Source organism: Neorhizobium huautlense (assembly GCF_002968575.1).
Lineage (GTDB): Bacteria > Pseudomonadota > Alphaproteobacteria > Rhizobiales > Rhizobiaceae > Neorhizobium > Neorhizobium huautlense.
In genome coordinates this window covers 55,959-113,629 of the sequence record NZ_PVBM01000007.1, presented here as the reverse complement: position 1 = coordinate 113,629, position 57,671 = coordinate 55,959, and the positions used below count along the sequence as shown (strand labels likewise).

Genomic DNA, 57,671 nt, shown 5'->3' with positions numbered 1-57,671 from the left:
AGATGCAAGCGCCGACCAATTCTTCCACCTTGCCCCAGCGGCCGGCTGGCGTGCGCTTTTCGAGCCATGTGGAAAAGGCCGGATCAGCCACGAGCGCGGCGTTCAATGGCGTATCGAAATAGCCAGGCGCGATCGCATTGCATTGCAGGCCGTATTTCGCCCAATCCGTCGCCATACCCTTGGTAAGGTTGCCGACGGCGCCTTTGGTCGCGGCATAGGGGGCAATGCCGGGACGGGCAAGTGCGGTCTGCACGCTCGCAATGTTGATGATCTTGCCCGCCCCGCGCTTGATCATGTGGCGTGCAACGGCTTGGCCGACATGAAAGACGGTCGAGATATTCGTTTTTAAGAGGCGCTCGAAGGCATCTGCGGGAAAATCCTCCAGCGGTGTCCGGTGCTGCATCCCGGCATTGTTGACGAGGATGTCGATCGCCCCGACTTGCGCCTCGAAAGTGTCGATAGCTGCGCGCACGGCCTGGTGATCGGTGGCGTCAAAAGCGAGTATATGCTTTGCTCCCAGCTTTTCGGCGGCCGCCTCTAACTTAGCCTGGTCTCGACCATTCAAAACGATCTCCGCACCGGCCCCCGCCAGACCGCGCGCCAAGGCAAAGCCGATGCCCTGTGAGGAGCCAGTGACAAGCGCGCGTTTGCCCTTTAGATCAAAAAGTTCAGTGCTCATCTTTTCCTCCCGAAGCGGTTCGTTGCTTCGTATATCAACTGAAGTCGATCTGGGTTTTGATCGATTGTCCCTTGTGAGGCCATCTCGAAGGCTTTGCGCGTATCCGGTAGTGGCAAGGTATGGGTCATCAACGGATTGACATCGATCAGGCTGCCCTGCATCAAACGGATCGTGGTTGCAAATTCTTCGTGGAAATGCGCAGATCCGGTTCCTTGGCAGTAATGGCTATCATTGCAAGCTCATGTCACCGCCGAGACACGCGCGGGCCGTTTAGTCTTCATCGGCGCGCTGATTGCCCACGAAATCGGCGAACGCGCGGGTAAACTGATCCTCGATCTGCTCGACGGAAAGCGAGGCGTTCCGCACATTACGATTAAACCAGAGCTTATAGGCCGCAAGACGAGCCGGTAACGCGTCTCTGGCTTGGTCGGGATTGCGGCCACAAAACGCCTCCAAGGCTAATTTCTATAGCAGCGATCCACTCAATGTGGGGAAGGCAGAGAGGTGTCGGAGCGCTTCATCTCGTAAAATCGGAAAGTTACGCCCCGATGTTCGGTCATGCCGCGATAGGAAAAGCCAAGTGCCGTTGTCATCTTCTGGGAGCGGATGTTTTCCGGTCGAATAACGGAGACGAGCCTATCGATCGGAAGACGTTCGAACGCATAGGCGACGATTGGTCTTAGAGCCTCTAGCGCAATCTTCTTGCCGGAACTGAACCCAAAGAGGCAGCAGCCGATCTCGATATCGTGTTCATCATAGTGTCTGAGACCTGCCCGCCCGACAAAGGTGAGGTCGCCATTGGCTTGGCGCTGGTAAAGCATCCAAAAGCCGTAGCCGTACCGCCGCCATTCATCGAGATAAAGCGCAAGCCTTGCGTCGGATTGTTCGCGGCTCAGCGGCTTGCCCTGCATGATCAACTCCACCACCAGCGGATCGCAATGCAGTCTATAAAGCGCATCGCCGTCGCGCGCGCTAACTGGCCGCATGAACAGCCTTTCTGTTTCCAGATTCATCACGCTCTCTCCATCGCTATCCAGCGTTACCTTAGCGTTTCAGTGATCGCAGCACCGTTTCGAAAATTTCGCCAAGATGTGAAATGTCGGTCTCCGTCATCGCAGTGGAGAGTGCTCCAAGACCGATCGGCGACAACAACACTCCGTTTTGGCGCATTCGGATGACAACTGATTTCAGTCGGGGATCGCGCGCTGACCCAAAAGTGTCGGCGTAACTCGAAATCTGTTCAGAGCCGATAAAGAGGCGGAAAAGCGATCCTTGGCCGGTGATCGCGCCTTGGGTGCGGGCATTCGAAGTTTGATGCGCGGGTATTGCCGCCCGGCATGACATCCAGCGCTTGCAAATATGCGGCTCGTGAACGTTCAACCGACATCGTTAGGGCTCCTTACCTTGCGGCAGGACCTCAATGAGCGCACGGCAGAGACTTGCGATCTCTTCCTGGGTATGGCTTGCCGTTACGCAAACCCGCAGACCCGCCTCACCTTGCGGTACCGTCGGAAAGAAGATTGCGGAGGTGTAAAAGCCTCGATCGATCAGCTTTCGAGCCGTGCTGATCGCGCTTGCCTCATCGCCGATCCTGATGGTGCGGATGGGAAGCGGCAGGCCCCGCTGAGGTGTCTCAAATAGCCGGTCGAACTGCTCAATTCGTTCGCCAAGGGCAATCTGGCGGTGCAAGAGGTCAACCCTGCGATGCAGTCTTGCTGAGGCAAGTGCAGCGCCGAGACCGGCCACGTTGAGGGAGGCGGAAAACGCATGTGCTATCGCAAATTGGCGGAAGAGTTTTTCATGGTTCTCGCTACCAAACATCAAAAGACCGCCTGACGCGCCAAAACCCTTACCGAGAGAGGCGGCGATGATCGTCCGATCGCCTAGAGCACCTCGAATTTGCGAACGTGCAAAACCCTCTCCCTGGCGGCCAAAGAGCGAGATGCCATGCGCATCGTCGATGTAAAGGAAAAGCCCATATTTCTGTTGAAGGGATAGAAGCTGATCAAGAGGTGCTGCGCCACCCATGGAATAGACACCATCACAAATATATGCAGCGAGGGGATTTTGTCTGCAGATCTCTTCGAGTGTGGAAACGTCATTGTGGTCGATCGTGACAACGGCGGTTTCTGCGCCAAGCGTTGCCTTATGAAACGCGAGCGTTGCATGCGCGAAGCGGTCAAAGACGATGACCGGTTTCTGTTCTTTTGTGAGATGGCCCGATGCAAGAAGCGGAAGTGCGCTCATATTGGCCGCAAGAACGCTCGAATAGACAATCACGGAAGCCCCAAACAGATCGGCGAGATCCTCCTCAAGCGTCGTCGATAATGCGAAATTGAGACGCGTACGGGCGCAAGACCAATGCAGGCAGCGATAGTCTTTTACGGCGTCGATTGCGCCAGCGGCGATTTCTGGATGGTTGTCTAGACCGAGATAGGAGCAACGAACGAAATCCAGGAGACTGCGAGCACCAGAGTTAAGATCAACAGAAACGTGCCTTTTCTCCAAAGGTCTGGCAGACAATCCCATCACTTCTGTTTGGTAGGCGAGATCAAAATGCGGGCGGGCCTTGTCGATCATTGCACGGGTGTTGCGTGTGGCTGTGATGGAGACAGCAGCGGCTCCCTCATGAATTGAATTTATGGCCATTTTACCCTCCAGATCAACTATAACGAGCATAGGGGGCGAAGCTAGACGGAGAAAGTGATATCTTTTATATCATCTTGATATATCTATCGAATATCCTCTGTTTAGTTCGGCATGTTTTGGGACGAAGAGCTTCCTTGTTCTTTCGACAGTCAAAAAATCGAGAATTTTATGCTCGTAATGCTTGCATTGGAAATCTGATAGTGTATAAGAATATTGAGCAGCCATGCTGCTTGGGGCTTCGAATCCCCATAGGTCGGTCCGTGCCACCGGAAGGCAACACTCCTCTATGGTCGGGGAGCCTGCGGCGTATAAAACAGGCTTAGCCGAAGGCCGCAGGGGCTGAATCTATCGGCATTCGAACTCCCCGATCACCAGGTTTTCTAACCAGCGGGCGAAACGTCCGCCCTGGAGGAGTTCATGACGCATGCAGTCGTTCGCCGAGCCCTATCATTGCAAGCAGGGGAAAAAACCGTCGATCAGTTGGTTGGCCAGCAAATCCGACTCCGCCGCACCCATTGCGGTTTGACGCAGACAGGGCTCGGAAAGCGGCTGGGGGTTTCATTTCAACAGGTGCAGAAATATGAGACCGGCGCCAATCGGGTCAATTCCTCGACCCTTTATGAAATGAGCCTCATTTTGAAAGTTCCCGTCGAATTCTTCTTCAGTGCGCTGCCAAATCCAATGCGCGAGGGAGCCGAAATGGGGCCTGAATGGGCAGGAAGGCTTGCCTATATCTCGACGCCCGAGGGGCAGCACCTTGTGGATGCCTTCCAGGATCTGCCGATACCGGTTCGCGCCAGTATTTTGGGGATGGTGCGAACCCTGGCAAGAGTGGGAGGCCTGGCGGCGGATGAACTGACGCGTCCAGCCGCCGAATCTGTTGCCTGACAGAAGTTTTTATTAGCTGTTCTTAAGACTTGTCGCGATTGCTGGCTGATGCCTATCGCGGCGCGATCGAACCTGGGAAAGGCCATTCCTCGTCAGCAACGAACTTGCCTAAAACCCACTTCAATGTCCTGGAATAGTCCAGCAGATTGTACAGGAAAAAGTCAGGACCAAGCGGCCAACTCGGTCTTCGTGGCGAAACATCGGTTGAGCCCAATGGGGCTCGCTGACGGTACATATAAATAGGTCCGGAACACTGACAGTGGCGGTCGCTGGGCCTCCGCATCGTTGGCGAATCCGCACTACCGCCACATAGGCACTGTGTGGGCGCAGTCATCATTGCCTGATACTGTTGAAATCAAACCGATATGATAATGTGGCGACGGCTCTTTCTGCTCAGCGATAGTTGGAAATAAAGGTTTGATGGAGAAAATTTTGCGCGACCAAGACGAATTTCAAGCTCAAGCGAGCGCAATTCGCATCCGCATCCTTGATGTCCTGGCGCAATTGCCGTGGGATGGCCTCAGGTTCAAGCATGAAATTCCAGGGCTTTCGCTCTATAGCGTCGTTGAGCCCGTCGGGCCTTTTTTCACTTTGTATGAGCCCAGTCTCTCGATCATCATCAAAGGAAGCAAGCGCGTCAGCGTCGGGGATAAAACGCTTGTCTACGACGAGTCCTGTTTCTTCCTAACCCCCATCGGTCTGCCGATGACAGGTCAGATCTGCGAAGCGAGCAAGTCGGAGCCGTATGTGGCCGCCATGCTGCGCCTGGATCTTGAGGCACTTCGGCGCCTGATCGTAAACTACGAATTGCATCCGCCAGTTTCATCTGACCGTGACCAAGACCGCGGCGTCGTGGTGGGTCGGGCCACGCCGGAACTGTTCGACGCCTTCTTGCGCTTGATTTCGCTTGCGAATTCGCCTGACGACATGCCCTTCATGGCAGCACACATCCAAGATGAGATCTTCTACCGACTGCTGACCAGCGAACAGGGGGCCAGGCTGCGCCGTTATGCACTTGCCGGAACGAATAGCAATCGGGTGGCGAAGGCGGTCGCCTGGCTAAAGGAGAATTACGTTCTGCCGCTTCGCCTCGACGAACTGGCGGAGATTGCAAATATGGGTGTGTCCACGCTGCATCATCATTTCCGGGCGATGACGGCCATGAGCCCGCTGCAATTCCAGAAGCATCTGCGGCTGCATCATGCGCGGGAACTGATGCTGTCAGGATCCCTCGATGCGGCGACGGCCGCGCTCAGGGTCGGCTACGAGAGCCCGACTCAATTCAACCGGGAATACCGGCGAATGTTCGGTCACCCGCCGCTACGTGACGTCAAGGCAATCCTCAATTCGGATCAGCCGAACAGGCGCAACTCCGTCGGTTAGAGCGATCGGCGATCGGATGAAGCGATCCGGGCTGCCTGTAGTGTAACGGGTAAAATAAACAGAACGTGACTGATCACGACAGGATTGAGCAATAATCAGGCAGGATCGAACCTATCGGCAGTGAGCGTCGTCTTTTAAGTTTGCGGCGCAAATGACGAAATCGGAAGGTCGAAACCGGTCGGGTTGGCGCGAAATTCCGCCCGTCGCAACGTAGGACGAACGCCATGGTGACTTTAACGATCAACGGCAAAGAACATAAAATCGAAGCCGAAGCGGATATGCCGCTGCTCTGGGCGATCCGCGATCTAGTCGGATTGACGGGAACGAAATTCGGCTGCGGGATGGCGCAATGTGGCGCCTGCACCGTTCTTCTGGACGGCGCGCCGGTGCGTTCCTGTCAGACATTCGTCAGTGATATCGACAACGCAAAGGTGACGACCATCGAGGGGCTTGCGGGCAAAGTGGCGGAAACCGTGCAGATCGTCTGGGCCGATCTCGACGTACCCCAGTGCGGTTACTGTCAGTCTGGCCAAATCATCTCGGCCACCGATTTACTTACCAACAATCCAAAGCCGACCGATGATGATATCGACGCTGCGATGGCGGGCAATCTCTGTCGTTGCGCCACCTATCACCGAATCCGTGCCGGGATTCACGAAGCTGCCAAGCGCTTGGAGGCCTGAACCATGATCCCGAAACTGATGCAATCGCTTGCCCTTCCCGTCGCAAAGACACCGGCGTCTCGCCGGCAGTTCATGCTCGGCGCGCTCGCAGCTGGTGGCGGTCTCGCCATCGGCTACCAGGTTCTGGCTTCGTCGCCTGCGGCCGCGAGCGAAACTGCCGCTGATGCTAATAAAGCAGCTGCCGCCTTTACACCCTACCTCACCATCGACGGTGACGGTAAAGTCGTGGTGCTTTCCTCCCAGTTCGAAATGGGGCAGGGCTCGTATAACGGCCTTGCAACCCTTGTTGCAGAAGAACTCGACGCAGATTGGCATTCCATCGATGTCCGCGGCGTCGCCGGCAACGTCAAGGCTTATGGCAACGTCGCCTTCGGCGGTACCATTCAAGGAACGGGCGGGTCCACCTCCATGGTCACTTCCTGGGAGCGCTATCGAAAGGCAGGCGCGGCGGCGCGCGCCATGCTGGTGGCTGCCGCCGCATCCGAATGGGGTGTCCAACCGGCAGAGATTACCGTCGAAAACGGGGTCCTGGCGCATCCATCGGGCAAGAGCGGCGGGTTCGGAGCGTTTGCCGCCAAGGCAGCGGCGATGCCTGTGCCGAGCGATGTAACACTCAAGCAGCCCGGCGATTGGAAGCTTATCGGCAACGCCAAACTGAAGCGGTTCGATAGCGCGCGCAAGACGAACGGAACCGAGCAATATACGATCGACATCAAGCTGCCGGGAATGCTGACGGCCGTGATGATCCATCCGCCCATGTTCGGCGCCAAGGTAAAATCCTTCGACGCTGCGGCCGCACGTTCCGTCAAAGGTGTTGTCGATGTCGTCGAGACGCCGCGCGGTATTGCCGTCGTCGGCGAGCATATGTGGGCCGCGATCAAGGGCCGCGAAGTGGTCACTGTCGTTTGGGACGAGACAGGCGCCGAAAAGCGCAGCACAGCTGAACTTATGACGATGTATAACGAACTCGCAGACAAGGCCCCAGTAGCCGTTGCGCGCAAGGACGGCGATACCGATGCCGGCTTTGCGGCAGCAGCCAAGGTCATCGAGGCGAGTTTCGAGTTCCCCTATCTGGCGCATTCCGCGATGGAGCCGCTCAACGCGGTGGCGCGCAAAAACGATGACGGCACGCTAGAGATCTGGGGCGGACATCAGTTCCCCGATGTTTATCAGATGCTTGCCAGCCAGATCGTCGGTATTGCGCCCGACAAGGTGCAGTTGCATGTCATGAAAACAGGCGGCAGCTTTGGTCGGCGCGCGGTGTTCGACGGCGACGTGGTCGTCGAGTCCGTCTATGTCGCCAAGGCAATCGGCTTCCGGGCGCCTGTAAAGGTGCAATGGACCCGCGAGGACGACATGCGCGCCGGTCGCTATCGGCCATCCTATGTGCATAAGCTCAAAGCCGGGATCGATGGTGACGGGAAGCTCGTGGCCTGGAGCGACCACATTGTGGGTCAGTCGATCATGGCCAAGACGGCCTTTGACGGCATGGTACAGAACGGCGTCGACCCGACGTCTGTGGAAGGGGCAAACAACCTGCCTTATGCCATTCCCAACCAGATGGTCGGCCTGACGACCACCGAGGTCGGGGTTCCGGTTCTGTGGTGGCGTTCGGTGGGTTCGACGCATACCGCTTTTGCCGCCGAAGCCTTTATTGACGAAGTAGCCGAAGCGGCAGGACGTGATCCGATCGAATACCGCCTGTCGATGCTTGAGCCGCAATCGCGTCACGCGGTGGTCCTCAAGCTCGCAGCAGAAAAGGCCGAATGGACAAAGCCTTTGCCGGAAGGCCGTTTCCGCGGAGTTGCCGTGGCGGAGAGCTTCGGGTCGGTCGTTGCACAGATTGCCGACGTTTCTCTCGATGGCAACGGGGGCATCAAGGTCGAACGTGTCGTTGCCGCCGTCGATTGCGGCCTTGCAGTCAATCCGGATCAGGTGCGTGCCCAAGTTGAGGGAGGCATAGGTTTCGGTTTGGGCGCCATTCTGGGCGAAGAGATCACTTTGACCGCAGGCAAGGTCGATCAAGGTAACTTCGACGCGTACACGCCTTTACGGATCGATGCGATGCCGGCGGTGGAGGTTCACATTCTTGCCTCCACAAATCCGCCATCAGGTATAGGCGAGCCGGGCGTTCCGCCGATCGGACCCGCAGTTGCCAATGCCATCTACAAAGCGTTGGGCAAACGGATCCGCGTCATGCCCTTCACCAAGACATTAAATGCATGATTTGATCTCCGGCCGCCTAACGCGGCCGGAGATGTTACCGCGTGATAGAGCTCGGCTTCGGCGCGCCTGAGTGCCTCGGCTGAGGCAAATCTCCGGCTTTCATCCTATGCTGGCCGAACTCTACGCCTGAGAGCCGCTTCCCCTTCGGCCAAGCTGATGAAGTTCTGTGACTTTGGCCAGATCAACCAGGCGATCCACGATCCCGAAAGCGGCAAGACCATCATACCAATCGTGCGCATGCAATTGCCGCGCGGAGATGGATTTTAAGTAGACGCCGTTAGAAAAATTACACGCCCAGCCTTCGATAGCGCGACCGCAGAACACCCGGCGGTAAGAGCTGGTCGGGCGCAGCTACGGCATCGGACCTCACCTGCCGCGCTGTAACCGGTGTCGCATCCGCACCTTGACCGCCGCGTCGTATGTTTTGTGGCTGGTTCAGACCGAGACGTAATTGCAAAACTGGACTGCGTGAGCTACTTAGCGTCATCCACAAGGACCCGGTGAAACTCCGGGTGGCTCTTCTGGCCGCCGATCCGCCAGACAACACAGCAACGCAACCTATTCCATTTTCGAGGACCGAGTTTTGCTCGGCCCGTTGCCTCAACTGTGAAAAATCATCAATGCGAACTCTTTCAAACTACCGTCAGGAGTGGTTCTCCAACATCCGTGGCGACGTGCTTTCGGGTATCGTCGTCGCTCTCGCGCTTATCCCGGAAGCGATAGGCTTTTCGGTGATTGCGGGTGTCGATCCCAAGGTTGGCCTGTACGCCTCCTTCGCAATCGCCTGCGTGGCGGCCTTTGTGGGCGGCCGGCCCGGCATGATCTCTGCTGCAACGGCCGCGACCGCTGTCGTCATGATCTCCCTGGTCAAGGAGCACGGCCTTCAGTATCTGTTCGCCGCGACCATCCTGATGGGCACCATCCAGATCGTCGCGGGATGGCTGAGGCTCGGCCGCGTGATGCGCTTCGTCTCCCGGTCGGTCATCACGGGCTTCGTTAACGCACTTGCGATCCTGATCTTCATGGCCCAGTTGCCTGAACTTATTGGGGTCCCGACGCTCACCTACGTGATGATCGCGGGCGGCCTCGCCATCATCTACCTCTTTCCATACGTGACCAAGGCAATCCCATCGCCGCTCGTGGCCATCGCGGTCCTCACGGCCATGGCATGGTGGTTTGGCATGGACCTGCGCACCGTCGGCGACCTCGGCGAACTTCCGTCTTCGATCCCATTCCTGATGCTTCCGCAGGTTCCGTTGACCTGGGAAACGCTGCAGATCATCTTCCCATACTCAGTGACGCTCGCCGCCGTAGGACTGCTGGAATCGCTGCTTACCGCGCAGATCGTCGACGACATGACGGATACGCCCAGCAACAAGAGTCAGGAATGCGTTGGACAGGGCGCGGGGAATATCGCCTCGGCACTGATCGGCGGCATGGGCGGATGCGCCATGATCGGACAGTCGGTCATCAACGTAACATCTGGCGGTCGAGGACGGCTTTCAACGTTCGTCGCGGGTGCTTTCCTGTTATTCCTGATCGTCGTCCTTAACGACCTCGTCCAGATCATCCCCATGGCCGCGCTTGTTGCGGTTATGATTATGGTTTCCATTGGCACTTTCTCCTGGCGGTCGATCCTCGACCTGAGACGCCATCCGCTTCCGTCATCCGTCGTCATGCTGGCGACGGTCATCACCGTCGTCGCAACGCATGATCTGGCAAAGGGCGTGATCGTTGGCGTCTTGCTGTCCGGCATCTTTTTTGCTGGCAAGGTAGCCCGTCTGTTCAGGGTCACGCGCCTGGAGAATCCCGAACAGAACAGTGTCACCTATGCAGTGGTGGGGCAGGTCTTCTTTGCTTCGGCAGAAGCCTTTATCCACGCGTTCGACTTCACGGATAAGGGTAAGCGGATTATCATCGATCTCACAAGGGCCCACCTCTGGGACATCACCGCAATTGGCGCGTTGGACAAGATCGTGCTGAAGTTCCGTGAGGCGGGCGACGAGGTCGAGGTTCTCGGCTTTAACGAAGCGAGTGCTGATATGATTGACCGCTTCGCGCTGCACGACAAGGATGAGCGGCTTGCGGCAAGCGCTTCACTACACTGAACAACATGGCTGCCGCCATCGAGAGATGGAGCTCGTTGCACAGGCGGAGGCAGCCTACGCGGCCATGGTCGAAGCCTGGAGAAATAGGCCACAAAACCACAAAAGGGCTGAGAAAGGGGCTGTTCACCAACATCCGTATCGATCTCGATACGCCCGTCGGTCAGAAAGAGCTTCAAACCATCTCAGTATTTGGCGATGTAGGCCAAAGCTTCGCCGAGTGGGGACTTCGTGGCGACACGGGCACGGTGATGGACAAGCCAGGTCTGCATCTCGGCGACCAGTGGCGCTGACCAGTAAGACGAGCCTGCGGATCAAGGCCGCAGTACGGCCTCGATCCGATATAGCTCGCCGATCCGTTTAACGCCGTCCTCAGCAATCGGCGCTGTTGCGTTTCGGGTGATCTCCACCAGCCTGTGACGGGCATGCGCCCAAGAATAGGCAAGCCGAATGTCCGGGCCGACGCGCTCTGGTGCGATCAGCCTGTTGTATCCGGCATAGCCATCGACCTGCAGGACGCCCGAGAAGCCCTGCAATATCCGTTCGGCATGAATGCCCCCGCGACCGGGCGCATAGGTGAACGCGACACCTGGCGGAGCATCGCCGCCCCATGAACGATCATCCCTCGCCAGCGCCCAGAAGTATCCAGTCTTGGTCTTCCGCGAGCCGGGATCGAGAACCGGAGCACGGGTCTCGTCCATGAAGAGCTTGGTCGAGAGCTTGAGGTCGGCGATCAGCGCATCGAAGACGGGGCGCAGTTCGAATGCTGCCCGGCCGACCCAGTCGGCAAGCGTGGAGCGGTCGAGATTGATGCCCTGGCGGCCCATGATCTGAGCCTGCCGATAGAGCGGAAGGTGATCGGCATACTTGGAGACCAGCACATGGGCGACGGTCGCTTCGGTCGGTAGTCCTGCCGGGATCAGCCTTGGTAGAGCCGGGGCCTGAACGATGCCGTCGGTGCAGGCGCGGCATGCATAGTTGGGACGACGCGTGACGATAACCCGGAACTGCGCCGGGACCACGTCCAAGCGCTCGGACACATCCTCGCCGATGCAATGCAGGCAACCGCCGCAGATCAGGCTTTCCGGCTCGATCACCTCTTCCATGGACAGCCGATCACAGATCAGACGGCGGAGGACAATGTGGAGGGAGAACACCGGTTAGGCCGCGCTAGGGCAGCTGACCGGATTTTCAATTGCTAGATCTACCGTGGCCCAGGCGCCTTTGCAGGGGTGACAAGTTGAAGTTTCCCACTACACTACTTCAAGGGGTGTCGGGACCGACAGGCAGACGCATGCGTTGCCTGTTGAAAATTGGCCGCCGCAGAACGGGTTAGCTGTTACTGCGCACAATCGTCGGAGAGGAGCCTCACGATGCCGAACCCAAGCCAGACCAGCGACGAATGGTGGGAAAACGATCAGACACCGGACAACCCTTATGGGAAAAGCGAGGACTATGAATCCTTTCTCGATTATCTTGGGGCATTGCCGCGCAGCCTGACGCCCGAGATCGCCGCGGGTACGCTGAGGATCAACGTTTACGAGCTCAATGACCATCCCGAGTACAAGGCCGCCGCGATCGGCGCCTTACAGATATGGGCGTCCGTCACTCCCTTGAAATTCGAGATCGTCGACGACGTGCCGTTCGACAGCACAACGGACTGGATGGAGGTTGTCAGCCCCGAACTCGGCGAGGAGGACGATGGCAGCGCTTATTCGAGCAATCGCTATGTCAGCATCGGTCAGCGTTTTCACGATACGGAGCCAAACAAGACCGATATCGGCGGATATGTCTTCGATTCCTTCATCCACGAATTCGGCCATGAATTCGGCCTGAACCATCCCGGGCTCTACAACTACAGCGGCCCCGGTGGCGTGCAGATCAACTATCTGAACAATGCGACCTGGACCTATGACCGCCAGCAATACAGCGTCATGTCCTATTTCGATGGGATCGATGTCGGCGAAACCACCCGCTGGTCTGCAGCGACGCCGCTTATGGCTGACATCGAAGCCGTCATTCGTCGCTTCTTTTCAACCGTCGACGAGAACGGCGTGCGCACCTATCAGCACATCGACCTCAACACCGGGGACAATGTTTACGGCTTCGGGAGCACGCAGTATGGCTATCAGTTGACCGCATCAGGCATGCAACATGACATCGGTTTTGCGATCCATGATACCGGCGGCACCGACACGATCGACTTCTCGGGCTCGACGGCTGGCACGATCCTTGACCTGCGCGCGGGACAGTTCTCCAGCGTCAACGGTCATAGCAACAATGTATCGATCTTTGCCGGACACAATGCGGATGGGACCGACTACTACATCGAAAACGGTATCGGCAGCGGTTACAATGACATTCTGATCGGCAATGACGGCGCCAACGTTCTCGACGGCCGATACGGCGCCGATCGCATGGCCGGCAACGGCGGCGACGATATCTATTTCGTCGACTCGTTGGATGACATCGTTCGCGAAGAGGCCAACGGCGGCAACGACACGGTCATTCTGCTGTCCCGAGATCTGAGGATTCGGAGAATCGCCAACGTCGAAAATATCATCTATGCCGACGAGTCGACGCTTCAGCCGCCCGCGGGCGACAACGCACCCGCGCCCGTTTTTGGCGACAATACACTGACGAGCATCATCTTCGGCGACAACGGAAACAACACGCTTGACGGCGGCGCCGGCGACGACACGATCTTCGGCCAGGGCGGTGACGACCTGATCATCGGCGGCCGCGACTCGCTCGCCAGCCGTGACATCAACAACACGATCGATGTCGAGGACCTTGAAGACCAGACCGAAAGCGATGACGGTAACGACACGCTCTACGGCGGCGGCGGCAATGACACCATTCTTGGCGGCCAGGGCAACGATATTCTGGATGGCGGCGCCGGCGATGATACGCTGAGCGGCCAGGACGGCGTTGACATATTCAGGGGAGGCTCTGGCGTCGACACGGTCGATTACAGCAAGGAGAGCCCTTTCCAGCTGCTCGTCAACCTTGCCACCAATGTCGCCAGCGGGGGCACCGCCTCGGGAGACACTTTCTACAGTATCGAAAACCTGATTGGTTCCGATGACCGTATTGACCGCTTCATCGGCACGGCCGACGCGAACCATTTCTGGGGCCAAGGCGGCGGGGACTATTTCAACGGCGGCGGCGGCAATGACATCCTGGATGGCGGCAATGACGGCGATATCCTCTATGGCGAGGAGGGCGACGATACGATCATCGGTGGCGCCGGCCAGGACTATCTGGATGGTGGTTCCGGTATCGATACGGTCGTCTATGCCGGCAGTTCCGACGGTGTGACGATCGATCTTATGAACGGCACGGCCAATGGTGGCGATGGTGATGGCCCGGTGCAAATCGTCGGCCGAGGTGCAGTAATCCGTCACGATATACTCGTCGGCTTCGAAAATGCCGTCGGCTCATCTTTCGACGACCACCTCATCGGCAATACGCTCGCCAACGAGCTCTCCGGCGGCACCGGCGACGACACGCTGACCGGCGGCGGCGGGGCCGATATATTGAATGGCGGCGCCGGAAGCGACACGGCAGACTATGCTGACGCGACAAGTGGACTAAGGCTTAGTCTTGCCGGGGGCAGGTCCGGCGGAGATAGATATATCTCCATCGAAAACCTTGCAGGCTCTGGATTCAATGACCGTCTGACCGGCAACGGCGCAGCCAATGTCCTGACCGGCCAGGGCGGGAACGATGTGCTCGATGGCGGCCGCGGCGACGACATCCTGCTCGGCGATTTCGCCTATCAGGGCGACGCGCCGCCACGTCCGGGCATGGGAACCGGTTATGCTACGCTGGGACCGGACGCGACCAACAACTCGGTCGCAGCCGCGTTCGACATTTCTAATAATTTTTCGCTCGCCAGCGATCCCGATATCTTCGATTCGACGACCATTCTTCATACGACCGTCAACGCCACCGGGAACGGCCAGGGCGGATACTACAAGGTCAATCTGGCAGCCGGTACAGTCATTACCATAGACATCGATGGAATTGCCGATCCTAATGTCCATGATAGCTGGGTGAGACTGCTCGACAGCTCCGGCAATATCGTAGCCCAAAACGATGACGGCGGCGGTGACCCCGGCTCTGCTACCAATCGGGACTCGAGCCTAGTGTTCGTCGTTCAGGAAACTGGAGCCTATTACATACTGGAGGGCAGTTGGTCGCCCGATGTGCCAGGTGACGGCTGGGCGGAAGCTGTACCGGAAGGCTCGGCATACGAGTTGAATGTATCGGTCGAGTTTCCCCCGGCACCGGCTCAGCCAGGAGAGGCGGGATCCGATAAGCTCACCGGCGGTGCCGGCAGCGATCTGCTGGATGGCGGTCTGGCGGCTGACACGCTCATCGGCGGCGCAGGAGAGGATACATTCCGCTTCTCGACCGAGATTGGGAACGGCAATATCGACTGGATCAGAGACTTCAACGTCATCGACGACACGATCCTCCTGGACAATCTCATCTTTGAGACTGTGGGTGTCGACGGAGCCCTAGGTCTGGGGGCGTTTTACGGGAATGCGGCAGGCGCCGCTCACGACGCCGATGATCGCATCATCTACGACACCGACAGCGGCGCCCTGTTTTATGATGTTGATGGCAGTGGAGAAGGGGAAGCCATTCAGTTTGCGCAGTTGAACTCAAATCTGAGGCTGTCGGCGTCCGACTTCATTATCATCTAGCGTAACTCCGGGAGGGCGCCGTTGAGACGCCCTCCCGCGACCATCTTTTCAGATGCACAAAAAGTGCGGCATCCTCCGGCGCCAGCGTTTCATCCTTGAAACGGCCTAGGTTTGCCGGAACATGCAACCGTACGATTTTCGAACCACAAGATGAGCGGCAGTGCGGCTAAGCGCCTTGCGGGGCGATAGTGGAGAATGTGGAATGAAGCGCCCGACCGACCGCCGGACAGTATTGATGACCGTCGGAGTTGCGGCTGTCGCCGCGGTCGCAGGCCCAGCCGCTGGGCAATCGGCGGATATTCGCGGCGCAGTCACGTTCGAGGGCAGCGCTGTTATCCCGGAAGGTCATATCGAGATATATCTGGAGGATCCCACCGTTCAGGATAGTAAGCGCCGTCGCGTCACGGAGACGCGCGTCAAAAGCGATGGCGGGTCGAAGACGATAGCCTTTTCCTTGACGCCGCCGGTCAGCTCGAGTGCGTCGCCGACGTTGCGGATCATTGCGCGCCTGGAGCGCGCGGATGGCTGGCTGCTGGCGCGCGGCAGCACACAATTCAAGGCGGGCAAACCTGTTCATGTGACGCTCAACACCGTTATGTATTAAGAGGTAGAAATCAACCTTCAACGCCATTCGAGGTTGACGATAGCATCATCGAGGGGAAGGCCTGCGCAGTCGCAATCAAGCTCGGCATGTCTGCTTTCAGGCCAATGGCAACGGTCGTCAAACATGTGAATTGCACGTTCTTAAGCTGTGGATAACATGTGGATGACCGCGTCCAGCTCAGCTTGCAAGTTCCTGTAATGTTCTGGCAGTGTGAACAATCAATATAGATTGTTTTTGAGCTGCCCGCCGTGGCTGGGTGGAAGATCATAAGAGCGGTTACCGCTCCGGCTACGACATCCTCCTTGGCTTGAACATGCATGGCGTCGGAGAAGAAAGCGATTTTGACACGACGTAACCGATCACAATGACTACACTTCGCGCACGGAGCACCGCTTCGATGGTATTGCGCAAGGTTGATGCCAACTTCCCGCGTCAAAATGATGCGAATCAAGGAAGCAGTGCTTCGATAGCGGACGCATTTGGCAGAGGGACATTATGAGCGAAATTTCGAAGGGCAACGGCAAGGTTGCATTGATCACCGGCGTCACCGGCCAGGACGGTGCCTATCTTGCCGAACTGCTTCTCCGGAAGGGCTATACCGTTCACGGCATCAAGCGGCGCTCTTCAAGTTTCAATACCAATCGCATCGAACACCTCTACGAGGATCCGCATATCGAGAATCCGCGTTTCATCCTGCATTTCGGCGATATGACGGATTCGACCAACCTCATTCGCGTCGTGCAGGAAACGCAGCCGGATGAAATCTATAACCTCGCGGCGCAGAGCCACGTCCAGGTTTCCTTCGAAACGCCTGAATATACTGCCAATGCAGACGGTACTGGAACGCTACGTCTCTTAGAGGCGATCCGCCTTTTGGGGCTGACGAAGAAGACGCGCTTCTACCAGGCCTCCACCTCCGAGCTTTACGGCAAGGTACAGGAAGTGCCTCAGAGTGAGACGACACCCTTTTATCCGCGTTCTCCTTACGCCGTAGCAAAGCTCTACGCCTACTGGATCGTCGTGAATTATCGCGAAGCCTACGGCATGCATGCATCCAATGGCATCCTGTTCAACCATGAGAGCCCGATCCGCGGCGAAACCTTCGTCACCCGCAAGATCACCCGAGCAGCGGCTGCCATTCATTTGGGCCTTCAGGAGCGGCTGTTTCTCGGCAACCTGGATGCCAAGCGCGACTGGGGCCATGCGCGCGAATATGTGCGCGGCATGTGGCTGATGCTGCAGCAAGACGAGCCCGACGATTATGTGCTCGCAACCGGCGAAACACACACCGTCCGTTCCTTCGTTGAAAAGTCCTTTGCCAAGGTCGGCATGCCGATCGAATGGCGGGGGCAGGGCGTCGACGAAAAAGGATATGACGTGACATCCGGCCAGTGTGTTGTCGAAATCGATCCCCGCTACTTCCGGCCGACGGAAGTGGACCTGCTGATAGGCAATCCCGCGAAAGCCCATCAGAAGCTTGGCTGGAGGCATGAGACCAATCTTGACCAGCTCGTTGCTGAAATGGTCCGCGAAGATTTGAAGGTCATGGCGCGCAATGTGCCGACCGCCGGCGGCAACAAGGGTCTTTCCCATGCCTGAAGTGATCTACAGCCTTGCCGGCAAAAGGGTCTATGTCGCCGGCCACCGCGGCATGGTCGGCTCGGCGCTCGTTCGTCGCTTGGTCGCTGAAGATTGCGAACTTCTAACGGCAACACGTTCCGAAGTGGACTTGACCCGCCAGAGCGAGGTCGAGGCCTGGATGGAGAAGAATCAACCGGATGCTGTCTTCCTGGCGGCTGCCAGGGTTGGCGGCATCCTCGCCAACGATACCTATCCCGCCGATTTCCTTTACGACAACCTGATCCTCGAGGCGAACATCATACACGCTGCCCACAAGGTGGGCGTAGAAAAGCTCTTGTTTCTCGGCTCATCCTGCATTTATCCGAAATTTGCTGACCAGCCGATCGTCGAAGAAGCATTGCTGACTGGGCCGCTAGAGCCGACCAACGAATGGTATGCGATTGCTAAGATCGCCGGCATCAAGTTGTGCCAGGCCTATCGTAAGCAATATGGGAGCGACTTTATCTCCGCGATGCCGACCAATCTCTTTGGTCCCGGTGATAATTTCGACCTGAATTCCAGCCACGTTATGCCGGCTCTGATCCGCAAGGCGCATGAGGCCAAGCTAAACAATCTGCCTGAAATTACCATCTGGGGCACGGGAACGCCACGGCGCGAGTTTCTACATGTGGATGACTGCGCTGACGCCTGCGTCCACCTGATGAAGGTTTACTCTGGCGACACTCATGTCAATGTGGGATCTGGTGAAGACTTGACGATCCTCGAATTGGCGCGGCTAGTCTGCAAGATCGTCGGATTTCAGGGCGACATAGTCACGGATCTTTCAAAGCCAGACGGTACGCCTCGCAAGATGATGAGCTCCGAAAAGCTTCTTAGTCTAGGGTGGTTTCCGAAGTTTGAGCTGAGACAGGCAATTGAGAGCGTCTATCGGTCGTTTCTCGAGGAGGGCCATGTCGGCGTGATTAGCACGAACACGCGAACAGGCGCGGACTGTTGATGGAATGGCCTCTGAGCAACGGTTACACGCATGTGTTGATTTGCGCCGTAGGCCACCGCCAAACACGGACCACAAGATTGAATGTACCTGTTCGCCTTGCCCTGGCCGGTACCGCGCGTGGTTAGCCGGGTGTCGTGCCAATCATAGGCACGTCAATGGGCGCCTAGACACATGATGCGGGCGGTGGGCTACTGGCAAAATTCAGGAGGCTGTTACGACGAATAACGATGGTGACCCCGCGCGTTGGTCAGCAAGTCCGGGAAGTCGACCTACGGACGTATCCGATGGCAGGTAACTTTTTTGCTGCCGATGAGATGGCTTTCGCCAAGAAAGAAGAGCCGTGTATCTGCGGCAGTCTCTCGCCAATGCAGAGCTATGCCCTTCGTTTCGTTTGGTATTCCGATAATCGCTAGTCACCACCTCACCTTGAGGGGACAAACGCAAAGGTCAGCCGAACGGCGAGAGCGTGTTTGAACCTCGACATGCTTTCTAGAATGGGACAATATCACGCTGGGAAGGCAAGAGGAGGAGCGATATGAGAGTTCAGGCGTATATTATTGCGTTGCTGATCAGTCTCCTGTTATGGTCAACGAGCTTCTTTGTACTTCGCGAGAGCTACCGATTTGCACATTCGAACGGCATCATATCGAACCTGCACATTCATAACAGGCTGAACAACTTGCTTGAGGGGTAAGCAGGGGTCAGAACTACAATGGGCTGAGCAGCATCTCACGCTGCTTTCGGTCTTGGTTGGCTTACGGGCGTGCTATCTGCCATGATGTTACTGCCCGTGGCAAAATCGGCTTTGTATATTTTTACGCAGAAGGTTCCGGCTGATGTTGCCTTTGCAGCATTGCGGCATTGAACGAGATATGTGTATTGGGATTAAGATGGTCTTTTTTGAAAGCGAAGCGCCGGTCTTACCGGAACTTCCGACTAACTGTTCAGATCGAAATCATCCCCTGGATTGCTCCGGCCCCAGTGGGCATTTCTCTTGCAACATCATGGGGCGAGAGGGGGCTCGAATAATGAATCCCCCTGACTTGCGTATTGCGCGGTCGTCGCCGGAACCGGTCTTGGCGGGAAGTATTCAACCTGCGGCACATCTGGAATGTTTGCCTGCGAATAGGCTTCTGCTGATTTGAAGGGACGCGTCTGGAAGAACCGAAGCTTTTCTCCGAAGATCGGGATCTGCCCTTCGACGAGGAGCACCATCCTATCCTCCCGCATTTGCCGGACCTCCTGCGGCATCATCAGATCCCGTTCACGGATCTGCTCCACCTTGGTCCGCCGCGACAGGCCGAGCAATTCGACCGTTCGCGATTCCGATTGATAGCGGATCGTACGCTTGCCGAGCGCCTTGGACACATAGTCCGCCGTCACCAGGTCATTGGCCCCGAGAATCAGCTGATAACCGCAATTGCCAAGCAGCGAATGGCGCGCGGTTTCGCCGTAAACTTCATCGAGGGCCTTTAGGTCCTGGATGATGAAAGCGAGCTTGATATTGTAGCCCGCGACATAGGGAAGCTTCGTCACGATCTCCTCCATCCGCTTCAACTGAACGAACTCGTCGAGGAGGAAATAGACCGGCACAGACCTTGGGTCGTGGTTTAGCGTCAGCATGGTCATCACCTGCTGCACGAACAGGGTTAGTAGGGGACGCAATAGCGTCAGATCGGCGATATTGGGCGCCAGATAGATCGAGATCGCCCGGTGCCTCAAGGCACGGATATTCATGTCGGTGACGGTGGTCGCGGCAATAACCCGTTCATTCTTGAAGGGACGCAAGGCCTTCTGGATATCGAGAAGAGCGGAAGCTGCAGCGCGATCGGAAAGCGCGATATAGGAATTGAAGCTCTCCACAGTGAACTTCGAAAGAAAAGGCTCTTTCTCCTTGATGAGCTTCATCAAGGACTGGAGATCCTGTCCCGTGTTGAAGAAGGAATTGACCTCGCCGAGATTGCGGCGATCCTTATAAAGCGGGCTTTCCAGAATGTAGCTGATGACGCCGGCCAGAACCTGTTGCGAAGTCGCCTGCCAGACTGAATTTTCAGAGTCTATGTTTTCAGGGACAAGGATGCTGACGATGTTTTGAATATCTGTGGTGCGGTCGCCGCGTTCCGTCCGCACGAAGTCAAGCGGATTATAGCGGTTTGTCCTCTCTGACGCCGGCGCAAATAAAAAGACCTGGGAGCCTTTTCGGCGGCGGTATCCGGCTGTTGCCTTAAATATCTCACCTTTGAGATCGGTGACGATCATCGATCCTTCGTGCATCAGGGCATTGGGGACGACGTAACCGGCGCCCTTGCCCGAGCGCGTCGGGCCAATAATCACATGATGGCGGTCATCCTTGACGCGCAGAAGGCGCCGTCCCACTCGGCCGAAGATGTGACCCCGCTTTTGGAACCACTTGCCGCGCCGAAGCGAAGCCATGTTCTGAAACGCCGCGTTACCCAAAGGATTGCTCGCGGACTTCAAACCAGCATAGGCGACAAGACCGGCAAGAAGCAGCGCCGGCATCACCGATCCGAGTGCTACTTTCTGCAGGGTGGGGTTCGTTTTGTAAAACCACAATTGCTCAATCGGCGCCAACGGATTGCTGCTGATCGTGGCTTCTAGTATCCGCCCGTCTTTGTAAAAAAACTGAAGCCCAAGACCATAACCGAGCATCCAGCCGACAAATGCTATCCCGGCACAGAAGATGAGATAAATGGTTCGCAGGCCTTTGGTCATGATGCATCCCGAGCAAAGAAGACTTCGCAGACGCTGCGTTTTCCCCCCTCGCGGCGAAGTTGGATGACGATCGGGATGACCATCTGGATATAGGACATAAGATCCAGCTTTGAGACGCTCGCAGACATGCCAGCCTGTTGCATCATCATGATGATCTGTTCGTAGGCGCCAATCGGCGTATCGGCGTGGATCGTCGACATGCTGCCGGGATGACCGGTATTGATGGCGCGCAGAAAGGAAAAAGCTTCTGTGCCTCGGATTTCTCCCACAAACAAACGATCTGGCCGCATGCGTAGCGAGGCTTCAAGCAGGTTCTGGATCGTCACGTCCGCCGTCCCCTGATCGCCTTTTGAGGCTATCAGGTGGACTATATTGGTTTGCGGCGGAAACAGTTCACGTGTGTCTTCGAGCGTAATGATCCGCTCAGATGCCGGCACGCATTTCAGGCAGGCATTCAGGAATGTCGTCTTGCCGGAAGACGTGCCGCCGCTGATCAGGATCGAAACCCGCCTGGTAACGGCAGTATGGATGAAGTCGTAAATCCTGTTTTTATGCAGATGCTCGATCAGTTCTCGATCGACCTCGCTGAGGCCGCCGACCGCAACCGACACCTGGTCCAGAAAGCCTCTGTCGCGATAGTCCTCGAGCGCGAAATTACTGACGACCTGTTTTCTGACCGAAATAGAGCCGCCTTGCGGCGCTGCAGGCGGCAGGACGACCTGGATGCGTTCGCCGGTCGGAAGCGAGGCGCTGAGAATCGGTTTGGCGCGGCTGATAAACTGGTTGGTGGCAGCGGCAACCCGCTCGCCGATGTTCTGGATCTCGTCGGCCGTCAGAGCAACGATCGGATGATGCTCCATATGGTCGGTTCCAAACCGTTCGACATAAACGTCGCCGGGCTTGTTTACCGCGATTTCAACCACGTTTGGATCGTCGAGAAATTGCCTGATCGGCTCAAGAGCGCGATTGAGGAAATAATGGGGATCGTGCCTGATCCTAGTTGGATTACCTGCCGCGACGTTCACGTCTGATCTCCTTCATCGCTTCGGTGACGGGATCGTCGTAAAGGCCGCTGAAATCGAGGTCCTGGCGCACATAGACAAAGATGCGCTCCCCTTGAGCAACACTGATTGTCGGTGGGATGCGTAGGTTTTCGGCAAGGACCGTATTTGCCATATCGCTGAAAGTTTCGGCGATGGTTTCGCGTGCAAGCTCTGCGCCGCGCTCGGCGTCATCGCGGTTACCGGACGATTGTCTGCTTCCGTAGCCGGTCAGATAGCTGGCACCGGCACCAACGATCGACAGCATCATTGACGCGCCGAACCGTTCACGGAACTTGTTGTCCACATGGCCGGTCAGCCCTGAACGCCCCAGGCTATCGGCGCCGATCGAATTGAGCCGGATGGACACGCCATCATCGCGAATTAGGCGGCTCCAGATGACAAAAACCCGCTTTTGGCCCCGCGTCAATTCCGACTGATATTCGCCAATGAGGCGTGTGCCAGCCGGGACGAGGATACGCCGTCCATCAAACGAATAGACGTCCTCAGATGTAAGTGCCCTGATCTGGCCGGGCAGGTCGCTGTTGATCGCGGTTTCCAAAATACCGGGAATCAAGGTCCCCTCCGGGACCATGGCATCAATCCGCTCGATCCGGCCTGCCCTTGCACTGCGGTCGGAAAGACCGGCAGCGGCGTTAAGATATTTGCTGTTGCGGTCTTCTCCGGCAACCACCAGTCCTGACGGATCTTCCTCGATTTCGCTTCCTGTTCCACCCGGCTTGCCTTGATTAAGCGTGACCAGCTTTGACTTGTATCGCTCCGGGAAGGCCTGCTCGACAGGTGGCGAGGCCTGTGGCGGCGAAATTACATCGGGCGGTGGAGGAACGTCGAATGTCGTCGTTTGAGGTGACGGTTCGACCGACGGTGGGGGAGGCGGCAGATGGATGACCGGTTGTGGAGGCTCAGGGTTCGGTTTTTCGGTCTCTCTTAAAAATGACGGCGGCCGAAAAGTCGTTGTTCGAAATTCCTCGTCGCTCTGGACATTGTTTTCGGGCTTTTGCGTCGAGTTTGTGAGGGCAAAATAGGCAGCGATGACGCCGCCCAATAACAGGCTCGCCATTCCAAGCGTCTGATTGCGTGCGGCGTTCCTGTCGCTGACTGCCGCGTTGTCGGCCGCAACCATTGCCTGCAATTCGGGGCTTAGCTTCATCAATTGCCGCTCCTCCAACGCGTGGTTGCTTGCGTGTCGAAAACCGGCCCCAGGGTGTCTGGGTCCGAAACAGCGAAGTCAGATCTTTTGAGATTAAAAATGCAGGTCCATTGGTCGCCATCGCGCAGTGTATATTGTGTGGCAACGCCATCGACGACGATGTAGTCGCCCTCTTTGCGAAAGTTGCGCAGCGATTCCGAAAAATCGGATTGGACGGCGAAAATGGCCGGTATCCGCCTTTGGAATCTGAAGAAAGTCTTCTTGCCGTCATCAAAGATCATCTGCGGCTTCAGCGCCCGATCGCCCGAAAACGAATAGTTGATGTTGACGTTCGCCGTGTCGATATTCCAGACATTGGGGAAGGCCGCCCGATGTTCGGCTTCCTTACGCAATCGTGCATTCAAGTCCTTTTCGGGATAAATAAAGCGGATGGCGAACACCTGTTTGCCGTCGCTCGGTGCATGGTCGTTGAGTTCAAGGAAATAGATCCTCTTGGAGGTCACCACATTCATATTGGTGGCGACATCTTTTGCGACCGGTTTTATAAACAGGATATTGCCCTTATCCGACGGAGCGACCTGCCAGCTATCAGTGTCGCCAAGCGAGATGGTTTCGAATTTTTCGTCTTCGTCGAAAACGATCATCGTCGAGATGCCGTAGGTGGCGGAAACCTTCACGACATTATTGGCCTGATAGACAACGCTGGTAACTCGTTGATCAAGCGAGCCCGCCCGCGGCACTTGGGCGGCAAGAGCCTCGCTGGCGATGGCGACAATAAAGGCCGCTGGGAGGGTAAGTCGCCTCATCATCCGGCCTCTCCCGGCGTTACCGTCTCCTGGTCGCGACGGTAGTTATAGACCTGGAAGCCGAGCGGATTTTCAAACCGCCACTCATTGGTGGCAGGGGTTTCGGTGTAACGATACCGAACCACCGAAATAAAATGGCGCATGATCTGATCGGTGTCTGACTTTTCGGTGGTCGAAAACCGGACCAAGGCGGTGCTAGAATTTGGGAAGGAGACGGACTTGATCTCGACTGTCACTTGCCGGTTTTTGCCGTAGACCTTTGCCGGATTATCCGGATTGGCCGCGCTATAAAGCTCCTGCAACTCCCGCGCCGCGTGCTCCGCAGAAAGAAGTGCGGCAATGCCGAAATTTTCCGTGATCGCAAAAGGATCGTAGCTCTCGCGTGCACGAATGTAGCGCACGACATTGGCCTGGGTGACGGCTTGCTGGTCGGTCAGCTTCCCAGATCGGGTGAGACCGGATTTAACCTCGAGGTAGCCCGTGTTTTTGTCGACTTCGATGATATAGGGCTCAAACGTCTTGAGCGGCACGAGCATGATGAGTGCCGTCAACGACAACAATGTGATCGTGCCGAAGATGGTGGTAAGGAACCAGGCGATCGTTCGCGATCGCTCCGCCTGCTTCAAGATTTCCTGTTCCCAGCGCTGGCCATCCTGAAAATAGCTATAAAGAGCAGCCTCATGCGATTGGGTCATCCGTGGTACTCCAAGACAATGACGAATAACGGGTTCAACGGGGAAGGCTGTTGCTGCTGATGCGGTTCTGCATCGCTTCGGCAGTTGCATTTCGAATATTTGTTCTCATGCCTTCCATCGTTCTGGCTTTCGCTTTCATCCCGAGATCACCAGCAATCCCTAATAATGCACGCCCCACCCCGACCGCCGCCTTCGGCAGCGTCCAGGACACGAACCGTCCCGTGTTGCGGGCAACTCTTCCGATTCCAGCGGCAACCCCGCCGGTAATGCCCTGCGCAAGCACCTGGATGTTGAAAAGCACAAACGCACCGGCGCAGCAGAGCAGAAGAAGGGCGGAGATGTCGCTCAGCCGAAGCTCTTTCTGACCAGCGGCGTTCGTCACCTTGGTCAGCTCTGGATCCAGCGCTGCAATCAAGAAAGCGGCAACGACATAGACGAACAGAGGAATGAGCGCATACATCAGTACCTGCTGAAACCAGGCAACGCCGAGGCCTCGGGACCGTTCGAAAAGCATGCAGGCGATGAAGATCGGAGCAGTGCCGATCAGCACCCACATCATTACCTTTGCAAGCAAAAGGATAGCCAGCGCCACCGCGATGAAGACCGCAACACACAGCAGGATTAAAAATCCGACCATGGAAGGAAGGACGGAAAGAAAACCAGACTGCTCGGCAAAAGCAGAGGCGGCTTCATTTGCCGTTTTCCAGATCAGCGAAAGCCCGTTGGTGGGCTCGGTGATGCCGGTGCCAGTGGCGGTGAGAATCGCCCGTCCGACATCTTCGGGCGTATCCGTCAGCCAGGCGTAAAAAAGGCTGTTGAAATTTCTCCACTCGCTGACCAGCGCTAGGATGACCAGCATCCGCACGACCCGGCTGATGATCTCGCTGATGCTGACCCGCGCCGTTCCCATCACCAGCTGGACGCCGTAATAACTGACATAGGCAATGAAGAGGATGGTGAGGAATGGCACGACTTCGTCGCCGACGATTCCGAAGGCCTCTTCAGAGAAGTTTGCTCCCGTCCTTTCAACTCTTGCCAGAAGATCACCAAGGAAATCGTGCATGCCGGCAGCTCCTATCTTACCACCATCGCATCGATCGCCGCCAAAACGCTCGATGCGTTGCTATTTATCCTCGCCGTCGGACCGCAATCCGGCCGAGGATGAGGTGCATAGGAGGTCAGATTGGCGGGTCTTCTGCAGGGCGCGGTCTTTTCCTTGTAAGCGCTACCGCAGCCGGCAAGGGCGCCAGCAGCAAGTAGGAAAGCAAACATCCTGGCGGTCATGATGAGCTCACTCTTCGGTATAGCTGAGTGCTTTTTTGGAGTTAGACATGTCCGTCAGCCGACGCTGATTGTCGGCCTGCAGCGAAGACACAGCGCCATTCATGACGCCGATCAATTCGTTGATGGTGAGGCCGGCTTGGACCTGGAGCTGCGTATTCTGGTCGATCGAGCCTTTGATATCCTTGGCTTGACCAATTTTTGAACCCGCCTGTTCGAGCGACGTGCGGCGGGTCTGAACGGCTTGCTGCGAGCCGGCGACAAGGGCGGCCACGCCAACTACCGTCTTCACCATCTCTTCGTAGGACTTGTCTCCCGAAAACGAGCTGTCCTCGCGGCCCGAAAGGTTTTTGACGAGCTTGAGGCCATTGATGAGCGTCGTTGCGACCTCCGCGACATCTGGGCTCACGCTCCCGAGATTTGCGGCCCCACCTGACATCAGGCGGTCAAAAGACGGTAGCTGCGAGACACTGAAACCCCGGCCCACTGCAAGGTTTTGCAGAGGGCTGGCGTCGTTGCCGCGATCGCCAGTTACGGCCTTTAAGGTTTCCTCGGCCGTCTTGAGAACTTGCCTGTTGGTTTCGAGGATCTTGTCTGTTGTCTCAGAGGTTTTTCTAGCAACGCGCAAATTTGCATTGTCGATGACAGGCACCTGCGCGAATGCGGCGGATGCAATGGGCAGCAGGAATGCAACGAACATCATTCTCTTCATGGCATGTCTCCTCATCGAGCGTTCAACATCAGTGCTATATCGGCCAACCGTTCGCGCACCTGCACGCAAGCCTTTTCCTTCGGGTTCCATGCAACCCCCCGGCGGCCATCGCAAAAACCAGCCCCGGGATCGCCATCGCCGCCGTTTTGGCTATAGCTTCCCGTGTGCGATGAGCCGGACAAGCCGCTGATCTGAAGAGCATTCCGGGAGTTGGCGAGATCTGCGATCGTTATCCCGAGACGAATGACCTGGTTCAGCATTTCAAGATTTGCGTTCCGGGCTCCCGAATTATGATCCCAACTATCCTGCACGGCGCCGCTCGGCATCTGGCCCAACTGCTGAAACCAGGAGGTAACGTTGCCGCTCCCATCGGAGATAGCTTGTCCCGTCGCCATCGCCCTAATGGCGGAATTTCGCATCTGATTAAAAGCGGTCGCATCGCCACCATACTGAGCCGGTATGCCGGCAACGTTCGCCCCGCCGAAGGCGGGCAGCCATTTTTGGGTTATAGCCGCAACATAACCTTGTGTTTCTTTGAAAGGCGGAATGCCGCCATATGTGACAACACGGCCAGGACCGGCGTTATAGGCCGCCAATGCAAGTTTTGGATTGCCGCCAAACCGTTGCAGCTGTTGTTTTAAGTATCGGGCTCCGCCCGACAGGTTGTCTTCCATGTCATAGGGATCGACCCCAAGCTCTCTTGCCGTCTCCGGCATGAGTTGCGCTAGTCCGATTGCTCCGGCCGGCGATCTGGCACAGGGATTAAAACGGCTCTCCTGATAAACCAAAGCTAAAAACAGGCTCTCGTTGACATCCTCCTCCCGAGCGATACGCCTCACGAGCTCCGTGATCTCTGGATTGGCCGCCGCGGTCGAGGCGGCATCTCCGGTCCGACCGGGCTGATAAATCGAGCAGGTCACGCTCTTGCCAACGGAAAAACGGTTATAATCCGTTTCCTCAATATTTGAGGAAATCCGGTCCCGGTGGGTATCGATTGCCAGGACCGCCCGATCGATGACCGGAACTTGAGAAGAGGCCGGATCTACAATCGAGAGCGCCAGTGCGCTGCTCAACAGCCATAGGACAGACCGCCCCTTCATTCGCCCGTCTCCCATCCACAGAACCGAGCAAGCCAACGCTCCGGTTCCTCGCCATGAAGTTCGCGCAGGCGTGCACATTCCTCGATCGTCTCTTTACGCCCAGACAGAACCTTGACGAGATCGGGCATGGCCGACAGATCGAGTCTGGCGATGACGGAGTCATTGCCGTGCTTGATCAGGAAGGTCCTTTTTTCCGGAGGCGTGGCCTTGATGAAGTTGAATTCCTTCATCGTGAGGTCAAAGCGTTTGATATAGCTTTCTTCGTCGGCTCGGGGGTTGGGAAAGTGAATATGGGTGGCCGTCTGCTCAATCAACGTATGGGAGGCTTTCGCCTTAGCGATGTCGGCCGCAGATTGTGTGCCGAAGCCGACAATGCCGTTCAGCTTTCGGATCGTCTTCATCTTGTCGATGATGAAGTTGCTAAACGTCTCGTCCATTAAAAGCTGCCAACCTTCGTCCATGAAGAACATCGCGGGATTTCCATCGAGCAGCTCGTCAAGGCGGTGGTAAAGGTACATCAGCGCCGGCGTGCGGACGTCCTCGTTTGCGAGAATGTGGGTCATGTCGAAACCGAAGACGCGACGGGACGACAGCGACAGGACGTCGTCTGCGGCATTAAACAGCCAGGCCTTCTCGCCATCGATCCAAGCGCGAAGGCGAGAATGAAGGTCATTGGCATCCGCCCGTGAGCGGCCGATCAGAAGGCCTGCGAGGTTTATAAGGTTTCGCTCGGCCCGCGGCTCTTGCATCAGGCGCAGGATTGCCCTTTCCAGTGTGTCCTCGTCTTCCTGGGTGAGTTCGCTGCGATCGCCAGATCGCAGCATCGCCTTGGTGAGCCGGAGGAGGAAATCACGGTTCGGACCTGTATTGTCGAGTTGCAGCGGGTTAAAGCCGGTCGGCGTTCCCGGCACCAAGATCTCGTAGGAGCCCCCGATCGCTCTTATGAAGATCTCTGCGCCCCGATCCTTGTCGAAGAATACCGCCTTTGGCTTCGGTGAAACACGCATGGCCTGCGAAAGTAGGAAGGTTAATACAACAGTCTTCCCCGATCCCGTCGGGCCGGTGACCAAGAAGTGGCCGATGTCACGGCGATGAAAATTGAACCAGTAGGGGGTCTGCGACGTCGTCTCGAGGATGGTGATCGGCAGGCCCCAATGTGTGCGGTCCGCCTGTCCGGTGGCAAAATTATGCATAGAGGACAGGCCCGAAAAATTTGCGCTCGATAACATCGCCTTGCGCGCAATGTAGGAATGATTGCCTGGAAGCTGCGCCCAAAAAGCCGCTTCAAGGTTGAGGTCCTCGCGCAGCCAATTGATGTTCATATCGGTGAGGCAGGCGCCAAGCTCAGAAACACTGCGGCTGATGCCGTCCAGATCGCGCGACAGGCAAAGTAACGACAGGTGATGGAAGCCAAATACGGCCTCCTGGTTCATCAGGCTATTTAGCGCATAGTCGATCTCAAGTTCGACCGAGCTGCCGGCTTCATCCGAGGCCCTAATTTGTCTTTGCAGTCGGGAAATCCGCTCCTGCGCAATCGGCTTGTCGGCGATGGTGAATGACTGGGTAAGTATAAACTCGTGGTTGACCTGTAAAAGACCATCCAGCATGCCGGGGCCGGTAAAAGGGGGATATTCTTTGATCGACAATATAGCGCCATAGCGACTGTCTTCATCGACAGCCGCTTGCGCCTGCATGGTCCGCTTGCCGAAATGCAGTCGTGAGCTGCCGACAAAGTTGCGGATCCCCATGCGCGGCAGGCGCATTTTTTTTGGCGCGCCGCAGGTCAGGATCGTATTGAAGAATTCACAGGGTTCAGAAAAAGGTTCTGTCCGCGTCCCGTCCGTCTGCTCTTCTGCCTGTATGGGGTCGTCGTGACGCGTCCGATGGGCGATGCCAAGCGCATGGGCACCATATTTGCTGAGATCCTGCACGATGGTGGCAACAAGCTCCTCAAGCTCGGTGATGTCGTCAGGGCTCTGCTGTCGTTTGCCACGCCTGTCCGAACGCCTGAAAATCTTGTTGAAACGATCACCAATGCCGAGAACACCACGCATCCCCGAGCGTATGATGGTAAGGTAGATTTCGTTTTTGAACATGCGCTTGTCGCGCAACTGGTCCATATAGCGTCTGTTCAAAAGATCGCAGAACCCATCATCGAAGGTGGCATCAAGGTCGGTTTCGACTTCTCTCCGCACCACCGTCGACCAAAGTGAATAGCGGCTGGAGCCGAGAGCCCGGATCATTGTATTTTGTACGACTGAACGCATATTGAGTTCAGCCTGGTCTTCCGTTTGGAAGAATAACCCCTGCAACTTGATGACGCTCAGGAGCGATCCGTTTTCAAGTCCAATGATGGTATCCGACACATGCCGCAGATACGGGATATGTCGCGACATCGGCCGCTCCCTTCGGGCGATGGGGCCGAAACCAAGCTCTTGCCTGACCACCTCCAGCATGGTTACGGCCCGTAAGAGTTCGAGCCCCAGAAATGCTTGTTAGGCGTCCGGGGGGTTGTGCGAGAGGCAACTTGCAGCACGTCGAGTATCTTGCTGTCGAAGGCGCAGAGCGAGAATAGGACAAGATAGGTGGCTGGTGCGATCAAGAGTGCCAAAAGATCGTTCGTCGCGAGCCAGCCGATAATGGTGATGCCCACGATGATGACGACTGCCATATAGGGAACGCCCCATAACGTCGGTGACCTAGTCAAGCCGACCACAAGTGGCGTGAGAGTTGGCCTTTCATCTTCGACAAGTGCAGTCATCGGTCACTGTCCGACCGCTGATATCATCTGGTCGACGATCGCCGGCGCGCCAAATACCAAGCCGATACCGATGACGACAGCCCCAGCCGTGAACCAGGAAAGGCGACCAGCAAAGGCCAAAAACCCAAGCCCGATCACTGCAATGATCGCCAGAAGCCGGCCAAAGGGGCCGGTAATGAAATCGACGATCATCTGAACGGCCGTTTCAAGCGGTGCGAAAGCACCGCCACCGCTGGTTTGAGCCAGGGCGGTATCGGCGGTGATGATCTGGAGGAGGGCGATGATGCCTATCAGGGCTACACCTTTCGGTGCCCGTCGCTCGATCTTCTGCAATGGGGTATGCATCGTTTTTCTCCTTCAAAAATGCATCACACCGCCGATAAACCGGCCATTCTTTTCAATCGGGACAATGCGTATCTCTTTGCCGCGATCGGTCCCCGCAGACGTGCGAGCCCCGCTGATGCCAACGCGAGATTTCGGCGTGGGCATCCTCAGACCGAGTTGATAGTTGATCACCTTGGCGACATATCTGACGGTTTCGGGAAAGGGCGGAATCCCGGCATATTGGTAAATGCGCTGCTCGCCACCGTTGTAAGCGGCCGCAATCAAGAGAGGATTCTTAAATTCCTCCTGTAGTACCCGGAGGTATCTTACCCCGCCTTCGACGTTTTGTGCTGGGTCGCAAATGTCCTCAACGCCGAAGCGAGCAGCGGTCTCGGGCATCAGTTGCATCGGACCACGCGCGCCCTTAGGGGAATTTCGTTTCGTGTCGAAATCGCTCTCGGCCCAAGCAATTGCCACTGCCAAGTCTTCGTTGACCTCGTAGCGTCTCGCGGTTTCGGCGACGAGACGTTGGACGTCGGCTGGCATCAACGGCGAGGGACCGCATTCGAGAGCCCCCTGCCCACTTTTGATCCTTGGAGGTTTTAAGCTTGAGGGTCTGACGCCGGACCCATCAGGATTGGCACCACTCGTCATGTTTGAAGACGAATTTAGTATTCTTTCTCTTTGGAGCGGAATGTCACCAAAATAGTTATCAAGGATCGAACGTCCGCAGCTTACGCCAGCGGCGCTGACGATCATTTTAGATGAAGGGCAGGGGATCTGGTTTGTGCCACCCGAAGGCGCAGAGATGAGAGTTTGGGAAATCTTCCTCGATGAAAGAGGTGAGATCGCGAAAATACCAGAAAGTGCCGGAATTTTTTGGAAAATTTCCTCCCCATTAGTTTCACTCGTCGCAGCTGCGAAGCCTGCCGTGAGGGCTAGGAACGCTCTGCATACGCATCGGGAAAGGCGACGGTCGTGGCGCATTTTTCTCTGGCTCGCTTTTGACTTGAGCTCCGATCTTGGGTGGGCTACAGTCTGAGATGATTACTGTATGCGTATAGTTTTGCAGAGAGAGAATAGAATTTCAAGACCCTTTCTCGGGAAAATTGTATACGGAGTTGATATGGTACGTCTCGTAAGCCTTGTGATGGTTGTTGCGATTGGCAGCGGCCTTCTCGCCCGTCCCACGTGGGCCGTTCAGCCGATCGACGAAAACTATGTTCGGTCGCTGGCGGCACCAGGAAAGGTTGTGTTGGTGATCGAATATTACGAAGGCCAGGGTGAGGTGTTGGAGCGGAAGGGATATGCAACTTCAGGCTCTTTTGAAGTGCTGTCGGGGACCGACTTCCGCGTCCACGATACGATGGTCATCCATCTCTATGGTGTCGAGCCTTGCGAAGGCGAGATGGTCAATCGGCGGGACGGCTTTGCCGGACGCTGCATTGATTTTGCCCGTCAACAGCTCGCAATCATGCTGAAAAATCCCAAGGTGGTCTTCTGTCGGGCGTTCTTCACTGAAAAGAACGCGCCGATTCAAAACGCCACCTGTTATGCGTATCACTATTTTCCGGGCAGTCTCGACAGCATCGACATGTTCGAGGAGCAGCTTGTATCGCTTGGCGCGCTCCGTCTTATAAAAAAGCCCGATGGAACCTTAGCCCGTCCAGATCTTATACCGGCGGAGGAAATCGGCAAGAATGGCTCCTTTGGTATGTGGGCCGATCCGGGAGCAGGTCAGCGTTGATTTAAGGGCGGGGGGTGGCTCGCGCGTTTGTTTCTCGCCGGCGACAGAGACGCCTGCATCGGATACGGGGGCAGGCATGTGTCAGCTGACGGTCGCTGACGCACCGTCTGTATGAAGGCTCGGTAGTACCTGAGGATTTACACTTTTTTCAAGGAGGCGTCGGTACGTTATTTCTAATTAAGTTATCCATGTTTTCATCACTATCGTCCGATCTGTGGCGACCCTCGAATGCCGAGCCGGAAGATTTTTCTACGAAAGTCCAGCCATGTTCTTGGATGAAGATCACGAAGCCCTCGAAGCAGCAGAGCTTACCAAGCAGACACTTGTCGACACACAGGAGAGGATGGGCATGATGCTCGATCTCATGCCGATGGGGCTGCTCATTCATACCAGGCAGGGAATCATTTTCGGAAACCAGGAGGCGGCACGCCTATTGCAAGTGCCGCAAAGGGAAGTCGTCGGCAAACACTTCCTCGATTTCTTGACCACACATGCTGAAGACGCCGCCCGACAGATGGAGCAGGCCTTTGACGGGCGGATCAGTGTTGAGCCGACCGAGGCTGAGGTCAAAACCGCCGCGGGTGAAACACGGACGATTAAGTTGATCGCAGGCGCCTTGCCTTGGGAAGGCAACCCAGTCGTTCAGCTTCTCCTACAGGATATTACCGATCTAAAGATGATCCAGGACAGACTACACCTCTTGGCCGTGACCGACGAACTGACCGGTGCGTTCAACCGCCGCTATGCTTTCGCAGTTGGCCACGGTTTGTTCAACGAAGCGAAAGCCGGTCACCACAAACTCGCTGTGGCTGTCCTCGACGTCGACCATTTCAAGCGCGTAAACGACACCTTCGGCCACGCAGCAGGCGACACCGCTCTGAAATCCTTGACGGGGTCGATCCAGGAGATCATCGCCGCCGATCCGTCCAGCGAGATGACCTTTGCCCGTGTCGGTGGTGAGGAATTCATGATCGTGTTTGCGGCTGTCGAACCGGCCAAAGTACTTAAGATATGCGAACAGGTGAGGCGTGAGATCGAGGAGCGGCCCGTCTTATCGGCGGCGGGGACATTCCGGATGACAGTCTCCATTGGTCTGGCTTGGCAAAGGGCAGCCGACAGTTCCTTCGACGCCCTATACTCGAATGCCGACAAGGCGCTATACGAGGCGAAGTCCGCCGGCCGAAACCGTGTTCGCCAGGACGAGCGAGAACCAGAGTTGCGCCAAAGTTCGACGGGAGCGTAGGGCAACAAGGCTAAAAGCTCGCCAAAACGGTAATGTGCTGAAGCAGCTAAATGGCTTCGAAAAAGAGATGACCAAGGGCGTAATAGCGTGGTTCTGACCCCGAGGATCCCGCATTCGGAGCGTTTGGAAGTCTGCCGGCAACTCGATCCGCCTTCAATCAAAGCGATGTTTCTAAGGGTAAGCTCAGAAGAATCTTTCCACTGATCGGCAAATGGCTTTGATCTCCACCGCATCAAGATGAGTCCCGGTCGCCAAAATGTAGCTCGCCAAGTGCTCAAGTTTCAGGTGAGCTTCGTGTTCATCCAAGGGTTGCCATGAAACGATCCTGTTGCGAACGTCACGTTCGGCATTCCGAAGCTGCGCGGCAAATGGGCTATCTCGAGCAGGATTGCGCTGCCCCTTCAGTGCAAAGAGGAGCCTCCGATGGAGCGCGATGAGGGTCGTAAGATTGTTCAGAACTTTACTATCATCCATCGTCCATCCTGATTTGATCGCTTGATTGTCACTCTCGGTTGACGCCGGACCTTCGCGTCTGGCCATTGGAAGCGCCGTTGATGTATGAGGGTTAGAAAACAATGATAGGCGCCTTTCATGAGAAGCAGAGTTGAGAAATACATTGAGGACAAAGGTCTCCTTCAGACGAGAGATCCCGAGGTCGACAAGCCGATTTTCCGGGGGCCGGGGTTTGAAGGGGTGCCTGAGTTTTCCGAACTCGACAGCCGAATTTCGGATGCGCTGAGGCAGGCGCGGGAGCGGACCGGACTTACCCATGCTGATGTTGCGCCTTTGCTTGGACTTCACCCTCAAGTCTACGGTCGATATGAGCGCAACGAGACGAAGATGAATGTCACGCGGCTCATTCATCTGAGTGAGCTTTTGGATTTTTCGCCGATTGATGTCGTCATGGCCGCCGCCCCATATCGATTTGGGAAAACTGAACGTGAAGCAGAAAGGCGCCGGGAACTGATCAAGATCGTCGAAACCCTTCCGGCCGACGCCGTCGATTCATTGTTATCGCTGGTCGATGCAATGACCAGATTGCCGCCGAAAACAGAAAACTAATGGCGCAGCGACTGTGACATTGCAGCCCTTGTCTGCATTCGTCAAAAAGTCACGAAGTCCCTCACAGACCGTGTCCGTTTTCGACGCATCCCGTGCTAACGACGCCGTCTGAGAAGTTGAGCGCCACACCACTTTCTGCGTCTCTTCTGAACGGAACGTCGTTCTTCGGTTGCTCGGCAGATGGCATGGATAACAGGGATTGCCGTATCCCATGCGTTTTCCGGTGCAGTTCGAGCAGTTGGGGCGAGGGTTTGGCGGCAATCGCCATGAGCATTTCGCCGCAGTAAAACATCGGTTCACAAAGAACCTGCAGTGGGTAGCCTCTCTTCCGGATCATCTCTACGAGCATCGGATTTGTCTGGATGATGACCGTTTCCACTCTCAGACGGACAAGGAATTCAAGAACTCCGGTCATCAAGAGGTCGGCGGTTGCGACATCCCCGATACAAGGAACACGAGCGTCGGTGGCGCAACGTCCCCATTCGAAGACATGCCGTCCTTTTGGATAACTCTTTCCACCAAGTAATTCCGGATAAATATGGGAGAGAAGGTGCGGTTTTGTCGTCGGAAGCAGGCGAGAATATCCAACGACATCGCTCATTTCCATTAGTACCAGGTGAATGGTGGACCGCGTATCGAACTGATCCTGTTCGCGCTTATCAGACCGTCGGAGTGCTTCCCAGCCAAGCTCTTCGACAAAGCGCTGATGGCGAAAACGCCAGACCTTCTCCATGGTCGTCTGTTTTTGTCCGATTTGGCTGCCTGTTATGATTTCAAGCATCGAATTTCCTCCAATCGAGCGTGGTCATTGTGCAACCGGAGGTGACTGAATTCTATCCGTAAAAGTTCGTAGATTTCATCGTTGCAGTCCGCGTCGAAACGCCTCTGCAATCAGCTGAGCCCGATTTCCTGCATCGAGCTTGCGCTGCAGGTTGGCGAGATGCGTCTCCACGGTTCGCTCCGAGCGTCGCATTAAGCTTCCTATTTCCTTGGCCGTCTTGCCAGCAACACACCAGGCGAGACATTCACTCTCGCTGGGCGTAATCATGACATCAGTCATCTTTTTGTCGTTTGTTCCCCTGAGATCTTGAAGGCGGGTGTGGGCGCACATTGCAATAATTCGCAGGAGGTCTCGGTGGGCGACAGACAATGAGACTTGGCGGCCGCCCAGAGAAAAGAGACCTACAAGACCGCACCGCGAGAAGATAGGGACCGTCACGCCGTCCACTAGCCCGAAATCGGCAGCTTCGCGCATGATCTTACGGCCTTTGGACGACAGAGCCTGCCCCCTGATGGCCTCAGACCAGACGATTGTACGGTCGGCGCGACGGACGAGGTTTACGATCGGGTCGCTGAAAAAGTAGTTCTTCTCAACGTAAACCTTAAACCATCCAGGGGACCAGCCGTTCAAGAGAAAGTAGGCCTCCAGACTCTCATGAGGGAGGGGATATCCTGCCATGGCAAATCGCTCGAAACCTAACGAAGCGGTGACGCGCTCGACCAAAGCTGAAACTTCCGCTGGGCTCCGCGCTGCGGCACAAGCTTCGCAAAACTGAAGCAGCAAACTCGCCAATAACATCTCAAACTCCGCGCTCCATTGCTGGTGATCTTGGCAGAGCCGCTGACGATATGTCCCATAGGGCGGGGGAGTCGCTGGAGATTTAGATATAATGGTGGCGGCCCACCTAAACCCATCCATGGCAGCGGGACGCCTCTCAGACCAGAGCTCGATGAGCCGGCCGAGAGGTGCGACGCTGAGTTATCGAGGTCAGCTCCGACTACCTCCAGTCTTTCGCGGGACCGGCCGATCAAGACGACACCACTCCCGCTGTCAGTAAAGCCCCTATCTTATTAAAGCGCCGCTGCCACTGTAAATTGCGAGATTTCACATGTTCGCGCCAAGCCCTCTTCTATCCGCAAGAATGGTGTGTTCGCGGGCCAGATGCTGGGGTGGTGCCTACCGTTCAAAGCTATCCGTTTCGTCCCGTCGGTTGAGTCCGCGCCAGATGGCCGTCCAAACCATCGAGCGGAGCTTTCGTTAGGGAACCCGCGTGCCGCAAAATCGGTTCTAACATGTTGCAGATTAGGACCGGTACATCGGCCAACCATTCGGAAGACGGCCCCATGACGAAGAATGGGATGATAGGCCTGCTCCTGATCGTGGTTATAGTTCTGGTGGCGGCGGTTTTGATGCGTGGACCAAGCCAGCCAAGCCGATCAGGTGTGGTAGCGCATGGTGATACGCCTCCGCCCGTAACCACGCCTTCCCCGCCAGCCATCACTCCAAGCCGATGATTGGCGCCAGCGTCTCGCTAATACCGGAAGATTTTCACCGGAGGCTGAATTTTGACACCTGGGTAAAAGATGGGCTGATGCCAGAAGGGAAACGGGTTCGCGGTGTGATGCTGTGGGACGCGGAACGAGTGCGCGCCGCATGGCAAGCTCTTATTGACCAAGATGATTCGAAAAGGACGATCGGGTGAACCCGTTCGATCAGATGGTGGTCTGATAAAGACGGAGCTACGCTTTCTCGTTCACGATCCCGATAAGCGCGGAAATGATCGATACTACCTGCGGCTCAAGGGCCGCCCGAAAAAGCGCAGTCGGCAGACATTTAAGGATGCTGAAGGCAACATCACGCAGGATTTCATGGCCGCTTATTGGGCGGCACTTGCCGAGTTGCGTGGTGAAGTGCCGGCGGAGAAAAAGACCGTACTCCGCGAGGACACGTTCAACGGGCTATTTGCTCAATACTACTCATCCGCCATGTTCAAGCGCCTCGACCCGGCGACACAGAAGGACAAGCGGAGCGTCATAGACCTCCCTTATAAGAAGTATCGCCGGGAGGATATGGAAAAGAGCCAGCAGGCTCGCGCTAAGACCCCCGGCGCGGCCGACAAGTTGGTGAAGGTTCTGAGGGCCGTGTTCAATTGGGCCATGGCTCAGAAGCCGCCGCTGGCGAACCTCAACCCTGCGGTCGGGATAGAGCCGATCAACAGGAAAAAGGGAGGCTTCCACACTTGGACACCTGGCGGATGCGGAGGAACGCTTTCGACCGTCGAGAGGCATACGAAAAACTGAGAAATGTCCCACTTTCTGGAGCGGCAAGCCCGAATGAGACAAACGAGGGAAAAAGCGATGAAAAAACAGCGTGATTTAATGTAATGGTGGGCGATGAGAGACTCGAACTCCCGACATCCTCGGTGTAAACGAGGCGCTCTACCAACTGAGCTAATCGCCCGTCTGCGGCTGCGGAGAAGATGTCCCGCCGCGTCGGTGGCCGTGATCTATGCGGATCGCGGGAAAACCGCAAGAGCCTTCGTGATGTTTTTTTGAAATTTTTGGGCAGACCTTTATAATCAACAGGTGGAGCAGGGCAAACAGGCGAGGCGTCATCCTTTTGTCTTGAAACCTGCTTGACACCCGATCACGAACCTCTTAGTTAGCCGCTCAACCGAGCGGTCGAGGCCGCAAGGGGAGGGCTCTTTGCCCTTGAGAAATGTGCGGGTGTAGCTCAGTCGGTTAGAGTGCCGGCCTGTCACGCCGGAGGTCGCGGGTTCGAGCCCCGTCACTCGCGCCATTCTCCTCCTCGAATATCCGCCAGTCGCGCGATCAGCGTGATGAAGCGGACGCCGAAAATCGGCAATATGCGCGGGTGTAGCTCAGTCGGTTAGAGTGCCGGCCTGTCACGCCGGAGGTCGCGGGTTCGAGCCCCGTCACTCGCGCCATTTTTCGGGACTCATCTCCATTTGTTACTGTTGATCTCATGTAAATGAGCGTCCTCTAAAATATTTATCCCTCCGACTATTGCATCCGAAGCGCGATTTGCATATTTCCGCGGCGTCGCTTGCGGCTGAGCGATGTGTCTGTCGAGGCGAGCTTTAGGAAGCGTCGTCTGTCCAACTTCGTGATCCTTTTGGAGCTCGGCAGGTTTCTGCCGAGGGCACTCATGCCGGTCCTTCGGCCCAAGCCACGCGCTCATTGCAAATTGTGCTTTGGAACTGCTTCATTTTGGTGCAGGGGCTGCCGTTCAAAAGTCTTGCGCCGCGCCTTCGGCTGCGCTAGTCACGGCTTATTGCAATGCACGTTCGCTTGCCGCGTACGAATGATGAGCGCCGCCCCGGCGCTGTGGCAAGCAGGGATCGAATATCATGAGTGAACTCCTCACTTCCTATGTCCCGATCGCGATTTTTATCGGCATCTCCATGGTGATCGGATTGGCGCTTTTGATCGCGCCGTTTGCTGTTGCCTACAAGGCTCCCGACTCGGAAAAGCTGTCAGCCTACGAGTGCGGCTTCAACGCCTTTGATGATGCGCGCATGAAGTTCGATATTCGGTTCTACCTCGTCTCGATTCTCTTCATCATCTTTGACTTGGAAGTGGCCTTCCTGTTCCCCTGGGCAGTGTCCTTCGGTGCCATCGGCTGGTTCGGCTTCTGGTCCATGATGGTTTTTCTTGCCGTTCTGACGATCGGCTTCATTTATGAATGGAAGAAAGGAGCGCTGGAATGGGAGTAGTCGATAGCGGCAATACCCTGGTGGCGCCAAAGCCGAAGGGGATCATCGATCCCAATACCGGCAAGCCCATCGGCAGCGACGACGCCTTCTTTGGCGAGATCAACAACGAGCTCGCAGACAAGGGTTTTCTCGTCACTTCGACCGACGAGCTGATCAACTGGGCCCGTACCGGCTCGCTGATGTGGATGACCTTCGGCCTTGCGTGCTGTGCCGTGGAAATGATGCAGCTCTCGATGCCGCGTTATGATGTGGAGCGCTTCGGGTTTGCTCCCCGCGCGTCGCCGCGTCAGTCGGACGTGATGATTGTCGCGGGCACGTTGACCAACAAGATGGCGCCGGCGCTCCGCAAGGTCTATGACCAGATGCCGGAGCCACGCTACGTGATCTCGATGGGCTCCTGCGCCAATGGCGGCGGCTATTATCACTATTCCTATTCGGTGGTCCGCGGCTGTGATCGGGTCGTGCCGATCGACATTTATGTTCCGGGCTGTCCCCCCACGGCCGAGGCGCTCCTTTACGGCGTGCTTCTGCTGCAGAAGAAAATCCGGCGGACCGGCACGATCGAGCGTTGAGGCCAAAGGCTAAGGGTAATTGGACAAGATCATGAGTGAAGCCCTGAACGAGCTTTCGACCTATATCCGCGAAGCGCGTCCGTCGCTCGTGGAGGACGCGGCGATTGCCTATGGCGAACTGACGCTGACGACGGCAGCGCAAAACCTTCTGTCCCTGCTGACATTTCTCAGGGACGACGTGCAGTGCGGTTTCGTGAGCTTCATCGACATCTGCGGCGTGGACTATCCCGCACGTGAGAAGCGTTTCGACGTGATCTACCATCTGCTTTCGCCGCGCCAGAATTTGCGCATCCGCGTGAAGGTCGCGACAGCTGAGGATGAGCCGGTACCGTCTGCCTGCTCGGTTTATCCGGGAGCCGATTGGTTCGAGCGCGAAGCGTGGGATATGTACGGCATTCTGTTTACCGGCCATCCCGATCTGCGCCGCATCCTGACAGATTATGGTTTTGAAGGTCATCCGCTCCGCAAGGATTTCCCGACCACCGGATTTGTCGAAGTTCGTTATGACGACAGCGCCAAGCGGGTGGTCTACGAGCCGGTCGAGCTTCGCCAGGAATTCCGCAGCTTTGACTTTCTTTCTCCTTGGGAGGGCACGGACTACGTCCTTCCAGGTGATGAAAAAGCCAAGGTTTAAGAAAAACCGGCGCGGTGAGCGCCGGTCAAACGCATTCCTTCCCGCTCGGTCTTCGCCCGGCATGGAGCAAGCAGTATGACTGAACACAACGTCCGCAACTTCAACATCAATTTCGGACCGCAGCATCCGGCGGCGCACGGCGTGTTGCGGCTTGTGCTGGAGCTGGACGGCGAGATCGTCGAGCGTGTCGATCCGCATATCGGTCTTTTGCATCGCGGCACCGAAAAGCTGATCGAAACCAAGACCTATCTGCAGGCGATTCCCTATTTCGACCGGCTCGATTACGTCGCGCCGATGAACCAGGAGCACGCTTTTGCCTTGGCCGTCGAAAAGCTGATCGGCCTTGAGATCCCGATCCGCGGGCAGCTGATCCGCGTGCTCTATTCCGAAATCGGCCGCATCCTTTCGCATCTGCTCAACGTCACCACTCAGGCCATGGACGTAGGCGCCTTGACGCCGCCGCTCTGGGGCTTTGAAGAGCGTGAAAAGCTGATGGTATTCTATGAGCGTGCCTCAGGCGCGCGCATGCATGCGGCCTACTTCCGTCCAGGCGGGGTGCATCAGGATCTGCCGCCCGAACTGGTGGAAGACATCGGCAAGTGGTGCGATGAATTTCCGTCGAAGCTTGACGACATCGACGACCTGCTCACCGGCAATCGTATCTTCAAACAGCGTAACGTCGATATCGGCGTCGTGAAGCTGGAAGACGCCTGGGCCTGGGGATTCTCAGGCGTCATGGTTCGCGGTTCGGGCGCTGCCTGGGACCTGCGCCGCGCGCAGCCCTACGAATGTTATTCGGAGCTGGATTTCGATATCCCGATCGGCAAGAACGGCGATTGCTACGACCGATACCTCATCCGCATGATCGAGATGCGCGAGTCCTGCAAGATCATGAAGCAGTGCGTCGACCGCCTGCTGGGCGATGCCAAGACCGGACCGTTCTCCTCCACAGACGGCAAGGTCGTGCCGCCGAAGCGTGGCGAGATGAAGCGCTCGATGGAAGCCTTGATCCACCACTTCAAGCTCTACACCGAAGGTTACCACGTGCCGGCCGGAGAGGTATATGCGGCAGTCGAGGCGCCGAAGGGCGAGTTCGGCGTCTTCCTCGTTGCCGATGGTACGAACAAGCCTTACCGCTGCAAGATTCGCGCCCCGGGTTATGCCCATCTGCAGGCGATGGATTTTATCTGTCGCGGGCATCAGCTGGCGGACGTTTCGGCTGTCCTGGGCTCTCTGGATATCGTGTTCGGTGAGGTCGACCGCTGATGATCCGCGCTATCGTCGCTGCCGGAATGGTCCTTGCGGCTCCTGTTGCTTTCGCGCAGCAGGATCAGGCGCAGGTGTCCGGTGGGTCGACGGTCAGCGGCGGGTCCAGATCAATGCCTGATCTTTTGTCGGAAGGGTACGAGATCAAGGCAAGCGTTCCGAATGGAACAAAGTTCATAGTGTTCATGCAGAAAGAGAAGTCTGCCTATGCCTGCGAATTCGTGACGCTCACGAAAACCAGGTGTGGATCCATAAACTGATAAGGCGTGGAAAAGAATGTCCGTTCGTCGATTAGCCGAAGATAGCGTCCAGCCGGTAGCGTTTGCCTTCAACGAGGAGAATGCCGCCTGGGCCGAGGCAACGATCAGGAAATATCCGGAAGGCCGGCAGCAATCTGCCGTGATTCCGCTTCTGATGCGCGCGCAGGAGCAGGACGGCTGGGTGACCCGGGCGGCAATCGAGCATGTCGCCAATCGATTGGATATGCCCTATATCCGCGTGCTGGAAGTTGCGACCTTTTATACGCAGTTCCAGCTGAAGCCGGTCGGCACCCGCGCCCATATCCAGGTCTGCGGCACCACCCCCTGCATGCTGCGCGGCGCCGAAGACCTGATGAAGGTCTGTCAGCACAAGATCCATCACGATCCCTTCGCGTTGAACGCCGAGGGTACGCTCTCCTGGGAAGAGGTCGAATGTCAGGGCGCCTGCGTCAACGCGCCGATGGTCATCATCTTCAAAGATGCCTATGAGGACCTGACGCCACAGCGGCTGGAAGAGATTATCGATGCTTTCGAGGCCGGCAAGGGCGACCAGATCAAGCCGGGCCCGCAGATCGACCGTCATTTCGCAGCACCTGAAGGAGGCCCAGTGACGCTTCTCGAAGACGTCAAGCCGGTTCGCACCAATCTGGAACCGCAGCGGGATCTGGCGGAGACTGCGGCTGCGACCACCGTGCCGCCGGCCGATGCCGCGCGTCCCAAAGACACGGCGCCGGAAACCAATCCGACCCTGAAGACGCCGGCGACGGATAAGGAAGGCGCCAGGAAGCGCGCCAAGACTGCGGAGAAGCAGCCGCTCTCGGGCACGGCGAAAAGTAAGCCTGATCCCAAGGCGGCAGGCAGTGTTGCTGAGGGTGCTCCGCCGGAACCGGGTGCGGTATCTGGCGATTTGAAGCCGAAGCGCACCAGGCGTAAGACGACCACGGAAGGTGAGTCGTCGTGATCATCGAGAATTCTTGTGCGGCCCTCGAAAACGGCTGCATGATGCCAAACAATGACCGGTTCAATCTCGGCGGACTTGTGGAATAGATCATGTTGAAAGATCAGGATCGCATCTTTACCAATATCTACGGCCTCAAGGACAAGTCCCTGAAAGGCGCGATGAGCCGCGGCCACTGGGATGGCACCAAGACCATCATCGAGAAGGGCAGGGACTGGATCATCAACGAGATGAAGGCCTCCGGTCTTCGTGGACGCGGTGGTGCCGGGTTCCCGACTGGTCTCAAATGGTCCTTCATGCCGAAGGAATCGGACGGTCGTCCGCATTACCTGGTGGTCAATGCCGACGAATCCGAACCCGGTACCTGCAAGGACCGCGAAATCATGCGCCACGATCCGCACACGCTGATCGAAGGTTGCCTGATTGCCGGTTTTGCGATGGCCGCGCATACCGCCTACATCTACGTCCGCGGCGAATATATGCGCGAACGTGAGGCGCTTCAGGCGGCGATCGACGAATGCTACGATGCCGGATTGTTGGGAAAAAACAACAAGAACGGCTGGGATTTTGACATTTACGTGCACCACGGTGCCGGCGCCTATATCTGCGGCGAGGAGACCGCGTTGCTCGAAAGCCTCGAAGGCAAGAAGGGGCAGCCGCGCCTTAAACCGCCGTTCCCGGCGAATATGGGCCTCTATGGTTGCCCGACGACCGTCAACAATGTCGAGTCGATCGCCGTTGCCCCGACGATCCTGCGGCGCGGCGCCGGCTGGTTTTCCTCGATCGGCCGGCCGAACAATGTCGGCACCAAGCTCTTCATGATCTCGGGCCATGTGAACAAGCCCTGCACGGTCGAAGAGGCCATGAGCATTCCGTTCCGTGAACTGATCGATAAGCATGCCGGCGGCATCCGCGGTGGCTGGGACAACCTGCTTGCCGTCATTCCGGGCGGTGCATCCTGCCCGGTCATCAAGGGCGAAGACATGGGCGACGCGATCATGGACTTCGACGGGATGCGTGACAAGAAGTCGTCCTTCGGCACCGCTGCGATCATCGTCATGGACAAGTCGACCGACGTCATCAAGGCAATTGCCCGCCTCTCGGCGTTCTTCAAGCATGAAAGCTGCGGACAGTGCACGCCTTGCCGCGAAGGTACGGGCTGGATGTGGCGCGTCATGGAGCGCATGGTGAAGGGCAATGCCCAGAAGCGCGAGATCGACATGCTCTTGCAGGTATCGAAACAGATCGAAGGGCACACCATCTGCGCGCTCGGTGATGCGGCTGCCTGGCCTGTCCAGGGCCTCATCCGGAATTTCCGACCGGAGATCGAGGCACGGATCGACCAGTATACCTATAACGCCATGGCGCATGGCGCTGTCATGGAAGCCGCGGAGTAAGCACTTGGCCAAGAAGAGTGACGAACGGAAGATAGGAACGGCGGACGATCCTACAGTCGATCGCGCGCGCGCGCCTGATTTTTCCGAGGCATTGTCGCTCAACCCGCTGTTTGCGCACTCGGCTGCAGCCATGGCCGCGGCGACGGCGATAGGCTTTGGTTTCGCGAACCAGATGGCAAGCGCCTTCTTCGGAGCCTTGCAGGGGGCGCTGGAAACCGCCGGCCAGAAGAGTACCGAGAAGCAAGCCGAGGCATCGACGACGGTGGAAGCGCCTGAGGCGCCCGCTTCGGCCCCCGGTCTTGCAGTCGACGCACCGTCCGTTGCCAAGACCTCTGGCGTGGCGCCTGAAAAGCCCAAGGCGAAGCCGGCTCGCAAACCTGCCGCCCAAAAGAAAACTGCTGCAAAGCCTGTGCAACCAGAGGCCCCTGTTGTCAAAGCCAAGGCGGAAGCAAGCACCGTTGCCAAAGCCAAGAAGGCGGTTACAGGGAAGCCTGCCGCTGTGTCGGGCGCCGATGATTTGAAGCGAATTTCCGGGATCGGCCCAAAGCTGGAAGCCGTCTTGAAGGGGCTTGGCGTGAAGAGCGTGTCTCAGATTGCCGCCTGGAAGGATGCCGACATCACCCGTTTTGACAAGGAACTGGGTTTCGAAGGACGCATCAAGCGGGACGACTGGGTCGGCCAGGCGAAAGCTCTGTTGAAATAAAAGGATTATGTCCCGGGCCTTCGGCTCAAGGGATGGAACTAGGGACGTAAGTGATACGATGGCAAAGCTGAAGGTAGACGGCAAGGAGATCGAGGTTCCGGATCATTTCACGCTGCTTCAGGCGTGCGAGGAAGCCGGCGCTGAGGTGCCGCGTTTTTGTTTCCACGAACGCCTGTCGGTCGCCGGCAATTGCCGCATGTGCCTGATCGAGGTGAAGGGCGGACCGCCGAAACCGGCGGCATCCTGCGCCATGGGCGTGCGCGACGTTCGCGGCGGACCGAATGGCGAACTGCCGGAAATCTTCACCAATACGCCAATGGTCAAGAAGGCCCGCGAGGGCGTGATGGAATTCCTGCTGATCAACCATCCGCTGGATTGCCCGATCTGTGACCAGGGCGGCGAATGCGATCTGCAGGACCAGGCGATGGCGTTCGGCATCGACTCGTCTCGCTACACGGAGAACAAGCGCGCCGTCGAAGACAAATATATTGGGCCGCTCGTCAAGACGGTGATGAACCGCTGCATTCACTGCACGCGCTGCGTTCGCTTCACGACGGAAGTCGGCGGCATTTCGGAGCTCGGCTTGATCGGCCGCGGCGAGGACGCCGAGATCACCACTTATCTCGAGCATGCCATGACGTCCGAGCTGCAGGGCAACGTCATCGACCTTTGCCCGGTTGGCGCGCTGACCTCGCGCCCCTTCGCCTTCACTGCGCGTCCGTGGGAGCTCGGCAAGACCGAATCGATCGACGTCATGGATGCGGTCGGATCCGCTATCCGCGTCGATACCCGCGGTCGGGAAGTGATGCGCATCATGCCGCGCGTCAACGAGCAGGTGAACGAAGAGTGGATCTCCGACAAGACCCGCTTCATCTGGGACGGCTTGAAGACGCAACGCCTCGACCGTCCGTACGTTCGCAAGGACGGCCGCCTTCAGGCTGCATCCTGGGGTGAGGCTTTCGGCGCCATCAAGGCTGCGGTCTCGGCAACGTCGGCCCAGAAGATCGGGGCGATTGCCGGTGACCTGGCATCTGTCGAAGAAATGTATGCCTTGAAGGAACTGATCCGCTCGCTCGGATCGGAAAACCTCGACTGTCGGCAGGACGGGACGGCGCTTGATCCGTCGCTCGGCCGCGCAAGCTACCTCTTCAACCCCACGATCGAAGGCATTGAACAGGCCGGAGCGCTGCTTCTGATCGGCGCTAATCCGCGCCTCGAGGCTGCTGTTCTCAACGCCCGCATTCGCAAGCGTTTCCGGCGCGGCAACTTCCCGATCGGCGTGATCGGCGAAGTCAGCGAACTGCGTTATGCCTACGATTATCTCGGCGCCGGCCCGGAAACGCTCTCCGAGCTTGCCTCCGGGGCGAACAGCTTTGCTGATAAGCTTCGCAATACCAAGAACCCAATGATCATTATAGGGCAGGGGGCTCTCGCGCGTCCGGACGGCGCTGCGGTTCTTGCCGCGGCCGCCCAGCTTGCCGGCTCGGTCGGCGCATTGACGGAAGACTGGAACGGCTTTGCCGTGCTGCACACGGCTGCCGCCCGCGTCGGTGGCCTTGATCTCGGCTTCGTTCCGGGATCCAAGGGCGTGAATGCCGCGAAAATGCTCACCGGCATGGATGTCCTCTTCCTGCTCGGTGCCGACGAGCTCGATTTTTCGAAGAAGGGTGCCAGGTTTACCGTCTATATCGGCAGCCACGGTGATGCGGGTGCGCATAATGCGGACGTTATTCTGCCGGGTGCGGCCTATACGGAAAAGTCCGGGACCTGGGTCAACACCGAAGGACGTGTCCAGATGAGCACGCGAGCCGGGTTTGCCCCGGGCGAAGCACGCGAAGATTGGGCAATTCTGCGTGCGCTCTCGGACGTGCTTGGAAACAAGCTGCCGTTCGATTCGCTGAGCGCACTGCGCGCAAAGCTCTACGAAGCATATCCGCATTTTGCCGCTTTGGACGAGATCGCGGCTGGTTCGGTGAACGAAATTGCCATACTCGGCCAAAAAGCCGGTGAGATGTCGAAGTCCGGGTTTGCGTCGCCGGTCAAAGACTTCTATTTGACGAACCCAATTGCGCGGGCTTCGGCAGTGATGGCCGAGTGCTCGGCATTGGCCCGCAACAATTTCCAGGCTGCGGCGGAGTAATTTTGAACATGGACTCGTTCTTTTCCATCTATGTCTGGCCGGGCCTGATCATGGTCGCGCAGTCGCTGCTGCTTCTGGTCTGCCTGCTCGTCTTCATCGCCTATATCCTGCTTGCCGACCGCAAGATCTGGGCAGCCGTGCAGTTGCGCCGCGGTCCGAACGTCGTCGGTCCGTTTGGCCTCTTTCAGTCTTTCGCCGACCTTTTGAAGTTCGTCTTCAAGGAACCGATCATTCCGGCCGGTGCCAACAAGGGCGTCTTCCTTCTGGCTCCGCTTGTGTCCGTGACGCTGGCGCTGGCCACCTGGGCCGTCATCCCTCTCAACGAAAACTGGGTGATCGCCAACATCAATGTCGGCATTCTCTACGTCTTCGCGATCTCTTCCCTTGAAGTCTACGGCATCATCATGTCGGGCTGGGCGTCGAACTCGAAGTATCCGTTCCTCGGTGCTTTGCGTTCTGCGGCGCAGATGGTTTCTTACGAAGTGTCGATCGGCTTTGTGATCGTGACGGTTCTCCTCTGCGTGGGCTCCTTGAACCTCACCGACATCGTTTATGCACAGAAGGACGGTCTCGGCACGATGGTCGGCCTGCCGAACTCGTTCCTCGACTGGCACTGGCTGTCGCTGTTCCCGATGTTCGTGATCTTCTTCATCTCGGGACTGGCGGAGACCAATCGTCCGCCATTCGACCTTCCGGAAGCGGAATCGGAGCTGGTTGCGGGCTACATGGTGGAATATTCCTCCGCTCCGTACATGATGCTGATGCTTGGCGAATATGCCGCCATCCTGCTTATCTGCTCGCTGACGACGATCCTTTTCTTGGGAGGCTGGCTGCCGCCGCTCGATATTGCCGTTCTCAACTGGGTTCCCGGCATTATCTGGTTCGTGCTGAAGGGATCGTTCGTCTTCTTCCTCTTTGCGATGGTGAAGGCTTTCGTGCCTCGCTACCGCTACGACCAACTCATGCGGCTCGGCTGGAAGGTGTTCCTCCCGCTGTCGCTTGCCATGGTCATCATCGCAGCATTCGTGCTGAAGCTGGCAGGGTGGGCATGACCATGACCATCTTGGCTTCCGGCATCATTGGAGAATAAGGATGGCAAGTCTCGGCCAAGCCATTAATTCGTTGTTCCTCAAGGAGTTTGTAGGCGCGTTCTTCCTGTCGATGCGCTACTTCTTCAAGCAGAAGGCAACGATCAACTACCCGTTCGAAAAGATGTATTATTCGCCGCGCTTCCGCGGCGAGCACGCCCTTCGCCGCTATCCGAACGGGGAGGAGCGCTGCATCGCTTGCAAACTGTGCGAGGCGATCTGTCCTGCGCAGGCCATCACCATCGAAGCAGGCCCGCGCCGCAACGACGGCACCCGCCGCACCGTGCGTTACGACATCGACATGGTGAAGTGCATCTATTGCGGTTTCTGCCAAGAGGCCTGCCCGGTCGACGCGATTGTCGAGGGACCGAACTTCGAGTTCTCGACCGAGACGCGCGAAGAGCTTTATTTCGACAAAGCGCGGCTTCTCGAAAACGGCGACCGCTGGGAGCGGGAAATCGCCCGCAATCTCGCTCTGGATGCGCCCTATCGCTAAGGGCGGGACGCATCTGTCGGTGCCGCCGCGTCTGCGGGCAGTGCGCCGATGATATCTGGATGAAATGCCCGGTGCGTAGAACGCGGCCGGGTTTCGACGGGAAGGGGCACTCGCTCCGATCCCGCTGAGGGACGAAAAGGCACCACGATGGGTCTGCAGGCTATCTTCTTCTATCTCTTCGCGTTCATCGCGGTGGCGTCGGCGTTTATGGTCATTTCGGCCAAGAACCCGGTCCACTCGGTGCTCTTCCTCATCCTCGTCTTCTTCAATTCGGCCGGGCTCTTTTTGCTGACGGGCGCCGAATTCCTGGCGATGATCTTGCTGGTCGTTTATATCGGCGCGGTTGCGGTTCTCTTCCTCTTCGTCGTCATGATGCTCGATATCGACTTCGCGGAACTGCGCTCGGGCGTGCTGCAATACGCGCCGGTCGGGATACTCATCGGATTGATCGTCGCGGCGGAACTGATCGTCGTCATTGGCGGCAGTGTCCTGACCCCCGATGCGGCGCGGTCGATCACCATGCCGATCCCGAACCCGACGGTGCGCACCAACACCGCCGCCCTCGGCGACGTGCTCTATACGAATTATGTGTATTTCTTCCAGATCGCCGGCCTTGTCCTTCTTGTGGCGATGATTGGCGCGATCGTGCTGACGCTGCGTCACCGCACCAACATCAAACGCCAGGATATTTCCAAGCAGGTGGCCCGTACGCCCGCGACCGCCGTCGAGGTGGTCAAGGTCAAGCCGGGTCAGGGCGTCTGAGGCGGAAAAAGGAAAAAAGAAATGGAAATCGGACTTTCCCATTATCTCACGGTCAGCGCCATCCTCTTCATTCTCGGCGTTTTCGGCATCTTCCTGAACCGCAAGAACGTCATCATCATTCTGATGTCGGTCGAACTGATCCTGCTTTCGGTCAACCTCAACATGGTTGCCTTCTCCTCCTTCCTGAACGACATCGTCGGCCAGGTCTTCGCATTGTTCATTCTGACCGTTGCGGCTGCGGAAGCGGCCATCGGTCTTGCAATTCTCGTCGTCTTCTACCGCAACCGTGGTTCGATCGCCGTCGAAGACGTCAATATGATGAAGGGCTGATCAGGTCATGATCTACAAGGCAATCGTCTTCCTTCCCCTGATCGGCTTCCTGATCGCCGGCCTGTTCGGCCGCTCGATCGGCGCCAAGGCGTCCGAATACGTCACCAGCGGCTTCATGGTGATCGCGGCCATCCTCTCCTGGATCGTTTTCTTCAACGTGGCACTTGCCCATGGTGAAGGCCATGAGGTCATCAAGGTCGAGGTCATGCGCTGGATCCAGTCCGGCGGCATCGATGTCGAATGGGCCTTCCGCGTCGATACCCTGACGGCGGTCATGTTCGTTGTCGTCAATACGGTCTCGACGTTGGTGCACATCTATTCGATCGGCTACATGCACCACGATCCGCATCGGCCGCGGTTCTTCGCTTATCTGTCGCTCTTCACCTTTGCCATGTTGATGCTGGTGACCTCCGACAACCTTGCCCAAATGTTCTTCGGCTGGGAAGGCGTCGGTCTCGCCTCCTATCTGCTGATCGGTTTCTGGTACAAGAAGCCGTCGGCGTCGGCCGCAGCCATGAAGGCCTTCATCGTCAACCGCGTCGGCGATTTCGGTTTCGTCCTTGGCATTGCCGGCGTCTTCGTCCTGTTCGGCTCGATCAGCTTCGAAACGATCTTTGCCGCTGCCGCCAGCTATCTGCCAGCCGAAGGCTCCCCGGAGGCTGGACAGGCGATCGTCAACATCTTCGGCATGACGCTCGACAAGGCCAATGCGATAACCGTCGTCTGCCTGTTGCTCTTCATGGGCGCCATGGGCAAGTCGGCCCAGTTTCTCCTGCACACCTGGCTGCCGGACGCGATGGAAGGCCCGACTCCGGTTTCGGCTCTCATCCATGCAGCAACCATGGTCACGGCCGGCGTCTTCCTTGTCGCCCGCATGTCCCCGATCTTCGAATTGTCGCACGATGCACTCGTTGTCGTGACGTTCATCGGTGCAATCACCGCCTTCTTCGCAGCGACGGTCGGCCTGGTGCAGAACGACATCAAACGCGTCATTGCCTATTCGACCTGCTCGCAGCTCGGTTACATGTTTGTGGCGCTCGGGGTCGGTGCCTATGGCGCGGCGATCTTCCACCTCTTCACGCATGCCTTCTTTAAGGCGCTGCTGTTCCTCGGCGCCGGCTCGGTCATCCACGCTGTGGATGGTGAGCAGGACATGCGCTACATGGGCGGCTTGCGGAAGCATATTCCGATCACCTTCTGGATGATGACGATCGGTACGCTTGCTCTGACAGGCGTCGGCATTCCAGGCACCATGTTCGGCTTCGCCGGTTTCTTCTCCAAGGACGTGATCATTGAGAGTGCCTATGCCTCCCATTCGGTGGTATCCGGCATTGCTTTCACGCTTCTGGTGATCGCCGCGCTTTTCACCAGCTTCTATTCCTGGCGCCTGGCCTTCCTGACCTTCTTCGGCAAGCCACGCGCCTCCGCCGACGTGATGCACCATGTGCATGAATCGCCGATGGTCATGCTGGCGCCACTCTACGTGCTGGCGGTAGGCGCCGTTTTGGCCGGTGTTCTCTTCGAAGGTTATTTCTTCGGTCACGAATATGCGGAGTTCTGGAAGGGCGCCCTGTTCACGCTGCCGGAAAATGAAATTCTTGAAGAATTCCACCATGTGCCGGCGCTTGTGAAGTGGAGCCCCTTCATCGCCATGGCGATCGGCTTCGTGACGGCCTGGTACATGTATATCAAGTCGCCTTCGACGCCGCGTCGTCTGGCGCAGTCGCAAAAGGTCCTTTACGAGTTCCTGCTCAACAAATGGTACTTCGACGAACTCTACGACTTCCTCTTCGTCCGCTCCGCCAAGGCGCTCGGCCGGTTCCTGTGGAAGAAGGGTGACATCGGCGTCATCGATACCTACGGCCCGAACGGCGTTGCCGCCCGCGTGGTCGACGTCACCAACCGGGTCGTCAAGCTGCAGTCCGGTTACCTTTATCACTATGCGTTCGCGATGCTGATCGGCATCGCCGCCCTCGTCACCTGGATGATGCTCGGGAGCTCAATGTAATGACCGACTGGCCAATTCTCTCGACGGTCACCTTCCTGCCGCTGGTCGGCGTCCTGCTGCTGCTGCTCACGCGGGAGGAGGGTCCCTACGGTCGCCGCAATATCCTGAACGTCTCCCTGTTCACGACGGCCTTCACCTTCGTGGTATCCTTGTTCATCTGGATCGGTTTCGATAATTCCAATCCGGGCTTCCAGATGGTCGAGAAGCATGCCTGGCTCGGCACCGGCATCTCTTATCATTTGGGCGTCGACGGCATTTCCATGCTGTTCGTCATCCTCACCACCTTCCTGATGCCCTTCTGCGTACTTGCCAGCTGGGATTCCGTGGGCAAGCGCCTCAAGGAATACATGATCGCCTTCCTCCTCCTGGAAGTGGTCATGGTCGGCGTCTTCGTTTCGCTGGATATTGTGCTCTTCTACGTCTTTTTCGAAGCGACCCTCATTCCGATGTTCGTCATCATCGGCGTCTGGGGCGGCAAGGACCGGGTCTACGCGTCGTACAAGTTCTTCCTCTACACGCTGACCGGTTCTGTGCTGATGATGCTTGCCGTCATGGCCATGTACTGGCAGACCGGCACGACCGATATCACCGTACTCCTGAAATACGGCTTCCCGGCCGGCATGCAGACCTGGCTGTGGCTCGCCTGCTTTGCCGCTTTCTCCGTTAAGATGCCGATGTGGCCTGTCCATACCTGGCTTCCGGACGCCCACGTCCAGGCTCCGACCGCTGGATCGGTCATCCTGGCCGGCGTCATGCTGAAGCTCGGCGGCTACGGTTTCGTCCGCTTCTCGCTTGCCATGTTCCCCCTGGCATCCGACTACTTCGCGCCTTTCGTGTTCACGCTGTCGGTGCTGGCGATCATCTATACCTCGCTGGTCGCGATGATGCAGGACGACATCAAGAAGCTGATCGCCTATTCATCCGTTGCCCATATGGGTTACGTCACGATGGGCATCTTTGCGGCCAATGTGCAGGGCCTCCAGGGAGCGCTGTTCCAGATGCTGTCGCACGGCATCGTCTCCGGCGCGCTCTTCCTCTGCGTCGGCGTCGTTTACGATCGCCTCCACACCCGCGAAATCGCGGCCTATGGCGGGCTCGTCAACAACATGCCGAAATATGCCGTCGCCTTCATGATCTTCACGATGGCGAATGTCGGCTTGCCGGGCACCTCCGGTTTCGTCGGCGAATTCCTGACGATCATCGGCGTCTTTCGGGTCAATACCTGGGTCGCGCTTTTCGCCGCCACGGGCGTCATCCTTTCGGCCTCCTATGCGCTCTGGCTCTACCGTCGGGTGATCTTCGGCGCGCTGGAAAAGGAAAGCCTTAAAGGTCTGCTCGACCTTTCGGCGCGTGAGAAGCTCATTCTCTATCCGCTGGTCGCACTTACCATCTTCTATGGCTTCTATCCGGCCCCGATCTTCGATGCGACGGCGGCCTCGGTAGACCAGCTGGTGAACAATTATTCCGCAGCCCTGCAGGCGGCGAAAGACCTTGCACTCAATGTGCACTGAGACGGGACACGACAGGACATGACCGCTGAAATACTCTCCCTAAGCCTGCAGCTCTCAATGCCGGAGATCATTCTGGCCGTGGGTTCGCTCGCTCTCCTGATGATCGGAGTTTTCTCCGGCGACAAGTCGACGTCGACGGTCACGGGTCTTGCGGTGGCGCTGCTTCTGGTCGCCGGACTGTGGCTGATCTTCATGCCGGGCGAGGGCGAAGCCTATGGCGGCGCATTCATGCTTGATCCCTTTGCCCGGTTCATGAAAGTCGTCGCTCTGATCGGTTCGATCACCGCCATGGTGATGTCGGTTGGCCGTGCCCAGTCGGATCAGCTCGACCACTTCGAATTTCCGGTGCTGCTGGTGCTTTCGACGCTCGGGATGATGCTGCTGATCTCGGCAAACGATCTCATTGCGTTCTATCTCGGCCTCGAATTGATGTCGCTGGCGCTCTATGTCATCGCGGCCTTCAACCGCGACAGCATCCGCTCGACGGAAGCCGGCCTTAAATATTTTGTCCTCGGCGCCCTGTCTTCCGGCATGATGCTTTACGGCATGTCGCTGGTCTACGGCTTCACCGGTAATACCGGTTTCGACGAAATCGCCGGCATACTGAGCTCTGAGCCCCGGCATATGGGCCTCATCTTCGGCATGGTCTTCATACTAGCCGGCGCCTGCTTCAAGATTTCGGCTGTGCCGTTCCACATGTGGACGCCGGACGTTTATGAAGGCGCGCCAACCCCCGTCACGGCTTTCTTTGCGGCTGGCCCGAAGGTTGCTGCGATGGCGATCCTGGTGCGCATCGTATCGGAAGCCTTCCTGCCGATCCTGGCCGACTGGCGCCAGATCATCGTCTTCGTGTCGATCGCCTCGATGCTGCTCGGTTCCTTCGCCGCGATCGGCCAGCGCAACATCAAGCGGCTGATGGCCTATTCCTCGATCGGCCATATGGGCTACGCACTGGTAGGTCTTGCTGCAGGGTCCGAAACCGGCGTATCCGGCGTCGTCCTCTACATGACGATCTACATGGTCATGACGCTTGGAACCTTCGCCTGCATCATGGCGATGCGCCGCAAGGAAGGCGGCAATGTCGAAAACGTGGACGATCTCGCTGGGCTTTCTTCCACCAAGCCTTTCATGGCGATCGTGCTGACGGCGCTGATGTTTTCCATGGCGGGTATCCCGCCGCTGGCAGGCTTCTTCGCCAAGTATTTCGTGTTCGTGGCAGCGATCGAAGCCAAGCTCTATGCATTGTCGGTCATCGGCGTACTTTCATCCGTCGTGGGTGCCTATTATTACCTGCGCATCGTCAAGCTCATGTGGTTTGATGAAGCCCAAGGCGAATTTGCCCGCATTTCCGGTGAGTTGCGCCTTGTCTTTGGCCTTTCCGGGCTCTTCGTCACAGCCTACGTACTCTTTGGTGGCCCGATCGGCATCGCTGCAAATGCGGCAGCCAAGTCCTTCTTCTGAGGATGCCAAGTCGGGGCAGCCGCTTTTCGCTTGATGAGTTTCGCCACGAAGCTCTGAGCGAAGTTGGTTCCACAAATAGCGAATGTCTCGCCCGCGCTCGCGCGGGCGATTTCGGTTTGTTGTGGATCACCGCCAGCCGCCAGCTTGCCGGACGCGGAAGGCGAGGGCGCGCCTGGACGTCGGAGCCCGGCAACCTCTACGCCTCCTTGCTGTTAATCGACCCGGCTCCGCCTGAACGGTTGGCCTCGCTGCCCCTGGCCGTCGCTGTTGCCGTGCATGCGGCGATCCGAGCCGTGCTGCCGCCGGGTGGCGATCCGGTCGAAGTTAAATGGCCGAATGATATCTTGATCGGACGCAGGAAGACCTGCGGCATTCTACTGGAAGGCGAGGGGCTGCCGGACGGCCGCCGTGCGCTCGTCATCGGTATCGGGATCAATATCCGCCACATGCCGCAGGATGTGCCCTATGGTGTCACCCGGCTCGCCGATCATGGCTTTGGCGCGTCTCCGGAAGAGGTTTTTGCTCATCTCTTCAGGGAGATGGCTGATGTTCTGAAAGTTTGGGACGAGGGGCGTGGCATGACAGAGATCAGCAGGCGCTGGCGTGCCGTCGCCTGTGGCATCGGCGAAAAAATCACCGTAAACCTGTCCGACCGCTCGCTTGTCGGAACATTCGCAGGTATCGATGACAAGGGTTTTCTGATGCTGGACACCGGGCACGGCAAGATTTTGCCGATTGCCGCCGGTGATGTATTTTTCGACAGAACGGAATAAGAGAGAAATGGCAAAACAGGAAGAACTGGTGTTTCTGCCGCTCGGCGGCGTGGGCGAGATCGGCATGAACCTCGCCCTCTACGGCTATGGTTCGCCGGAGAAGCGCCAGTGGATCATGGTCGATTGCGGGGTTACCTTTCCGGGGCCTGACCTGCCGGGTGTCGATCTGGTCCTCCCGGACATCCGCTATCTCGCAAGTCAGCGCAACAACCTCAAGGCCATGATCATCACACATGCCCACGAGGATCATTACGGTGCGATGAACGACCTGTGGCCGGGTCTCAACGTACCGGTCTATGCCTCGCCGTTTACGGCGGGCATGCTGGAAGCGAAGCGAAACTACGAAGGCTCCCGCGCCGATATTCCCGTCACGATCTTCAAGGCGGGTGACCGGATCAATATCGGCCCCTTTGAAATCGAGGCGGTGGGGGTCAATCATTCGATCCCCGAGCCGATGTCGCTCGTCATCCGCACGCCGCTCGGCAATGTCGTCCATACCGGCGACTGGAAGATCGATGCGGCGCCCACACTCGGGCCGCTGACCGACGAACATCGGTTTCGTCAGCTGGGAGACGAGGGCGTGCTGGCCCTCATGTGCGACTCCACCAATGCGATGCGCGAAGGCGTGTCGCCTTCCGAAGAGGAGGTCTCCGAGGGACTGCGCAAGGTGATCGAAGAAGCCGAAGGCCGCGTTGCGATTACAACCTTTTCATCGAATGTCGGCCGCATCCGCTCGATCGCGCAGGCCGCGGAGGCAGCAGGCCGGGAGGTGCTGCTGCTCGGCAGCTCCTTGAAGCGCGTCGTCGATGTCGCCCGCGACATCGGCATTATGGAAGGCTTAAAGCCGTTCATAGCCGAAGACGAATATGGCTATATTCCGCGCGACAAGATCGTCGTTATCCTCACGGGCAGCCAGGGCGAGCCGCGCGCAGCGCTTGCCAAGATCTCGCGCGACGAGATGCGCAACGTTGCGCTGTCGGCCGGAGATACGGTGGTCTTCTCATCGCGTACCATTCCGGGCAACGAAAAGGCCATTATTGAAATCAAGAATGGCCTCATCGAGCAGGGCATCAAGATCGTCACGGATTCAGATGCGCTGGTGCATGTTTCGGGTCATCCGAGGCGCAATGAACTCCTCAAGATGTACGAGTGGACGCGGCCGCAGATTCTGGTGCCCGTGCATGGCGAGGCTGCGCACCTGACGGCGCAGGCAGAACTTGCTGCATCGGCCGGTATCAAGACCGTGCCGCGGGTACGCAACGGCGATATACTTCGGCTTGCGCCGGGACCGGTTGAAGTCGTCGACGAGGCGCCGCACGGCCGGATATTCAAGGACGGCAAGCTCATCGGCGATTTCGATGAAATGGGCATCGGCGATCGGCGCAAGCTCTCCTATGTCGGTCATGTGGCAGTGAATGTGCTTCTCGACAACCGCTATGAGTTCCTGACGGATCCCGATCTGGTATCGTTCGGCCTGCCGGAATTTGATGACGAGGGCGAGGACATGGAGGATGCGCTCTACGATGCCGTGCTTGGAGCCGTAGAAAGCATTCCTCGCGCCCGCCGCAAGGACCTCGATATGCTGCGCGAGGCGGTCCGCCGGGCAGTGC

Annotated in this window: 50 protein-coding genes, 3 tRNA genes, 1 pseudogene and 1 other annotated feature (2 of these 55 cut by a window edge); of the genes and pseudogenes, 33 read left to right on the top strand and 21 right to left on the bottom strand. The window is 57.4% G+C overall.

The features are described 5' to 3' along the window. From C5L12_RS10320 to C5L12_RS10295, 4 genes are all read right to left on the bottom strand, one after another. Positions 1-679 carry the 5' portion of an SDR family oxidoreductase gene (locus tag C5L12_RS10320; protein WP_105371954.1) on the bottom strand. Its footprint begins 77 nt before the window's first position, so 679 of the gene's 756 nt are visible here — the first part of the coding sequence; the start codon lies at positions 677-679; its stop codon lies off the left edge, out of view. Positions 680-949: 270 nt separating this feature from the next. After that, a complete protein-coding gene (locus C5L12_RS28120) occupies positions 950-1,135 on the bottom strand; it encodes a hypothetical protein (protein WP_112823799.1) in 186 nt (61 codons plus the stop codon). 26 nt (positions 1,136-1,161) lie between these two features. Continuing rightward, positions 1,162-1,692 (bottom strand): GNAT family N-acetyltransferase, encoded by a 531-nt coding sequence (locus C5L12_RS10305; RefSeq protein WP_105371952.1) that lies wholly within the window; start codon positions 1,690-1,692, stop codon positions 1,162-1,164. A 376-nt stretch (positions 1,693-2,068) separates the two neighbouring features. Continuing rightward, positions 2,069-3,328 (bottom strand): aminotransferase class I/II-fold pyridoxal phosphate-dependent enzyme, encoded by a 1,260-nt coding sequence (locus tag C5L12_RS10295; protein ID WP_105371950.1) that lies wholly within the window; start codon positions 3,326-3,328, stop codon positions 2,069-2,071. A 417-nt stretch (positions 3,329-3,745) separates the two neighbouring features. Between C5L12_RS10295 and C5L12_RS10290 the strand changes: the two genes are divergently transcribed. The 5 genes from C5L12_RS10290 (at position 3,746) to C5L12_RS10270 (ending at position 10,616) form a co-directional block, all read left to right on the top strand. Then, positions 3,746-4,216, top strand: a complete 471-nt coding sequence (locus C5L12_RS10290; RefSeq protein ID WP_105371949.1) for a helix-turn-helix domain-containing protein — start codon at positions 3,746-3,748, stop codon at positions 4,214-4,216. 420 nt (positions 4,217-4,636) lie between these two features. Further along, positions 4,637-5,599, top strand: a complete 963-nt coding sequence (locus C5L12_RS10285) for an AraC family transcriptional regulator (RefSeq protein ID WP_105371948.1) — start codon at positions 4,637-4,639, stop codon at positions 5,597-5,599. Positions 5,600-5,823: 224 nt separating this feature from the next. Continuing rightward, positions 5,824-6,282: a (2Fe-2S)-binding protein gene (locus tag C5L12_RS10280; RefSeq protein WP_105371947.1), complete on the top strand. Its 459-nt coding sequence runs from the start codon at positions 5,824-5,826 to the stop codon at positions 6,280-6,282. Between the two features lie 3 nt (positions 6,283-6,285). After that, entirely contained in the window at positions 6,286-8,508 is a 2,223-nt protein-coding gene (locus C5L12_RS10275) for a xanthine dehydrogenase family protein molybdopterin-binding subunit (protein ID WP_105371946.1), read from the top strand. Positions 8,509-8,998: 490 nt separating this feature from the next. Beyond that, positions 8,999-9,054, top strand: a sequence feature (sul1 is cis-regulatory element that is thought to sense ions involved in sulfur or methionine metabolism; They are found in Alphaproteobacteria). A gap of 74 nt (positions 9,055-9,128) precedes the next feature. Further along, positions 9,129-10,616, top strand: a complete 1,488-nt coding sequence (locus tag C5L12_RS10270) for a SulP family inorganic anion transporter (protein WP_105371945.1) — start codon at positions 9,129-9,131, stop codon at positions 10,614-10,616. Between the two features lie 113 nt (positions 10,617-10,729). Here C5L12_RS10270 and tnpC read toward each other — a convergent pair. After that, positions 10,730-11,719, bottom strand: a pseudogene (gene tnpC / locus C5L12_RS10265) (IS66 family transposase); the annotation flags it as partial. Positions 11,720-11,986: 267 nt separating this feature from the next. Here tnpC and C5L12_RS10260 point away from each other — a divergent pair. The 4 genes from C5L12_RS10260 (at position 11,987) to fcl (ending at position 18,510) form a co-directional block, all read left to right on the top strand. Beyond that, positions 11,987-15,328 carry a M10 family metallopeptidase C-terminal domain-containing protein gene (locus C5L12_RS10260; protein WP_105371944.1) on the top strand — a complete coding sequence of 1,114 codons (3,342 nt, stop codon included), beginning with the start codon at positions 11,987-11,989 and terminating at the stop codon, positions 15,326-15,328. A 202-nt stretch (positions 15,329-15,530) separates the two neighbouring features. After that, positions 15,531-15,932 carry a hypothetical protein gene (locus C5L12_RS10255; RefSeq protein WP_105371943.1) on the top strand — a complete coding sequence of 134 codons (402 nt, stop codon included), beginning with the start codon at positions 15,531-15,533 and terminating at the stop codon, positions 15,930-15,932. 495 nt (positions 15,933-16,427) lie between these two features. Continuing rightward, positions 16,428-17,531, top strand: coding sequence for a GDP-mannose 4,6-dehydratase (gene gmd / locus C5L12_RS10250; protein ID WP_105371942.1), 1,104 nt, complete (start codon positions 16,428-16,430; stop codon positions 17,529-17,531). Continuing rightward, a complete protein-coding gene (fcl, locus tag C5L12_RS10245; protein WP_105371941.1) occupies positions 17,524-18,510 on the top strand; it encodes a GDP-L-fucose synthase in 987 nt (328 codons plus the stop codon). The genes gmd and fcl overlap by 8 nt, the downstream gene beginning before the upstream one ends. Positions 18,511-19,512: 1,002 nt before the next feature. Here fcl and C5L12_RS10235 read toward each other — a convergent pair. The 12 genes from C5L12_RS10235 to C5L12_RS10175 all read right to left on the bottom strand — a co-directional run bounded on the left by C5L12_RS10235 (position 19,513) and on the right by C5L12_RS10175 (position 32,120). Then, positions 19,513-21,243 (bottom strand): type IV secretory system conjugative DNA transfer family protein, encoded by a 1,731-nt coding sequence (locus tag C5L12_RS10235; RefSeq protein ID WP_425350770.1) that lies wholly within the window; start codon positions 21,241-21,243, stop codon positions 19,513-19,515. Further along, positions 21,240-22,268, bottom strand: coding sequence for a P-type DNA transfer ATPase VirB11 (gene virB11, locus C5L12_RS10230; RefSeq protein ID WP_105371939.1), 1,029 nt, complete (start codon positions 22,266-22,268; stop codon positions 21,240-21,242). The genes C5L12_RS10235 and virB11 overlap by 4 nt, the downstream gene beginning before the upstream one ends. Next, positions 22,249-23,454, bottom strand: coding sequence for a type IV secretion system protein VirB10 (gene virB10, locus C5L12_RS10225; RefSeq protein WP_105371938.1), 1,206 nt, complete (start codon positions 23,452-23,454; stop codon positions 22,249-22,251). Before virB10 ends, virB11 begins: the two co-directional genes overlap by 20 nt. Further along, positions 23,454-24,263 carry a P-type conjugative transfer protein VirB9 gene (gene virB9, locus C5L12_RS10220; RefSeq protein ID WP_105371937.1) on the bottom strand — a complete coding sequence of 270 codons (810 nt, stop codon included), beginning with the start codon at positions 24,261-24,263 and terminating at the stop codon, positions 23,454-23,456. The genes virB10 and virB9 overlap by 1 nt, the downstream gene beginning before the upstream one ends. Continuing rightward, the gene (locus C5L12_RS10215) at positions 24,260-24,955 is read right to left on the bottom strand and encodes a VirB8 family type IV secretion system protein (RefSeq protein ID WP_105371936.1); all 696 of its coding nucleotides are present in this window, start codon (positions 24,953-24,955) and stop codon (positions 24,260-24,262) included. The genes virB9 and C5L12_RS10215 overlap by 4 nt, the downstream gene beginning before the upstream one ends. A 34-nt stretch (positions 24,956-24,989) precedes the next feature. Beyond that, positions 24,990-26,018: a TrbL/VirB6 family protein gene (locus tag C5L12_RS10210; protein ID WP_105371935.1), complete on the bottom strand. Its 1,029-nt coding sequence runs from the start codon at positions 26,016-26,018 to the stop codon at positions 24,990-24,992. Positions 26,019-26,246: 228 nt separating this feature from the next. Further along, on the bottom strand, positions 26,247-26,948 hold the full coding sequence (locus C5L12_RS10200) for a type IV secretion system protein (protein ID WP_105371933.1): 702 nt from the start codon (positions 26,946-26,948) through the stop codon (positions 26,247-26,249). 11 nt (positions 26,949-26,959) lie between these two features. Further along, on the bottom strand, positions 26,960-28,048 hold the full coding sequence (locus tag C5L12_RS10195; RefSeq protein ID WP_105371932.1) for a lytic transglycosylase domain-containing protein: 1,089 nt from the start codon (positions 28,046-28,048) through the stop codon (positions 26,960-26,962). Beyond that, positions 28,045-30,504, bottom strand: a complete 2,460-nt coding sequence (locus C5L12_RS10190) for a VirB4 family type IV secretion/conjugal transfer ATPase (RefSeq protein ID WP_105371931.1) — start codon at positions 30,502-30,504, stop codon at positions 28,045-28,047. The genes C5L12_RS10195 and C5L12_RS10190 overlap by 4 nt, the downstream gene beginning before the upstream one ends. Positions 30,505-30,506: 2 nt before the next feature. Next, complete coding sequence (locus C5L12_RS10185; protein WP_105371930.1) at positions 30,507-30,809, bottom strand: VirB3 family type IV secretion system protein; 303 nt, start codon at positions 30,807-30,809, stop codon at positions 30,507-30,509. Between the two features lie 3 nt (positions 30,810-30,812). Next, positions 30,813-31,154: a TrbC/VirB2 family type IV secretion system protein gene (locus tag C5L12_RS10180; RefSeq protein WP_105371929.1), complete on the bottom strand. Its 342-nt coding sequence runs from the start codon at positions 31,152-31,154 to the stop codon at positions 30,813-30,815. A gap of 12 nt (positions 31,155-31,166) precedes the next feature. Then, positions 31,167-32,120, bottom strand: a complete 954-nt coding sequence (locus tag C5L12_RS10175) for a lytic transglycosylase domain-containing protein (RefSeq protein ID WP_245422829.1) — start codon at positions 32,118-32,120, stop codon at positions 31,167-31,169. Between the two features lie 139 nt (positions 32,121-32,259). Between C5L12_RS10175 and C5L12_RS10170 the strand changes: the two genes are divergently transcribed. Then, a complete protein-coding gene (locus C5L12_RS10170; protein WP_245422828.1) occupies positions 32,260-32,880 on the top strand; it encodes a hypothetical protein in 621 nt (206 codons plus the stop codon). A gap of 349 nt (positions 32,881-33,229) precedes the next feature. Beyond that, positions 33,230-34,123, top strand: a complete 894-nt coding sequence (locus tag C5L12_RS10165; RefSeq protein WP_170109077.1) for a sensor domain-containing diguanylate cyclase — start codon at positions 33,230-33,232, stop codon at positions 34,121-34,123. A 183-nt stretch (positions 34,124-34,306) separates the two neighbouring features. Here C5L12_RS10165 and C5L12_RS10160 read toward each other — a convergent pair whose 3' ends face one another. After that, positions 34,307-34,663: a hypothetical protein gene (locus tag C5L12_RS10160; protein ID WP_157949025.1), complete on the bottom strand. Its 357-nt coding sequence runs from the start codon at positions 34,661-34,663 to the stop codon at positions 34,307-34,309. 153 nt (positions 34,664-34,816) lie between these two features. On the opposite strand from C5L12_RS10160, the gene C5L12_RS10155 reads away from it, so the two are divergent. Next, complete coding sequence (locus C5L12_RS10155) at positions 34,817-35,185, top strand: helix-turn-helix domain-containing protein (protein ID WP_245422827.1); 369 nt, start codon at positions 34,817-34,819, stop codon at positions 35,183-35,185. 61 nt (positions 35,186-35,246) lie between these two features. On the opposite strand, the gene C5L12_RS10150 is transcribed toward C5L12_RS10155, so the two are convergent. Further along, a complete protein-coding gene (locus C5L12_RS10150; RefSeq protein ID WP_245422826.1) occupies positions 35,247-35,966 on the bottom strand; it encodes an acyl-homoserine-lactone synthase in 720 nt (239 codons plus the stop codon). A 75-nt stretch (positions 35,967-36,041) separates the two neighbouring features. Beyond that, positions 36,042-36,764 (bottom strand): helix-turn-helix transcriptional regulator, encoded by a 723-nt coding sequence (locus C5L12_RS10145; protein ID WP_105372062.1) that lies wholly within the window; start codon positions 36,762-36,764, stop codon positions 36,042-36,044. Between the two features lie 1,070 nt (positions 36,765-37,834). Between C5L12_RS10145 and C5L12_RS10140 the strand changes: the two genes are divergently transcribed. Beyond that, entirely contained in the window at positions 37,835-38,266 is a 432-nt protein-coding gene (locus C5L12_RS10140) for a hypothetical protein (protein WP_157949024.1), read from the top strand. 84 nt (positions 38,267-38,350) lie between these two features. Here C5L12_RS10140 and C5L12_RS10135 read toward each other — a convergent pair. Beyond that, positions 38,351-38,426, bottom strand: a tRNA-Val gene (locus C5L12_RS10135). 262 nt (positions 38,427-38,688) lie between these two features. Between C5L12_RS10135 and C5L12_RS10130 the strand changes: the two genes are divergently transcribed. The 20 genes from C5L12_RS10130 to C5L12_RS10035 form a co-directional block, all read left to right on the top strand. Further along, a tRNA-Asp gene (locus C5L12_RS10130) sits at positions 38,689-38,765 on the top strand. A gap of 71 nt (positions 38,766-38,836) precedes the next feature. Further along, a tRNA-Asp gene (locus C5L12_RS10125) sits at positions 38,837-38,913 on the top strand. A gap of 423 nt (positions 38,914-39,336) precedes the next feature. Further along, entirely contained in the window at positions 39,337-39,702 is a 366-nt protein-coding gene (locus tag C5L12_RS10120) for an NADH-quinone oxidoreductase subunit A (protein ID WP_105371923.1), read from the top strand. Beyond that, the gene (locus C5L12_RS10115; RefSeq protein WP_105371922.1) at positions 39,693-40,274 is read left to right on the top strand and encodes a NuoB/complex I 20 kDa subunit family protein; all 582 of its coding nucleotides are present in this window, start codon (positions 39,693-39,695) and stop codon (positions 40,272-40,274) included. Before C5L12_RS10120 ends, C5L12_RS10115 begins: the two co-directional genes overlap by 10 nt. Positions 40,275-40,305: 31 nt before the next feature. Further along, on the top strand, positions 40,306-40,908 hold the full coding sequence (locus tag C5L12_RS10110) for an NADH-quinone oxidoreductase subunit C (RefSeq protein ID WP_105372061.1): 603 nt from the start codon (positions 40,306-40,308) through the stop codon (positions 40,906-40,908). 75 nt (positions 40,909-40,983) lie between these two features. Then, positions 40,984-42,174, top strand: coding sequence for an NADH-quinone oxidoreductase subunit D (locus C5L12_RS10105; protein ID WP_105371921.1), 1,191 nt, complete (start codon positions 40,984-40,986; stop codon positions 42,172-42,174). Then, entirely contained in the window at positions 42,171-42,434 is a 264-nt protein-coding gene (locus C5L12_RS10100) for a hypothetical protein (protein WP_205839330.1), read from the top strand. The genes C5L12_RS10105 and C5L12_RS10100 overlap by 4 nt, the downstream gene beginning before the upstream one ends. A gap of 16 nt (positions 42,435-42,450) precedes the next feature. Next, complete coding sequence (nuoE, locus tag C5L12_RS10095) at positions 42,451-43,395, top strand: NADH-quinone oxidoreductase subunit NuoE (protein WP_105371919.1); 945 nt, start codon at positions 42,451-42,453, stop codon at positions 43,393-43,395. 89 nt (positions 43,396-43,484) lie between these two features. Beyond that, complete coding sequence (gene nuoF / locus C5L12_RS10090; RefSeq protein ID WP_105371918.1) at positions 43,485-44,789, top strand: NADH-quinone oxidoreductase subunit NuoF; 1,305 nt, start codon at positions 43,485-43,487, stop codon at positions 44,787-44,789. Positions 44,790-44,793: 4 nt separating this feature from the next. Continuing rightward, the gene (locus C5L12_RS10085) at positions 44,794-45,492 is read left to right on the top strand and encodes an NADH-quinone oxidoreductase subunit E (protein WP_105371917.1); all 699 of its coding nucleotides are present in this window, start codon (positions 44,794-44,796) and stop codon (positions 45,490-45,492) included. Between the two features lie 58 nt (positions 45,493-45,550). After that, positions 45,551-47,632, top strand: a complete 2,082-nt coding sequence (gene nuoG, locus C5L12_RS10080; protein ID WP_105371916.1) for an NADH-quinone oxidoreductase subunit NuoG — start codon at positions 45,551-45,553, stop codon at positions 47,630-47,632. An 8-nt stretch (positions 47,633-47,640) separates the two neighbouring features. After that, complete coding sequence (nuoH, locus tag C5L12_RS10075; protein WP_105372060.1) at positions 47,641-48,684, top strand: NADH-quinone oxidoreductase subunit NuoH; 1,044 nt, start codon at positions 47,641-47,643, stop codon at positions 48,682-48,684. 40 nt (positions 48,685-48,724) lie between these two features. Beyond that, positions 48,725-49,216, top strand: coding sequence for an NADH-quinone oxidoreductase subunit NuoI (gene nuoI / locus C5L12_RS10070; RefSeq protein ID WP_105371915.1), 492 nt, complete (start codon positions 48,725-48,727; stop codon positions 49,214-49,216). Positions 49,217-49,363: 147 nt separating this feature from the next. After that, positions 49,364-49,978, top strand: a complete 615-nt coding sequence (locus tag C5L12_RS10065) for an NADH-quinone oxidoreductase subunit J (RefSeq protein WP_105371914.1) — start codon at positions 49,364-49,366, stop codon at positions 49,976-49,978. 21 nt (positions 49,979-49,999) lie between these two features. Beyond that, positions 50,000-50,308 (top strand): NADH-quinone oxidoreductase subunit NuoK, encoded by a 309-nt coding sequence (nuoK, locus tag C5L12_RS10060; RefSeq protein ID WP_085423062.1) that lies wholly within the window; start codon positions 50,000-50,002, stop codon positions 50,306-50,308. Between the two features lie 7 nt (positions 50,309-50,315). Then, positions 50,316-52,316, top strand: a complete 2,001-nt coding sequence (gene nuoL, locus C5L12_RS10055; RefSeq protein ID WP_105371913.1) for an NADH-quinone oxidoreductase subunit L — start codon at positions 50,316-50,318, stop codon at positions 52,314-52,316. Beyond that, positions 52,316-53,827, top strand: a complete 1,512-nt coding sequence (locus C5L12_RS10050; protein WP_105371912.1) for an NADH-quinone oxidoreductase subunit M — start codon at positions 52,316-52,318, stop codon at positions 53,825-53,827. The genes nuoL and C5L12_RS10050 overlap by 1 nt, the downstream gene beginning before the upstream one ends. An 18-nt stretch (positions 53,828-53,845) precedes the next feature. Beyond that, positions 53,846-55,288, top strand: coding sequence for an NADH-quinone oxidoreductase subunit NuoN (gene nuoN / locus C5L12_RS10045; protein ID WP_105371911.1), 1,443 nt, complete (start codon positions 53,846-53,848; stop codon positions 55,286-55,288). Between the two features lie 2 nt (positions 55,289-55,290). After that, entirely contained in the window at positions 55,291-56,061 is a 771-nt protein-coding gene (locus C5L12_RS10040) for a biotin--[acetyl-CoA-carboxylase] ligase (protein ID WP_105371910.1), read from the top strand. Positions 56,062-56,068: 7 nt separating this feature from the next. Next, on the top strand, positions 56,069-57,671 hold the 5' portion of the coding sequence (locus C5L12_RS10035; RefSeq protein ID WP_105371909.1) for a ribonuclease J. Its footprint extends 65 nt past the window's final position; the window shows 1,603 of its 1,668 coding nt (coding positions 1-1,603); the start codon lies at positions 56,069-56,071; its stop codon lies off the right edge, out of view.

What these genes read in the sequence shown, in the direction of transcription:
- C5L12_RS10305 (WP_105371952.1), bottom strand. Translation starts at nt 1,692, where the DNA reads ATGAATCTGGAAACAGAAAGGCTGTTCATGCGGCCAGTTAGCGCGCGC.
- C5L12_RS10295 (WP_105371950.1), bottom strand. Translation starts at nt 3,328, where the DNA reads ATGGCCATAAATTCAATTCATGAGGGAGCCGCTGCTGTCTCCATCACA.
- C5L12_RS10290 (WP_105371949.1), top strand. Translation starts at nt 3,746, where the DNA reads ATGACGCATGCAGTCGTTCGCCGAGCCCTATCATTGCAAGCAGGGGAA.
- C5L12_RS10285 (WP_105371948.1), top strand. Translation starts at nt 4,637, where the DNA reads ATGGAGAAAATTTTGCGCGACCAAGACGAATTTCAAGCTCAAGCGAGC.
- C5L12_RS10280 (WP_105371947.1), top strand. Translation starts at nt 5,824, where the DNA reads ATGGTGACTTTAACGATCAACGGCAAAGAACATAAAATCGAAGCCGAA.
- C5L12_RS10275 (WP_105371946.1), top strand. Translation starts at nt 6,286, where the DNA reads ATGATCCCGAAACTGATGCAATCGCTTGCCCTTCCCGTCGCAAAGACA.
- C5L12_RS10270 (WP_105371945.1), top strand. Translation starts at nt 9,129, where the DNA reads ATGCGAACTCTTTCAAACTACCGTCAGGAGTGGTTCTCCAACATCCGT.
- C5L12_RS10260 (WP_105371944.1), top strand. Translation starts at nt 11,987, where the DNA reads ATGCCGAACCCAAGCCAGACCAGCGACGAATGGTGGGAAAACGATCAG.
- C5L12_RS10255 (WP_105371943.1), top strand. Translation starts at nt 15,531, where the DNA reads ATGAAGCGCCCGACCGACCGCCGGACAGTATTGATGACCGTCGGAGTT.
- gmd (WP_105371942.1), top strand. Translation starts at nt 16,428, where the DNA reads ATGAGCGAAATTTCGAAGGGCAACGGCAAGGTTGCATTGATCACCGGC.
- fcl (WP_105371941.1), top strand. Translation starts at nt 17,524, where the DNA reads ATGCCTGAAGTGATCTACAGCCTTGCCGGCAAAAGGGTCTATGTCGCC.
- C5L12_RS10235 (WP_425350770.1), bottom strand. Translation starts at nt 21,243, where the DNA reads ATGACCAAAGGCCTGCGAACCATTTATCTCATCTTCTGTGCCGGGATA.
- virB10 (WP_105371938.1), bottom strand. Translation starts at nt 23,454, where the DNA reads ATGAAGCTAAGCCCCGAATTGCAGGCAATGGTTGCGGCCGACAACGCG.
- virB9 (WP_105371937.1), bottom strand. Translation starts at nt 24,263, where the DNA reads ATGATGAGGCGACTTACCCTCCCAGCGGCCTTTATTGTCGCCATCGCC.
- C5L12_RS10215 (WP_105371936.1), bottom strand. Translation starts at nt 24,955, where the DNA reads ATGACCCAATCGCATGAGGCTGCTCTTTATAGCTATTTTCAGGATGGC.
- C5L12_RS10210 (WP_105371935.1), bottom strand. Translation starts at nt 26,018, where the DNA reads ATGCACGATTTCCTTGGTGATCTTCTGGCAAGAGTTGAAAGGACGGGA.
- C5L12_RS10200 (WP_105371933.1), bottom strand. Translation starts at nt 26,948, where the DNA reads ATGAAGAGAATGATGTTCGTTGCATTCCTGCTGCCCATTGCATCCGCC.
- C5L12_RS10195 (WP_105371932.1), bottom strand. Translation starts at nt 28,048, where the DNA reads ATGAAGGGGCGGTCTGTCCTATGGCTGTTGAGCAGCGCACTGGCGCTC.
- C5L12_RS10190 (WP_105371931.1), bottom strand. Translation starts at nt 30,504, where the DNA reads ATGCTGGAGGTGGTCAGGCAAGAGCTTGGTTTCGGCCCCATCGCCCGA.
- C5L12_RS10185 (WP_105371930.1), bottom strand. Translation starts at nt 30,809, where the DNA reads ATGACTGCACTTGTCGAAGATGAAAGGCCAACTCTCACGCCACTTGTG.
- C5L12_RS10180 (WP_105371929.1), bottom strand. Translation starts at nt 31,154, where the DNA reads ATGCATACCCCATTGCAGAAGATCGAGCGACGGGCACCGAAAGGTGTA.
- C5L12_RS10175 (WP_245422829.1), bottom strand. Translation starts at nt 32,120, where the DNA reads ATGCGCCACGACCGTCGCCTTTCCCGATGCGTATGCAGAGCGTTCCTA.
- C5L12_RS10170 (WP_245422828.1), top strand. Translation starts at nt 32,260, where the DNA reads ATGGTACGTCTCGTAAGCCTTGTGATGGTTGTTGCGATTGGCAGCGGC.
- C5L12_RS10165 (WP_170109077.1), top strand. Translation starts at nt 33,230, where the DNA reads ATGATGCTCGATCTCATGCCGATGGGGCTGCTCATTCATACCAGGCAG.
- C5L12_RS10160 (WP_157949025.1), bottom strand. Translation starts at nt 34,663, where the DNA reads ATGGCCAGACGCGAAGGTCCGGCGTCAACCGAGAGTGACAATCAAGCG.
- C5L12_RS10150 (WP_245422826.1), bottom strand. Translation starts at nt 35,966, where the DNA reads ATGCTTGAAATCATAACAGGCAGCCAAATCGGACAAAAACAGACGACC.
- C5L12_RS10145 (WP_105372062.1), bottom strand. Translation starts at nt 36,764, where the DNA reads ATGTTATTGGCGAGTTTGCTGCTTCAGTTTTGCGAAGCTTGTGCCGCA.
- C5L12_RS10140 (WP_157949024.1), top strand. Translation starts at nt 37,835, where the DNA reads ATGGCCGCTTATTGGGCGGCACTTGCCGAGTTGCGTGGTGAAGTGCCG.
- C5L12_RS10120 (WP_105371923.1), top strand. Translation starts at nt 39,337, where the DNA reads ATGAGTGAACTCCTCACTTCCTATGTCCCGATCGCGATTTTTATCGGC.
- C5L12_RS10115 (WP_105371922.1), top strand. Translation starts at nt 39,693, where the DNA reads ATGGGAGTAGTCGATAGCGGCAATACCCTGGTGGCGCCAAAGCCGAAG.
- C5L12_RS10110 (WP_105372061.1), top strand. Translation starts at nt 40,306, where the DNA reads ATGAGTGAAGCCCTGAACGAGCTTTCGACCTATATCCGCGAAGCGCGT.
- C5L12_RS10105 (WP_105371921.1), top strand. Translation starts at nt 40,984, where the DNA reads ATGACTGAACACAACGTCCGCAACTTCAACATCAATTTCGGACCGCAG.
- nuoE (WP_105371919.1), top strand. Translation starts at nt 42,451, where the DNA reads ATGTCCGTTCGTCGATTAGCCGAAGATAGCGTCCAGCCGGTAGCGTTT.
- nuoF (WP_105371918.1), top strand. Translation starts at nt 43,485, where the DNA reads ATGTTGAAAGATCAGGATCGCATCTTTACCAATATCTACGGCCTCAAG.
- nuoG (WP_105371916.1), top strand. Translation starts at nt 45,551, where the DNA reads ATGGCAAAGCTGAAGGTAGACGGCAAGGAGATCGAGGTTCCGGATCAT.
- nuoH (WP_105372060.1), top strand. Translation starts at nt 47,641, where the DNA reads ATGGACTCGTTCTTTTCCATCTATGTCTGGCCGGGCCTGATCATGGTC.
- nuoI (WP_105371915.1), top strand. Translation starts at nt 48,725, where the DNA reads ATGGCAAGTCTCGGCCAAGCCATTAATTCGTTGTTCCTCAAGGAGTTT.
- C5L12_RS10065 (WP_105371914.1), top strand. Translation starts at nt 49,364, where the DNA reads ATGGGTCTGCAGGCTATCTTCTTCTATCTCTTCGCGTTCATCGCGGTG.
- nuoK (WP_085423062.1), top strand. Translation starts at nt 50,000, where the DNA reads ATGGAAATCGGACTTTCCCATTATCTCACGGTCAGCGCCATCCTCTTC.
- nuoL (WP_105371913.1), top strand. Translation starts at nt 50,316, where the DNA reads ATGATCTACAAGGCAATCGTCTTCCTTCCCCTGATCGGCTTCCTGATC.
- C5L12_RS10050 (WP_105371912.1), top strand. Translation starts at nt 52,316, where the DNA reads ATGACCGACTGGCCAATTCTCTCGACGGTCACCTTCCTGCCGCTGGTC.
- nuoN (WP_105371911.1), top strand. Translation starts at nt 53,846, where the DNA reads ATGACCGCTGAAATACTCTCCCTAAGCCTGCAGCTCTCAATGCCGGAG.
- C5L12_RS10040 (WP_105371910.1), top strand. Translation starts at nt 55,291, where the DNA reads ATGCCAAGTCGGGGCAGCCGCTTTTCGCTTGATGAGTTTCGCCACGAA.